This window comes from Nonomuraea sp. NPDC023979 (assembly GCF_040639085.1).
In the GTDB taxonomy this organism is placed as follows: Bacteria; Actinomycetota; Actinomycetes; order Streptosporangiales; family Streptosporangiaceae; genus Nonomuraea; species Nonomuraea ceibae.
In genome coordinates, this window is the sequence record NZ_JBEZZG010000041.1 from 1 (window position 1) to 57,671 (window position 57,671).

Consider the following 57,671-nt stretch of genomic DNA (forward strand, 5'->3'; position numbering starts at 1 on the left):
TTTTTGTGGTGGTGTTTTTCTGTTGTTTGCTTCTCTTTTACTCGGGGGCGTGTGACCCCGGCGGCGGGGGGGGGGGGGCCCGGGCGCCGGGGCGCCCCCCCCCGACCCACAAAACAGGCTCTGATCAGCCTGTATACCCGCAGGTCGCGGGTAGCGGCGTTCGCCGCCATGTTGCCGAAACGTCGCCTACGGCCAGGTACAACGCTTGCCACGCCGCGACCGCGACTCTCATGTGACAGGTCGTGACACCCCGCTGTAACAGCTTCTGGGGGCGCTGACCTGCGGAAGTGACGCTGTGACCGCTGTGACACATCCAAGGGGAAACGCAGCGACCCACACAATGGCGCGCGCGCCTGCCCTCTTCACTCAGGTCACGTCCACGGACGTGGTGTATGAATCGCTCCTCGCGTGATCCTGTTTCTGCAGGTTAAGCGGTAAGTGTCTGCGGGACAGTGTTGTGGGCGGGTGTGTCGCCGCCGATCACCCGGACGCGGGCCTTGGCCAGGACGTCCGGGCCCATGTAGCGGCGTGCTTCGACCCACTCGTCGGTCTGCTCGGCCAGCACGGCGCCGACCAGTCGGATGATCGAGGGGCGGTCGGGGAAGATGCCCACCACGTCGGTGCGGCGGCGGATCTCCTTGTTCAGCCGTTCCTGCGGGTTGTTGGACCAGATCTGCGGCCAGATCTCGCGGGGGAAGGCGGCGAAGGCGATCAGGTCTTCGCGGGTGGTGTCCAGATGTTCGGCGGCGGCCGGGTGCTTGGCCTCGAGCGTTTGCACGACCCAGGCATGCTGGGCGCGCACCGAGGCGCTGTCGGGCTGGTCGAAGATGGTGCGCACCAGGGTGGCCACGAACGGCTGCGCGGACTTGCTGACGCAGGTTAGCAGGTTGCGAGCTGCTCGATCAGCTTGTCCACCCGGCGGGTCGAGACTCCGAGCAGGTAGCTGGTGGCCACGACGCTGATCAGCGCCTGCTCGGCCCGGCGGCGGCGTTCCAGCAGCCAGTCGGGGAAGTACGAGCCCGAGCGCAGCTTCGGGATGGCCAGCTCGATGCTGCCTGCACGGACATCTGCCTTGCGGCGCTGAAGCTGCGCAAAGACCAATAGGAACGCGACAAGGCCAAAGCGTCGGAAAGGTGGACGGACACCGGCCTTGTCTTCACCAGGAAGAACGGTACGCCCATCGAACCGCGCAACTTCAACCGCGGGTTTGACCGTCGCCTCACCAAGGCCGCCGTTCGACGCATCACGGTTCACGGCACCCGAGGGACCTGCGCAACCCCGCTGGCCGCGCTCGACGTACACCCACGCGTCGCGATGCGTATTCTCCGACACAGCCAGATCAAGGTCACGATGGAGATCTACACCGAGGCCACGGACGAGGCCACCCGTGACGCACTCAGGAAGCTCGGTGACACTCTCGGCAAGTGATGGACCGCCCCACTGGTGGCTCTATCACCCGTCGGGCCAGGCCACCAGTTGGGGGATGTGTCACAACGGTCACACTGCCACTTTGGCAGGTCAGCACCTAACTGGACGGGACAGCGTGTGTCACAACTTGTCACAAGGCGAGGCGCCCGGAGTTTCAGTCCATGACCTTGTGAAGCCATGCAGCGAAGGTCAGCGCGATGCCGAGACCAGCAGCAGTCCCAGCACCTCCCGTGAATGCGTACCCGGTTGGCAGCCCAACGGCGAGGCCAACAGCAGTAGCAAACCCAAGGATGATGACCCACCGCTGGGGCAGACGCGGCGGCTCCCTGTCGCTTTCTACGTTAACCTGCGAAGATCTCTGGAATAGGCTCATGATGAAGCGTCCCTTCACACAGTTCCATGGAGTAGCGGACGTGAGGACGGCTCCCTGTTGCAGCAGGGGGCCGTCCGCTTTGCGGGCGTCAGGCCGTGCCAGCTCTCGCGTGACGTATTGCGGAGTTCTATATCTCGAAGTCTCGGCACCAGGCGGGGTCTCCTTTCGACGGGCTAGGGCCTGTGTGCCGCGCGGCCGAGCTTCGCACCGGGAGGACTATGACATCACAGCATGAATCATGTCGTATGAACGCCGAGAACCCTCTATGCATCTTGAGTTTCTTGGCGGACATCCGCCTTCTAGCTCGTTAGCACGGATCGTGCTTCGTTTGCGCAGGTCACAAACTTAGAAGCCACATGGTCCGAGTTGTGTGGTATAAGCGTGACTCGCAGATAGGTTCGCCATTCTTCATCCACAAGGCGGGCTGCGCTGTCCACACACAGACCACAACCGTCCGGCTTTTGTGGACAACTCATCCACAGGTGGTCCCCAGGTTGTCCCCAACTCTGCCTCTCCTTGGGGATGCCTTGTGTAGCGATCTCCACGAGTAGAGAGGCCGGCGATCCAGGGCCACCAAATCGGAGTCTGGCTACCCACTGGCGGGACTGTGGTATGGCTCTCTCCGCCATCACTAGGGCGTGGAGGCGCCCAGGAGGTGGCCGACAAGATCCTCTTCGCCCGGACGGCCCAAGCTCACGACACAACCGTTCGCCCGCCTGTGGCGCTTTCGGGACCTCGAATCTGGTCGGATGTCGCCACTAGGCCTAGACCCCTGATCCTCTAGGTCTAGAGGCTCTCCTAGAGCCTCATTCCACGATCTACCAGCGGCCTAGCATCTAGAGGCCCTGTCTCGCTTCGGGCCTGCACGAGGGTTCTCCAAGCATCAGCAGGCTTCCGTCTTCCTCGCGTACGGACCCCCGCCTCGCATCGGACGCGCGCCCGTGCCCCCTCCCTGTTCAAGCCGTCCTTCGATATCCACCGCGTCGGCGCAGGTCTGGCAAATACCAGGCTTGAACAGGGAGGGGGCACAACGGGTCACGGAAGGTGCCGATTGCAGCATCGCCGGTGTCGTCAACTGCTGTACTTTGCTGCTGTACGGGCACGAAAAGAGGCCAGTCCCAAAAGGGATCTGGCCTCTGAGCTGGGTGGGGCTACCAGGACTTGAACCTGGGACCTCTTCCTTATCAGGGAAGCGCTCTAACCGTCTGAGCTATAGCCCCGCGCACTCGAACCGTACCGCATCCTCGTGAGAGAGGCGAACCGGTTTGTTCGAACGGGAAAAGCTTACCGCCTCCCGGAAGCTGCTCGCGCCGCACCCGCGGTGCGAGCAGCGACCGGAGAGGACTACTCGGCCTCGCTGAAGGTGACCTCGACGCCGCCCACGAGGTCGGAGGCGACGTTGTAGATGACCGCGCCCAGCGTTGCCAGGGCGGTGATCAGAACGACGTTCACGGCGCCGATGAGGGCCGTGTAGCCGAGGATGCGCACCGGCTCGAACCAGGACGCGATGTCGATCGGGATCGCGCTCTGTCCCTGCTCCCCCTGGCCGAGCTGGTTGACCAGGTCGACGAGCGAGTCGAAGACGCCCAGGGCCGACAGCACCCCGTAGAGCACGGCCACCGCGACGAACAGCACCACGAAGCAGACCAGGGAGACCACGAAGCTGAACTTCATGGCTGACCACGGCTCGATCCGGCGCAGCACCAGGTGGGCCTTGCGCGGCATCCGGGCCGAGGAGCCCGACGACTTCTTCTTCTTGCCGGGCAGCTCGACCGACGGCGGCGCCTCGGTGGTCAGCGCCGACGGGCGTACCCGAAGCGTGTCGTTGGCGCCGTCACCGGTCTGCGGCGGGCCGGTCGGCGGCCGACCGGCGGGCGGCGGGCCGTCGGGACGGCCCGGCGGGCCACCCGGCGGCCCGGACGGCCCCGATGGTCCCGAAGGCCCGGGCGGTCCGGACGGTTGCTGCTGCTGCGGACCCGGCTTGGGGCCGGGCTGGGTCGCTGGTCTGGTGGAGCCTTCCTCCTCGTCAACCTGCTGGAAGATCTCGGGCTCCGAGGACTTCTTGGGCTGTTGCCGGCCGTTCTCCCCGGACGCTTTGGTCCTGGCGGGGCCACCTTGGGCGCTCATGACTTACTCTCCTCCCCCGTCAGCCTCGGTATCCGCCGAAGTGTCCATGGAATTGACCACGGACTCGGCGTTACGGGCGAGGGCCACCACGCTGTCGCCTTCGGCGAGGTTCATCAATCGCACTCCCATGGTCTGACGGCCGGACTGCTTGATCTCTCCGGCGCTCGTCCGGATCACCCCGCCGGCGGATGTGATCGCGAAGACCTCATCCTCGGGGTTCACCATGACGGCTCCGACCAGCTTGCCACGGGCACTTACGATCTTCGCAGTCAGCACGCCCTTGCCGCCACGTCCTTGCACCGGATAATGGTCGATCGGTGTCCGCTTTGCGTACCCAGCCTTGGTGGCGATAAGCACATCTTGACCGTCGCCGATCCGATTCATGGCGAGAAGTTCGTCGCCTTCCAGGAACCGCATCCCGATGACGCCGCTGGTCGCGCGGCCCATGGGGCGCAGTGCCTCGTCCGAGGCGGTGAAGCGGACCGACTGGGCGCCCTTGGAGACGAGCAGCAGGTCGTCCTCCTCGGAGACGAGCCGGGCCCCGATCACCTCGTCGTCCTCGCGCAGGTTGATCGCGATGAGGCCGCCGGTCCTGGGGGAGTCGTACTCGGACAGGCGGGTCTTCTTGACCAGGCCGCTGCGCGTGGCGAGCACCAGGTAGGGGGCCACGTCGTAGTCACGCAGGTAGAGGACCTCCATGACCGTCTCGTCGGGCTGCATGGCCAGCAGGTTGGCCAGGTGCATGCCGCGCGCGTCACGCCCGGCGTCGGGCAGCTCGTACGCCTTGACCCGGTAGACGCGGCCCTTGTTGGTGAAGAACAGGAGCCAGTGGTGGGTCGTGGTGACGAAGAAGTGGTCGACGATGTCGTCCTGGCGCAGCTGCGCGCCGCGCACACCCTTGCCGCCGCGCTTCTGCGCCCGGTAGAGGTCGGTCTTGGTGCGCTTGGCGTAGCCGCCGCGGGTGATGGTGACGACGATCTCTTCCTCGGCGATGAGGTCCTCGATCGACATGTCGCCGTCGTGCGCGATGATCTCGGTACGCCGGTCGTCGCCGTACTTGGCGGCGATCTCGCCCAGCTCCTCGTTGACGATCTCCCGCTGGCGGGCCTCGCTGGCGAGGATCGCGTTGTACTCGGCGATCTGCGCCATGAGGTGCTCGTACTCGTCCTGGATCGCCTGGCGCTCCAGGGCGGCGAGCTTGCGCAGCTGCATGTCGAGGATGGCCTGCGCCTGGATCTCGTCGATCTCCAGCAGGCCCATCAGGCCCTGCTGCGCGTGCGAGGCGGACTCGGAGGCCCGGATCAGCGCGATGACCTCGTCGAGCCGGTCGAGGGCCTTGAGCAGCGCGCGCAGGATGTGGGCGCGCTCCTCGGCCTTGCGCAGCAGGTAGCGCGTCCGGCGGACGATGACCTCGATCTGGTGGGCCACGTAGTGCCGGATGAACTGGTCGAGCCGGAGCGTACGCGGCACGCCGTCGACCAGCGCCAGCATGTTGGCCCCGAAGGTGTCCTGCAGCTGGGTGTGCTTGTAGAGGTTGTTGAGCACGACCTTGGCCACGGCGTCGCGCTTGAGCACGATCACCAGGCGCTGGCCGACCCGGGAGGAGCTCTCGTCACGCACGTCGGCGATGCCGGTGAGCTTGCCCTCGCGGACCAGCTCGGCGATCTTGAGAGCCAGGTTGTCCGGGTTGACCTGGTAGGGCAGTTCGGTGACGACCAGCGCCTGGCGGCCCTTGCCGTCCTCCTCGACCTCGACCACGGCCCGCATGGTGATCGAGCCCCGGCCGGTGCGGTAGGCGTCCTCGATGCCCCGGCGGCCGACGATCAGCGCCCTGGTGGGGAAGTCCGGGCCCTTGACGAGCCGGATCGACGCCTCCAGCAGCTCCTCGTCGCTCGCCTCCGGGTTCTCCAGGCACCACTTGACGGCGGCGGCGACCTCGCGCAGGTTGTGCGGCGGGATGTTGGTGGCCATGCCGACCGCGATGCCGCCCGACCCGTTGACGAGCAGCTGCGGGAAGCGGGCCGGCAGCACGTCCGGCTCCTGCGACTTGCCGTCGTAGTTGGGCCGGAAGTCGACGGTGTCCTTGTCGATGTCGCGCAGCATCTCCATGGCGATGGGCGCGAGCTTGCACTCGGTGTAGCGCATCGCCGCCGCCGGGTCGTTGCCCGGCGAGCCGAAGTTGCCCTGCCCGTCGACCAGCGGGTAGCGCAGCGACCAGTGCTGCGCCAGGCGCACCAGCGCGTCGTAGATCGAGGTGTCGCCGTGCGGGTGGTAGGTGCCCATGACGTCGCCGACGACGCGGGCGCACTTGAAGTAGCCCCGGTCCGGCCGGTAGCCGCCGTCGTACATCGCGTACAGGACGCGGCGGTGCACCGGCTTGAGCCCGTCGCGCACGTCCGGCAGCGCCCTGGACACGATGACGGACATCGCGTAGTCCATGTAGCTGCGCTGCATCTCGGACTGGATGTCCACGGGCTCGATGCGGTCAGCCGGGGGAGTGGTGTTCACTTCCGTCACTGGTGAAGGTCCTTAGTGTGGCTAGACGTCGAGGAAGCGGACGTCGCGGGCGTTGCGGATGATGAAGTCGCGCCGGGCCTCCACGTCTTCGCCCATGAGCACGCTGAACAGGTCGTCGGCCTGCGCCGCGTCGTCGAGCGTGACCAGGCGCAGCAGCCGCGTCGCCGGGTTCATGGTGGTCTCCCAGAGCTGGCCGGCGTTCATCTCGCCCAGACCCTTGAAGCGCTGGACGTTGTCGCGCGGCCGCGGGTCGGGCTTGCCGGCGGCGATGCCCGCCTGGATGACGGCGTCGCGCTCGGCGTCGGAGTAGGCGTAGGAGGCGTCCTCGCCCTTGCGGTCCCACTTGATCTTGTAGAGCGGCGGGCAGGACAGGTAGACGTGCCCGGCCTCGATCAGCGGCCGCATGAACCGGAACAGCAGCGTCAGCAGCAGCGTGTTGATGTGCTGGCCGTCGACGTCGGCGTCGGCCATGAGGATGACCTTGTGGTAGCGCAGCTTGGCGATGTCGAACTCGTCGTGCACGCCGGTGCCGAGCGCCGTGATCAGCGCCTGGACCTCGTTGTTCTTCAGGACCTTGTCGATCCGCGCCTTCTCGACGTTGAGGATCTTGCCGCGGATGGGCAGGATCGCCTGGAAGCGCGAGTCGCGGCCGCCCTTGGCCGAGCCGCCCGCCGAGTCACCCTCGACGATGAACAGCTCGCACTTCTCCGGGTCGTTCCACTGGCAGTCGGCCAGCTTGCCGGGCAGGCCGCTGCCCGACTCCAGCAGCGACTTGCGCCGCGTCAGGTCACGGGCCTGACGCGCCGCCATGCGGGCGCGGGAGGCCTGCAGCGACTTGTTGATGATGTCCTTGGCCTCGCCGGGGTTGCGCTCGAACCAGTCGCGCAGGTGGTCGTTGCACGCCTTCTGCACGAACGACTTGGCCTCGGTGTTGCCCAGCTTGGTCTTCGTCTGGCCCTCGAACTGCGGGTCGGACAGCTTGACCGAGATGATCGCGGTCAGGCCCTCGCGGACGTCCTCGCCGCTGAGGTTGTCGTCCTTGCCCTCCTTGAGGAACTTCTGCTCGCGCGCGTAGCGGTTGACGATGGACGTCAGCGCGGCGCGGAAACCTTCCTCGTGGGTGCCGCCCTCGACCGTGTTGATCGTGTTGGCGAAGGTGTAGACGGACTCGGAGTAGGAGTTGTTCCACTGCAGCGCGATCTCCACCGCGATGCCGTCGCCCTCCTCCTCGAAGGCGACGATCGACGCGTGCGCCGGCTCCTTCTTGGCGTTGAGGTGCTGGACGAAGTCGGCCAGGCCGCCCTCGTAGTGGTATTCGTCGCGGTGGACCTCGCCGTTGATGTGGTCGGGCCGCTCGTCCGTGATCGTGATGGTCAGGCCCTTGTTGAGGAAGGCCATCTCCTGGAAGCGGCGCGAGAGCGTCTCGTAGTTCCACGTCGTGGTCTCGAAGACCTCGGGGTCGGGCCAGAACGTGATGGTGGTGCCGGTCTCGTCGGTCTCCTCACCCCGCTCCAGCGGCGCCCTCGGCTTGGAGTGGTCGAGGAACAGCCGCCAGTAGTAGCCGTTCTGCTTGACCTCGACCTCCATGGCCGTCGACAGCGCGTTGACGACGGCCGAGCCGACGCCGTGCAGGCCGCCGGAGACGGCGTAGGCCTGGCTGTCGAACTTGCCGCCCGCGTGCAGCGTGGTGAGCACGACCTCGACGGCCGAGCGCTTCTCGACGGGGTGGATGCCGGTCGGGATGCCCCGGCCGTTGTCGACCACCCGGACGCCGTTGTCTGCCAGGAGCGTGACGTCGATGCGGTCGGCGTAGCCGGCGAGGGCCTCGTCCACGGCGTTGTCGACGATCTCCTGGACGAGGTGGTGCAGGCCGCGTTCACCGGTCGACCCGATATACATACCCGGGCGCTTGCGGACGGCCTCAAGCCCCTCGAGTACGGTGATTGAGCTAGCGTCGTAGGACAACTGCGAAATCCTCCTGCCGCGGACACGCGGCGGGGGAGGCGTTTGCTCAAAGCTGCCCCTGCCGTGCCCGTCACCGTCGTGAGTGCCCCGTGCGCGGTCACCCAGGGGAGTCGGCATGCTGCCGGGGTGACACGCAACCGGACGTGTCCGGAATCCGCTTTCATTCTACCGGTTCCGAGGGCCGAAGGTGGCAACGAACGCGCCTGTGATGCTCTCTAGCTCGTTTTGCCCCCGCTCAAGCATCCCCCCTCCGGGTTGGGGGGTCAACGCCTCTGCGGCTCTCTGATCGCCTGCCGCGCCTAACCGTAGGTGTCGCCGGGGCCCTTGCTTCCGGTCACCCGCAATCCCCCCGCCGGTCGCGGCGCGTTCTGCGGGCCCCTGACCTTGACCTTCGTCACCGTGCCGTCGCCGAGCTCCTCGTTGAGCCTGCGCACGAGGGTGCGCGCGAGCAGCCTGACCTGCGTCGCCCACGCCGTGGAATCGGCCACCACGAGCACCTCGCCGTCGTCGAACGACTCGGGCTTGGTGTGCGCGGCCAGGTCGGGGCCGACGATGTCGATCCACCGCCCGAACACCGCGCCGACCGCCGCCGACCGCTCCCAGCCCCGGTCGGACAGCAGGTCGCGGATCGCCCGCCCGAACAGCTGCGGGTCGCCGCCCTCGCGGCGCGGGCCGGCCGCCTTGCGCCTCGGCTCGCGCCGAGGGAGCTGGCCTCGCCTGGCGGCGTCGGCCTTGGCCTGGGCCAGCTTCTCCCGCGCCATCGCGGCGCCCCTGGCCGTCGGATTGTCTTCATCGGACACGTCGTACGCTCCCCTCGGCGACGTCGAAACGGGCACCGGCCAGCTCGGCCGGCACGTCGTCGTCCACAGCCGCGGTGATGAGCACCTGCTCGGCCGGGGCGACGATCTCGGCAAGGCGGCGGCGGCGCTGCGAGTCGAGCTCGGCGAAGACGTCGTCGAGGATCAGCACCGGATCGCCGCCGTCGGCGCGCAGCAGGTCGTAGGCGGCCAGCCGCAGCGCCAGCGCGAACGACCAGGACTCGCCGTGGCTGGCGTAGCCGCGCGCGGGCAGCTCGCCGAGTCCGAGGATCAGGTCGTCGCGGTGCGGGCCGATGAGTGTGACGCCGCGTTCGAGCTCGGCCTGGCGGACCTCCAGCAGCCGCTCGCGAAGCCGCTCTTCAAGGGTTATCCCCAGGTCTGTGGATAACGTCTGCGCATCGGAAGATCCGCGCTCACCGGGGACTTCGTCCTCACCGCCGTCCCCACCTGTGGACAACGTGCTGCGATAGGCGAGGGTCGCGGGGGCGCTCGTCGGGGCCAGCGCCGCGTAGGCTCCGGCGACCAGCGGGCGCAGCGCGTCGATCAGATCGAGCCGGGCGCGCAGCAGCTCGGCGCCGTGCCGGGCGAGGTGCGCGTCCCACACCTCCAGCGTGCTCAGGACGTCGCCTGCGCCCGCCGCGGCGAACCCCGTGTCACTCTCGGCCCGCCGGCCGCTCCTGGCCCCTCTGCGGGCCTGTGAGGCCGTGCGGAGCAACGCGCCGCGCTGCTTGAGCACCCGGTCGTAGTCGGCCCGCACGGCGGCGAACCGAGGCGCCCGCGACACCAGCAGGTCGTCGAGGAAGCGGCGCCGCTCCGACGGGTCGCCCTTGACCAGCGCCAAGTCCTCGGGCGCGAACAGCACCGTGCGCAGCAGCCCGATGACGTCGCGCGGCCTGGACACGGGGGAGCGGTTGAGCCTGGCGCGGTTGGCCCGGCCCGGGTTGATCTCCAGCTCGACCAGCGCCCGCCGGTCGTCCCTGTGGACGGCGCAGCGCACGATCGCCCGGCTCGCCCCCTGACGCACCAGCGGGCCGTCACTGGCGACCCGGTGGCTGGAGTGCGTCGCGACATAGCCGAGGGCCTCGACCAGGTTGGTCTTGCCCTGGCCGTTGGGCCCCACGAGGGCCGTGACGCCCGGCTCCAGGCCGAGCTCCACGGACGCGTAGGACCGGAAGTCGGTCAGCGAGAGGTGGGCGACGTGCACCCCATGAAGGTTAGTGCGCCCCACAGGCCACTGGGGTCACCGGCGCACACCCTGTGGAAAACTCCGGGAACCTTCGGGTCACTCCGCTTCGCGCGGCGGCGTGACGTCGGCGCCGGGCGAGTCGGCGCCCTTCTCGGTCGAGCCCTCGACCGCCGTGGTCGCGTGGCCGCCGAACTGGTTGCGCAGCGCCGCCACGACCTTCATCGCCGGCGAGTCGTCCTGGCGGGAGGCGAACCTGGCGTAGAGCGCGGCGGTGATCACGGGCAGCGGGACCGCGTGGTCCACGGCAGCCTGGACCGTCCAGCGGCCCTCGCCGGAGTCCTGGGCGTAGCCGCGCAGCTGCTCCAGCTTCTCGTCGTCGTCCAGCGCCCGCACCAGCAGGTCGAGCAGCCACGAGCGGATCACCGTGCCGGTGCGCCAGCTGCTGAAGGAGCCACGGACGTCCTTGACGACGTCGGAGGCCTCCAGAAGCTCCCAGCCCTCGGCGAACGCCTGCATCATGCCGTACTCGATGCCGTTGTGAACCATCTTCGCGAAGTGCCCAGCGCCGACGTCGCCGGCGTGGACGAAGCCGTCCTCGCCCTCGGGCTTGAGCGTCTCGAAGATCGGCATCAGCCGCTCGACGTGGGCCTTGTCGCCGCCGCACATCAGCGCGTAGCCGTTCTCCAGGCCCCACACGCCGCCGCTCACGCCGCAGTCGACGAAGCCGATGCCGCGGGTGGCCAGCTCGGCGGCGTGCTTCTGGTCGTCGACGTAGTGGGAGTTGCCGCCGTCGATGACGATGTCGCCCTCGGACAGCAGATCGCCGAGCTCGTCCACGGTCTGCTGGGTGGGCTTGCCGGCCGGCACCATGACCCAGACGACCCGGGGGGCGCTGAGCCGCTCGGTCAGCTCCTTGAGGCTGCCGACGTCGCTGATCGCGGGATCGCGGTCGTAGCCGACGACGTCGTGGCCGCCGCGGCGCAGCCGCTCGGCCATGTTGCCGCCCATCTTGCCCAGTCCAACCAAGCCGATCTGCATGGTGCCCTACTACCCCCTTGTGAGGCTTCCATCATCCCCGACGCGGATTTCAGCCTGACAGGCGGATGGGCATGATCAGGTAACGGTAGTCGGGGGCCCCGTCACCTTCCACAGGCTTGCCCCCGGTGAGGATAGCGGGCTTGGTGGACGTGGTCATCTGGAGCCTGGCGATGTCGGAGTCGATCGCGCCGAGACCCTCCAGCAGGAACTGGTGGTTGAAGGCGATGTTCATCTCGTCGCCGTCGTAGTCGACCGGCAGCGCCTCGACGGCCTGGGCCTCGTCGCCGCTGCCCGCCTCCAGGACGACCTCGCCGCTCCTGAACGCCAGCCGCACCGGGGTGTTGCGCTCGGCGACCAGGGCCACGCGCTTGACCGCCTCGACGAACGGGCCTGTGGACAGGTCGGCGCGGGCGGAGAACTCGGTCGGCAGCAGCGAGCGGTACTTGGGGAACTCGGGGTCGAGCAGGCGCGTGGTGGTGCGGCGGCCGGCGCTGGAGAAGCCGATCATGCCTTCGCCGGTGCCTCCGGCGGAGCTGAGCGCGACCTCGACCTCGGCGCCGGTGCCGCCGAGCGCCTTGGCGGTGTCGGCGAGCGTCTTGCCGGGGATCATCGCGATGGCCGAGAAGTCGGGCTGGCCCGGCTGCCACTTGAGCTCGCGCACGGCCAGCCGGTAGCGGTCGGTGGCGGCCAGGGTGACCGTGTCGCCCTCGATCTCCATCCGCACGCCGGTGAGCATGGGCAGCGTGTCGTCACGACCGGCGGCGACGGCGACCTGGCTGACGGCGGAGGCGAACACGTCGCTGCCGACACGGCCGGCCGCGGGCGGCATGGCCGGGAGCGACGGGTAGTCCTCCACAGGCATGGTGAGCAGGGTGAAGCGGGCGCTGCCGCACGTGACGACCGCCTTGGCTCCGTCGACGACGAAATCCACAGGCTGTGCGGGAAGCGCGCGGGTGATCTCGGCGAGCAGCTTGCCGGAGACCAGGACCACGCCGGGCTCACCGGTGTGCAGCTCCAGCGTGACCTCGGCGGAGACCTCGTAGTCGAAGCCGGACAGCTTGAGCTTCTGCTCCTCGGTGACCTCGAGGCGCATGCCGGCGAGGACGGGGACCGACGGCCGTGCGGGAAGGCTGCGTGCCGTCCATGCCACCGCCTCAGCGAGGACGTCTCGCTCGATTCGGAACATCACGGTGATCAGCCTCCTGGGTCGTCGATGAATCTTGAGTGTCTCGTCTCCCGCACCTGAGATCCGGGAGAACCCCTCTATGGGTCTTGAGTTTCTTCTTAAGAGATAAGTGAAGTCATCACACTAGGGGCGGTGGATAGTGTGGATAACCCGCGTCTTCCCTGCTCAGCGCCCCTGTTTTCATCCACCGGGGCTGTGGGTGACGCCTGGGGGTAACTTTCGCGGCTGTGGACGGGGATTCTTCGCCCACAGGCCATCCCCAGATCTTGGTGCCTTCGTCCACCGGTTATCCACGAGGTTTCCACAGGTTATCCACGGGGTAGAGACCCCTCTTTTGGAGCCCCAGATCGACTGTGCACAGGGCGTCCACAGGTCATCCACATGTTGTCCCCAAGTTGTCCTCAGGATGTCCCCAGGGTTATCCCCAGCCGTTGTGCGGAATTTTTCTGGGCAATATGGGGCGTACGACGGGCCTCTTCCGACGTTTTCCCAGATCCACAGTGTTTTCCACAGGCTGTGCATAACGACTAGGCCCCGGGCGATGTCTGCTTGATACGCATTGTTAGCTCGTTGACCTGGTTGTACATCGACCTTCGCTCCGCGATGAGCGAGCGGATCTTGCGCTCGGCGTGCATCACGGTGGTGTGGTCACGGCCGCCGAACTGCTGGCCGATCTTGGGCAGCGACAGCTCCGTCAGCTCCCGGATCAGGTACATGGCGATCTGCCGGGCGTTCACCAGCGCCCTGCTGCGCGAGCTGCCGCACAGGTCGTCGATGCTGATGCCGAAGTACTCGGCGGTCTTCGCCATGATCGTGGCGACCGTGATCTCCGGCCCGGAGTCGGAGGTGATCAGGTCCTTCAGCACGACCTCGGCGAGCTGGAGGTCGACGCCCTGCCTGTTGAGGCTGGCGAACGCGGTCACCCTGATCAGCGCGCCCTCCAGCTCCCGGATGTTGGTGGAGATCCGGCTGGCGATGTACTCGAGCACCTCGGGCGGCGCGGCCAGGCCCTCCTGTATGGCCTTCTTCCTCAGGATGGCGATCCGCGTCTCCAGCTCGGGCGGCTGGACGTCGGTGATCAGGCCCCACTCGAACCGGTTGCGCAGCCGGTCCTCCAGCGTGATGAGCTGCTTGGGCGCCCGGTCGCTGGAGATGACGATCTGCTTGTTGGCGTTGTGCAGCGTGTTGAAGGTGTGGAAGAACTCCTCCTGCGTCTGCTCCTTGCCCTCCAGGAACTGGATGTCGTCCACCAGCAGGATGTCGATCGCCCGGTAGCGTCCGCGGAAGCCGTCGGCCTTGTGGTCGCGGATGCTGTTGATGAAGTCGTTGGTGAACTCCTCGGAGCTCACGTATCTCACCCGCGCGCCGTCGTACAGGCTCTGCGCGTAATGCCCGATCGCGTGCAGCAGGTGGGTCTTCCCCAGCCCCGAGTCGCCGTAAATGAAGAGGGGGTTGTACGCCTTCGCGGGGGATTCGGCGACGGCCACGGCCGCGGCGTGGGCGAAACGGTTGCTGGCTCCGATGACGAATGTCTCGAATGTGTACTTTTGGTTGAGTCTGGCCGGTTCGCTGGGCTTGTTGCTCTTGGCCTCCCACCTGTTCTGGGTGGGCTCCGGCGCCTTTTGCACAGCGGGCTGTGCCTGTTCAAAAGTGAAGGCAGGCTGTGGATATTCGGTGGACGACTGCGCCGGCTCGGGCTGTGGAGAATAGAACTGCGGAGGCTCGGAAGCCTGGTAGTGCTGGGACGACGGCCCCTGGGGATAGCGCGGCTGGGGATCCGGGCTCTGGGGATAATTCTGAACCACAGGCTGTGGATGAAGGTCCTGCATCGGCTGCTCGGGAGCCGTTGTGTCGATCATCACGGCCAGCCGCATCGCCCGGCCGAGCTCCTGGGAGAGCGCGTGCGCCACGAGCGGCCGCAGCTTGCCCTCGATGAGGTCCTTCAGGAAGTCGTTGGGGACGCCCAGCACGATCGTGTCGTCCGCCAGGGCGATCGGGCGGACCATGGAGAGCCACGTGCGCTGCTGGACCGGCACGTTCTCATTGAGAAAGTTGCCCAGCGCCCTCTTCCATACCGTGTCGAGGTCGACACCGTTCATGGTGCGGCTCCCCCTCCTCCCTGTCGCGGCCCCCCGCGATCGTTCATCCACCCGCGTGGTCGTCCACACGCGTGTTTATCCACATCGGGGACTCGCCGCGGCGGCGGCCGGCCCCTGTCGTCCACAGCGCCGCGCCCGGGCTGGATGCCCAGGATCTCCACAGGTGATCCACAGGTTGTGCACAGCCTGAAGTGGCTCCGAAAGGCCCGACAGTATCTTCGTGCACAGCTGTGTTCAAGACGTTGTCCACAGCCTAGCGGTGCCTGGGTGCACATACTGTGGACGTCCCGGGGGCGGTGGAAAAGTCGCCTGTGGATACGTGGATAACCAGTTCCGGTTTGACCTGGGCCGCTCCGCCCCGTACCGTACGGAGGTCGGTCTGTCGCGCGACGGCTATTTCGCGTGCCTCGCTAACTCGGCAGGCCAGCCATGTGTGTTCAGCGCCTCGTGCGCACCTTCAAGCCTGGAGCCCACTCGTGAGCAAGCGTACTTTCCAGCCGAACAACCGTCGCCGCGCGAAGACCCACGGCTTCCGGCTGCGGATGCGCACCCGGGCCGGTCGCGCCATCCTCGCCGCTCGCCGCCGCAAGGGTCGCGAGAAGCTGTCGGCCTGACCGTCCTGCGCGTGATCGTCCGCCCGCCGGTGCACTCCGCCGGCGGGCGATAGGCGTATACGGTGCTTTCCCGACAGTCCCGCATGCGGCGCGGGGAGGAGTTCAAGGCGGCCATCAAGCGCGGTAAACGCGCGGGCCGCCCCACCCTGGTGGTGCATCTCACCATTTCAGGGGAAGGGACACCTCTGGTGGGTTTTGTAGTGAGCCGGGCCGTCGGAGGCGCGGTCGTCCGCAACAAGGTCAAGCGTCGGCTTCGACACCTGATGCGAGACCGTCTCCACCGGCTTCCGAGAGGTAGCCTGCTTGTGGTACGCGCCAACCCCCCGGCCGCGTCAGCGCGATCCGAGCACCTAGCCGCCGAGCTCGACCTCGCGCTCGACCGTTTGCTCAGGCGGCGCGAGTCCTCGACGGATGGACGGAGATGACGGAGCAACCGCTAGGGACAGCGAGCCTCCCCGCTCGGGTGCTGCTCGTGCCCATTCGGTTCTACCGGGCGTTCATCAGCCCGATGCTCGGTCCACGCTGCCGTTTCTACCCGTCCTGCAGCGCGTACGGGCTCGAGGCGATAGCCGTTCACGGAGCATTGCGCGGCACATGGTTGACTGTCCGGCGCATCGGGCGGTGCCACCCATTCCATCCCGGAGGTATAGACCCGGTGCCCCCACGCCCGGTTCGGTCCCACGAAACGCAAGGGAGATAGCTCGGTGGAGCTGTCCTGGCTGAGCTGGCTCTATGAAGCCGTAGCCTTCGTCATCACCTGGATCCATACGGGTTACAGCACCTTCCTGAACCCGGATAGCGGCCTGACGTGGTTGCTGACCATCGTCACGCTCACCGTGCTCATGCGGATCCTCATCTTCCCGCTCTTCCTCAAGCAGATGCGGTCCTCCAAGAAGATGCAGGAGCTCGCCCCCAAGGTGGCGGAGCTGCGCAAGCGCTACAAGAACGACAAGCAGCGCATGAACCAGGAGGTCATGGCGCTCTACCAGGGCGCCGGGGCCAACCCGCTCGGCGGCTGTCTGCCCATCCTGGCCCAGTTCCCCATCTTCATCTCGATGTTCACCGTGCTGCAGGCCATGGCCAACGGCCGCGCGGTGTACGGGATGTCGCCGGAGCTCGTCGCCAGCGCCCGGGCCGCGCACGTCTTCGGCGCGCCGGTGCCGGCCACCTTCTTCATGTCCGACCAGGACATCATCGCGCTCGACGCCGTGCCGCTCCAGACGAAGATCGTTCTGGGCATCTTCGTGGCCGTCAGCTCGCTGACCACGTTCCTCACCGTCCGGCAGAGCGTCACCCGGTCCATGGCGCAGATGCCCGACAACCCCATGGCGCAGCAGCAGAAGCTGCTCATGTACATCTCGCCGCTGTTCGCTTTCTTCAGCCTGAACTTCCCGCTCGGTCTGATCATGTACTGGGTGACCACCAACGTGTGGACGCTCGGTCAGCAGCACTGGTTCTACAGCCGCAACCCGATGCCCCAGTTCGACGCCAAGGGCAACGTGATCCCGGTCAAGACGAAGCCCAGCCTCATGGCCAAGCTTCGCAAGACTCCCGAAGAGGAGCCCCCTCCTCCGCCTCCTGCGCCTAAGATCGTCAGGAACCAGCCCAGCCGCCAGTCCCGTAGCAAGCGCACCGGCAGCAAGAAGTCGTGATTACGAAGGAGAGGCCGGCCATGACCGAGGCCGAGCAGGAGAAGGCTCCTGACATCAGCGCGCTCGAGCAGGAGGGCGAGATCGCGGCTGACTACGTCGAAGGCCTCCTCGACATCGCCGACATCGACGGTGACATCGACATGGACGTCGAGGGCGACCGGGCGATGGTCTCCGTCGTCGGGCTCAAGGGCACCGAGTTGATCGGCCCCTCCGGTGAGGTGCTGGAAGCGCTCCAGGAGCTGACGCGGCTGGCCGTCCACCGCCAGACGGGGGAGCGGTCCCGCCTGATGCTCGACGTCGGCGGCTACCGCGAGCGGCGCCGGGCCGAGCTCACCAAGCTCGGCACCGAGATGGCCAACCAGGTCAAGGACCGGGGCGAGCCTAAGCCGCTGCAGCCGATGACGCCGTTCGAGCGCAAGATCGTCCATGACGCGGTGGCCGCCGCCGGGCTCCGCAGCGAGTCCGAGGGTGAGGAGCCCAACCGTTACGTGGTGGTCCTGCCCGCCTGACCGGCCCACGACCTGCCCGGCCGCCAGCCGCCTCGTGCGCCTGGCGGCCGTTCGCGTTTCGAACGCCTTTTCGATGCCCATGAGGCGGCGCGCTCCAAGGCTCCGTTCAGGGCATCCCGCTAGTCTTCGACAGTGCGATCTCCCGCCTAGCCTGGGGGGAGCATCCCGAATCCTTACGAAAGGGCCATCACAGCAGTGAGCGACGAGCTGCCGCCCCCGCCGGACATCGCGCGGGACGTCTTCACCGGCGACGCCTGGGACCGGGCGGAGGCGTTCGCGGAGCTGCTGGCCGGCCCCGGCGTCGTACGCGGGCTGCTCGGTCCCCGCGAGATCCCGCGCATCTGGGACCGCCACCTGCTCAACTGCGCCGTCGTCGCCGAGGCCATCCCGCCGGACGTGCGCCTGGTCGACATCGGCTCGGGCGCCGGACTGCCGGGGCTCGTGCTGGCGATCGTCCGGCAGGACATCACGGTCACCCTGCTCGAACCGCTGCTGCGCCGTACCGTCTTCCTCCAGGAATGCGTCGAGACCCTCAAGCTGGACAACGTCGAGGTGCTGCGCGGCCGGGCCGAAGAGCTGGCGGGCAAGCGCGTCTTCGACGTGGCCAGCGCCCGCGCCGTGGCGCCGCTCGACCGGCTCCTGAAGTGGGCCATGCCCCTGCTGCGCGAGGGCGGCGAGCTCATCGCCATGAAGGGGGAGCGCGCCGCCGAAGAACTTGCCGAGGCGGAGCCGCAATTGCGCGCCAGCGGGGCGACAACGGCCGAGCTTGTGACCGTCGGGCACGGTAAGGTCGAGCCGCCTGCAACATTGGTTCGGGTGATAGCGGGTCGCCAGCCGGAGCACAGCAGGCGGCGACGAAGGAGGTGACGGTCGTGCCGGTCGCTCAGAGCGGTCTTGGCTGGCCGGACAGCCGTCTGTCCGAGAGCCCCCGAGGGGTCGGCTGGCCCGGATCGGGCGTTTCGCGACAGCAGATTCCCGGCTCCGATAAGCCACGGGTTGAAAGGATGGCGACCGTGACCAAGACCCCCCTGAACCCAGGTGATTCTCCGTTGGTACGAGAGGCGCTCAACTCAGTGGTTTCACGTGAAACACCTACCGCTCAGCTGCCCACCCAGACGGACACCGGCCAGGACTCGTGGCCCAAACCCGCCAAGTGCCGCGTGATCGCCGTTGCCAACCAGAAGGGTGGTGTCGGCAAGACCACGACGTCCGTCAACATCGCCGCCGCCCTGTCGATGAACGGCGAACGCGTCCTGGTCGTCGACCTCGATCCCCAGGGCAACGCCTCCACCGCCCTGGCCACCGAACATCGTGGCGACATCCCCGACGTCTACCAGGTGCTCGTGGACGACCTGCCCATGGCGGACATCGTCAAGCAGGTCCCCGACATGCCCAACCTCTACTGCGCCCCGGCGACCATCGACCTGGCCGGCGCCGAGATCGAGCTCGTCTCCCTGGTCGCCCGCGAAGCCCGCCTCCGGCGTGCCCTCACCGCCTACGACGCGCTCGACCTCGACTACATCATCATCGACTGCCCGCCGTCGCTCGGCCTCCTCACAGTGAACGCCCTCGTGGCCGCGGACGAGGTCATGATCCCCATCCAGTGCGAGTACTACGCGCTGGAGGGCCTCGGGCAGCTCCTGCGCAACGTCGACCTCATCAAGGCGCACCTCAACCCCACGCTGCGCCTGTCCACGATCGTGCTGACCATGTACGACGGCCGCACCCGGCTGGCCTCGCAGGTGGCGGACGAGGTCCGGGCGCACTTCGGGGACACGGTGCTCAACACGGTCATCCCCCGCAGCGTCCGCCTGTCCGAGGCGCCCAGCTATGGGCAGTCGGTCATGACGTACGACCCGGGCTCCAGCGGTGCGATGGCCTACATGGACGCCGCCCGCGAGATCGCCCACCGCGCCCTGGTCTAACCCCGACCGGGGCTTCCCCATCGAGGACCCCTGCCCCGGTCTCCGCCCTCCGGTTTCCGGTTTCGGCGCTCGGTCTCGGCCCCCGGCCTCCCGCCTCCGGTGCCCGCCGTCTGCCGCTCTCGGCTTGCCGCCCGTTGCACCCGTCGCATGCGTCGCGTTTGTCCGTCCGTCGCGTGCGCCCCGGTCGCCCCTCCCGGTCTCGTCGCCCGCCGCCTGCTGCCTGCCCCGCCGGTCGCCCGCCGCGCTGGACGCGCTGGACGCGCGCTCCCGGGGTCACTCGTCACCCACCCGCCGCAGCCGGCCGCGCCTGTCCCGGTCGCCCGTCCTCCGCGTACCGTCCCGGGCCCCCGTCCTCCCGCACCCGTTTCCGGAGCGAGCCCCGCGTGAGGGTCGAGTGCGCCCTTCCACCGAAACGGGCGGACGGGGACGCTACGTACGGCCGGGGGAGGGGCGCCGGTGCGGTGCTTTGTCTCATTGACGGCATGACGGTGCAAATCCGGTGGGACTGCGTGTGGCGAGGAGACACCCGGTCGGGTGGTCAACGGTAACCTCTCCTGGAGTGAACGGGTTCGGCCGGGTGAATGAGGAGACGCAGTGAGCCAGCAGCGGCGGGGATTGGGCAAGGGGCTCGGAGCGCTCATTCCGACGGGCCCCATTGTCGACGGCACGGGAACGGTTGCCGCCACGAACGGTGCGGCGACCGACGCAGGCCCGAAGCCGGTGGCGGGCGCGTACTTCCACGAGGTGCCCCTGGACGCCATCGTCCCCAACCCGCGCCAGCCCCGTGAGGTCTTCGATGAGGAGCGACTCAAGGAGCTGCAGGCGTCGATCAGCGAGGTCGGCCTCCTGCAGCCGATCGTCGTACGTCCGGTGGGCGGCGGGCAGTACGAGCTGATCATGGGGGAGCGGCGGCTGCGGGCCTGCAAGCTGGCCGGCCTGGAGCAGATCCCCGCCATCGTCCGCAACACGCAGGACGACGACCTCCTGCGTGACGCCCTCATCGAGAACCTTCAGCGCGAACAGCTCAACCCCCTGGAAGAAGCCGCCGCCTACCAGCAGTTGCTGGACGACTTCCAGGCCACCCACGACCAGCTCGCGACAAAGGTCGGCCGCTCCCGTTCACACATCACCAACACGCTGCGCCTGCTCAAGCTCCCGCCGGAAGTTCAGCTGAAGGTGGCCGCCAACACGATCTCCGCCGGCCACGCGCGGGCGCTGCTCGGCCTGGAGAACCCCGAGGACCAGATCCGGCTCGCCACCCGCATCGTCGCTGAGCTGCTCTCCGTACGAGCGGTCGAGGAGATCGTCGCGCTCGGCAGCGCGCAGGCCGCCCCCGAGAAGCCCACTCGCGAGCGCAAAACCGCCAAGCCCACCGCTCCCGGCCTCACCCACCTCGCCGACCGCCTCTCGGACCACTTCGAGACCAAGGTCAAGGTAGACCTGGGTCGTCGCAAGGGGCGCATCGTCGTGGAGTTCGCCACGATCGACGACCTTGAGCGCATCATCGGCACCATGGCCCCCGAAGCCGCCCGCGCCATGCGCGAAGCCGAGAGCTGACCCTGGTAGCCGGTGTTTCACGTGAAACACCGGCAGCCGGCTTCTCGCCGAGGGACGCGGTCACGGTTTCACGTGAAACACGACCGCCGTCTCGCCACCCGCCTCACCGGGGGCTCGGTTTCACGTGAAACATCGCAGCGCACCGATCGTGGCTACCTCGCACGCTTGCCCGCCGTGATCCACGCCCTGCGATCACGATCTACGCCTCGCGGTCACGGCCCTCGCTCTGCGACACGGTCCGCTCTTTGCGACACAGTCCGCTCCTTGCCGTCACGGTCCTCGCTTCCGCCGCCGCGATTCGCGCCCTGTCATACGTCTGCCTAGCGGCGCAATGCCGCCAGGCGTGCTGTGCGACCTAGCTCCGCTTGCGCGTGTGGGCGTTGCATTCCTCCGCAGAGTTGACCCTTGCCTGTAAGTGGCGGGGACCTGAACGCGCCCACCCCCTCCCCCTTAGTTGGGCGGCGGGCTGGTTACACGTGAAACGTGGGGGAGGTGGTTTCACGTGAAACCGTGGAGGCGCGTCAGGAGGCGGCCTTGCGGAGGGCGTCCAGGAAGGCGTCCACGTCGGCGGGGGTGGTGTCGTAGGAAGTCATCCAGCGGGCGATGCCGGTGGACTCGTCCGGCGGGAGGAGCAGGAAGTGCTCCTGGAGGGCGGCGGCGACGGCAGGGGGAACAGTGGCGAAGACGGCGTTGGACTCGACCGGGTACGCCAGCGTGATCTGCGGGATGGAGGCGAGGCCGTCGGCGAGGCGGGCGGCCATGGCGTTGGCGTGGGAGGCGTTCCGGCGCCAGAGGTCGTCCGTGAGGAGAGCGGAGAGCTGGGCGGAGACGAAGCGCATCTTCGACGCCAGCTGGAGGGACTGCCGGCGGAGGTAGGGGACGGCTTCCGCGAGTGTGGGATCGAGGACGATGACCGCTTCCGCCGCCAGGGCGCCGTTCTTGGTGCCGCCGAAGCTGAAGACGTCGATGCCTACGTCCGTGGTGATCGCGGACAGAGAGCAGTCCAGGTAGGCGGCGGCGTTGGCCAGGCGGGCGCCGTCGACGTGGAGGCGCATGCCTGCCGCGTGGGCGGCGTCGGCCAGGGCGGCTAGTTCGGCGGGGGAGTAGCAGGTGCCGAGTTCGGTGACTTGGGAGATGGAGACTACGCGTGGTTGCGGGTCGTGGTGGTTGCCGAGCGTGGAACGGGGGCCGGACAGGTCGTCGGGGCGGAGTTTGCCGTCCGGGGTGGGGATGGTGATGAGCTTCGTGCCGAGGAGGCGTTCTGCGGCGCCGGTTTCGTGGCTGGCGATGTGGGCGGTGGCCGGGCAGACGACCGCGTCGTAGCGGCCGAGCATGAGGGCGAGGCCGACCATGTTGGCGCCCGCGCCGTTGAGGACCGGGAAGCCTTCCGCGCGGGGGCCGAACACGTCCTTGATGTGACGGCCGAAGGCGGCGGTCCAGGCGTCTTCGCCGTACGCGGGGGCGTCGCCGTGGTTGACGGCGGTGATGGCGTCGAGGATGGCGGGGTGCACGCCGGCGTGGTTGTCGCTGGCGAAACTCTTGAGGTAGGTGGGCTCGATCACCCGGCCAGGTTACGCACCGCCGCGTAAGCCACCACGCCGCCGCCCCGGTGCCGGAGGCCCCCGTGGGCTGCGGGTTGCGGAGGGCCCTTACGAAGCTCTGGGTCTCCGGTGCCTGTGAGCCCGCCGCTGTCCCCGGCGCCGGACTTCCCGTGCCGGACTTCCCATGCCGGGCTTCCCGCGCTGGGGCCACCCCCGCGCTGGGCGCCCCCTGACCCGTGAGGTGCACGGGACGGTCGGGTTCTGGGCGCTATAACCCCGCGCCCCGCTATCCCCAGGCCGGGCTGTCCCCGCGCCCGCCGTCCCGGGCTGCGCTATCCCCGGCGCCGTGTGGTCCGGCCCGCGAGGTGCCCGGACAGCGCGGCCCCTGGCCCGTGAGGTGCCCGAGCCGTGAGGCGACTGGCCGTGAGGTGGCTGGCCCGTGAGGTGGTTGGCCCGCTTGGTGGTTGGCCCGTGAGGTGACTGGGCCCGAGGTGGCTGGGACGCGCGGCCCCTTGCCTGCGAGGCGGCTGGGCTGCGAGGCGACTGGGCCGCACCATCCCTGGACCCTGAGGCAGCCGGGGCCCCGCCGTCCCCGGGCCGCGAACACCGGGCCGCGAACACCGGGCCGCGCGGTCGCTGGCCCATGTGGTGGCTGGGCCGTGCGGCGCTGGGTCTACCACGGTCCCCACGTGTTGGGTCGTCGGGTTGTTGCGGTTCTGGGCGCGGGGCAGCTCTGCGGAGTGTCGGCTGGGGACAGCGGGGCGGAGGGAGGGACCGGAGGAGCGGCTGGGGGGATGGTGGGGCTGCCAGGGGCGTGGGCAGCCAGGGGCATGGGACTGCCCGGACGTGAGGCAGCCAGGGGCATGGGGCTGCCCGGGCGTTAGGCGGTGGGCGGGTCCGGTTAGCGGGGGGTGCGGGTGGCGGCGTTTTGGAGGAGGATGCGGCAGAGTTCGCCGAGGTCCTGGCCCGCGGCTTCGGCAGCCATCGGGAGGAGCGAGGTCTCCGTCATGCCGGGGGCCACGTTGACTTCCAGGAAGTGCGGGCGGCCGGCGGCGTCCACGATGAGGTCGGTGCGGGAGATGTCACGCAGGCCGAGCGCCGTGTGGGCGGTCACGGCGGTCTCGGCGCAGGCCGACGCCGCTTCGGAGGAGAGCCGGGCAGGGGCGAAGAACTCGGTGTGCCCGGCGGTGTAGCGGGCGGCGTAGTCGTACACGCCCTCGTCGGGCACGATCTCCACGGCGGGGAGCGCGACGGGGCCGTCACCGAAGTCGACGACCGAGACCGCCACCTCGATGCCCTCGATGTAGCACTCGATGAGCGCCGTGTCGCCGTAGGCGAAGCAGCCGACCATGGCGGCGGGCAGTTCCTCGGCGGTGCGGACGATGGACGCGCCGAGCGCGGAGCCGCCGCGGGCGGGCTTGACGAACAGGGGGAGGCCCAGGTGCTCGACGATGCGGCCCAGGACGGCCGTGGCGCCGAGGTCGTGGAAGGTCTCCTTGGGCAGCGTGACCGAGTCGGGGGTGCGCAGGCCGACGGAGCGTACGACGGCCTTGGCAGTGGGCTTGTCGAAGGCGACGCGGCAGGCGTCGGGGTCGGCGCCGACGTACGGGACGTTGAGGAGTTCCAGGACGGAGCGGATGGCGCCGTCCTCGCCGGCGCCGCCGTGGAGGGTGACGAAGACGGCCTCGGGCGGGTCGGCGAGGATGGACGGGACGAGCGACGCGTCGGTGTCGCGGGCCTCGACGTCGATGCCGGCCGCCCGGAGCACCTCGCTCACGCGGCGGCCCGAGCGCAGGGAGACCTCCCGCTCGTAGGAGAGACCTCCTGCCAGCACCAGCACGTGGCCCAGTTCGCTCATCACTTCTCCTCCGCTGACGGCACGCTGTCCAACCGTACCGGGGTGGGAGGTGAGGGCGGCACGCAGGACAACCGTACAGAGGGGGTGAGGGCGGCACGCCGTTCGACCGTACAGAGGAGGTAAGGGCGGCACGCCGTTCGACCGTACCGGGGACGTGGTGCTTCTAAAGGGAAGGAGGGGAGCCGGTCGGGCTCCCCTCCAGGGGTCAGGCGAGGTCGGGGCCCGGGGTGTCGACGCCGGCGTGGCCGCGGGCGGAGCCGGTGCCGAACGTGTCGCGGAGCTGCATCTCCTGCTCGATCACCCCGGCGAGGCGGCGGACGCCTTCGCGGATGCGGTCGGGCTCCGGGTAGCAGAACGACAGCCGCATGTGGCGCGCCCCGCTCCCGTCGGAGAAGAAACCGGTGCCGGGCACGAACGCCACCCGCTCGGCGACGGCGCGCGGCAGGATGGCCTTGGAGTCGAGGCCCTCCGGCAGCGTCGCCCAGACGAAAAAGCCGCCGGCCGGCCGGGTCCAGGTGACCTCGGGCGGCATGAGCGATTCGAGCGCGCCGAGCATGGCGTCGCGGCGTTCGCGGTAGAGCTCCTTGAACGTCTTGATCTGCTCCTGCCACGGCTGCGTGGCCAGGTACTGGCCGACGGCGAGCTGGGTGAACGAGGAGTGTGACAGCACGGCCGACTCCATCGCCAGCACGAGCTTGTCGCGGATGGCGTGGGGCGCGAGCGCCCAGCCGACGCGGAACCCGGGGGCGAGGGTCTTGGAGAACGAGCCGAGGTAGACGACCCCGTCGGCGTTGTCGGCGCGCAGCGCGCGCATGGGCTCGGCGTCGAAGCCGAGGAGTCCGTACGGGTTGTCCTCGACGATGAGCACGCCGGCCCGCTGGCAGATGTCGAGCACCTGCTGTCGCCGGGCCATGTTGAGCGTGACGCCGCCGGGGTTGTGGAAGGTCGGGATCGTGTAGAGGAACTTGATCGGCGCCCCGGCGGTCTCCAGCGCGTAGATGGTCTGCGCCAGCGATTCGGGCACGATGCCCTGATCGTCCATGGCGATGTGCACGACCTTGGCCTGATAGGCGGCGAACGTACCCAGGGCGCCCACGTACGAGGGGCCTTCGGCCAGCACGACGTCACCCGGGTCGATGAAGATGCGGGTGATCAGGTCGAGGGCCTGCTGGGAGCCCACGGTGACGACGACGTCGTTCGCCCCGGCGTGGATTCCTTCGAGGCGCATGACGTCGCAGATCTGCTCGCGCAGATGCGGGTCGCCCTGGCCGGAGCCGTACTGCAACGCGACCGGGCCGCGCCGCGTGACGAGCTCGGAGACGAGCTCGCCGACCATGTCGAGGGGAAGGGCCGTGACGTACGGCATGCCGCCCGCGAGCGAGACCACCTCGGGCCTCGACGCGACGGCGAAAAGAGCTCGGATCTCGGAGGCGACCATCCCGGTAGCTCGCGCGGCGTACCGATCGACATAGGCGTCGATGCGCGACCCTTGGGTCGCGGGCGTCTGACCGTGATCCTGCTCTGCTGTCACGGCCCACCTCCTAGGTGAGTGCTATCCGAGATACCAGATTACGCCAGCCGGACATGTCGCCCGTGACCGGGCTGGCCGTCGTGGTACCCGCTGGCGTGACCGTCACTGGGCTACGATGCCAGCTGGGGACGCGGTTTTCGCGCGCTTTTCCGGGTCAACGATTGGGGCCGTAGTTGTCGCGTCGGCTGGTCAACATCACCCTGGACAATGTGGAAGATCTCCCTCGCCGCTGCCGCCGGTGCGTTTTCTGGGAGCTGGATCCCATGAGCGGGGAGCGGGCGGTGGAGTCGGGGGACCCTGGCCTGGAGAAGGAGGCCTGGATCTCCGGCACGCTGCTGGAGTGGGGGAGCTGCGGCAAGATCGTCTATGTGGACGGCGTGCCGGCGGGGTTCGTGCTCTACAGCCCGCCGCTCTACACGCCGCGTTCGGTCGCCTTCCCCACGTCGCCGGTGAGCGCCGACGCGGTGCTGCTGATGACGGCGCACATCATCCCGGAGTTCTCGGGCGGCGGGCTGGGCCGGATGCTCATCCAGGGCGTGGCCAAGGATCTGACGAGGCGCGGCGTGAAGGCCATCGAGGCGTTCGGCGATCTGAAGTGGGAAGAGCCTAGTTGCGTGGTTCCGGCGGAATACTTGCTTTCTGTGGGCTTTAAGACCGTTCGTCCGCATTTGCGGTTTCCGCGGCTTCGGCTGGAGCTGAAGACCGCCGTCTCCTGGCGGGAGGACGTCGAGGTGGCCCTGGAACGCCTCCTGGGCTCCATGAGCCCCGAGCGTGCCCTCCGACCCGTCTGACCCGCCACGAGCCCCGCAGAAGGCCGTACAAACGCATGCGAAAGCCCCCTGCGACCGCAGGGGGCTTTCGCATGGAGCGGGAAGGACCTAGATGATGCCCTCGAGCTCGCGCAGCAGCATGGCCTTCGGCTTGGCGCCGATGATCTGCTTGACGAGCTCGCCGCCCTTGTAGACGTTCATCGTCGGGATCTGGAGCACCCCGGCCTCGCGCGGCACGTTGGGGTTCTCGTCGATGTTGAGCTTGACGATCTCGAGCTTGTCACCGTGCTCGTTGGCGATCTCCTGGAGGATGGGCGCCACCTGACGGCACGGGCCGCACCACTCGGCCCAGAAGTCCACCAGCACGGGCTTGTCGCTCTTGAGGACGTCCGCCTCGAACGAGGCGTCGGTTACTGCCTTCACGGATGGGCTCCCTTACTTCTCGTTGTTGGCCAGCCAGCGCTCGGAGTCGAGAGACGCCGAGCAGCCGGTGCCGGCCGCGGTGATCGCCTGGCGATAGATGTGGTCGACGACGTCGCCCGCGGCGAACACGCCGTCGATGTTGGTGGCGGTCGTGGGGGAGGCGACCTTCACGTAGCCGTCCTCGTCGAGGTCGATCTGCCCCTTGACCAGGTCGGTGCGCGGGTCGTGGCCGATGGCCAGGAACAGCGCGTCGGTGGCCAGCTCGGACTCCTCGCCGGTCTTGACGTTGCGCAGCTTGACGGCCTCGACCCGGTTCTCGCCCAGGACGTCGATGACCTCGGTGTCCCAGATGAAGCGGATCTTGTCGTTCGCGAACGCCCGATCCTGCATGATCTTGCTGGCGCGCAGCTCGTCACGGCGGTGCACGACGGTCACCATGCGGCCGAACCGGGTCAGGAACGTGGCCTCCTCCATCGCGGTGTCGCCACCGCCCACGACCACGATGTCCTTGTTGCGGAAGAAGAAGCCGTCGCAGGTGGCACACCAGGAGACGCCCCGGCCGGACAGGCGCTTCTCGTTCTCCAGGCCGAGCTCGCGGTAGCCGGAGCCCATCGCCAGGATGACCGACTTGGCGTAGTAGGTCTTGTCGTACGTCTTGATGACCTTGGGGTTGGCCTCCAGGTCGACCTCGACCACGTCGTCGGCCACGAGCTCGGCGCCGAACCGCTCGGCCTGCTTGCGCAGGTTGTCCATCAGGTCGGGGCCCATGATGCCGTCGGGGAACCCGGGGAAGTTCTCCACGTCGGTGGTGTTCATGAGGGCGCCGCCCGCGGTCACCGAGCCCTCGAAGACCAGCGGGTTCAGCTCGGCGCGTGCGGAGTAGACGGCCGCGGTGTAGCCCGCCGGGCCCGATCCAATGATGATCACGTTACGAACGTCGCTCAACGCTCCCACGCCTTCCTCTTCTGCTGTTGCCAGTCGCGTCAACAGATCCTAGGCCGCAGTGATTCCCGCCCCCCACCCGCAACGCGAAAGAGCCCGCCGAAGCGGGCTCTGACGTGGGAAGAAGGCTGCTACCAGCGGCCCATGGCGGGCTTGCGCAGGTTCTTGCAACTGAACGGGTCGACGACGTCGATGCGGATCCGCTTGGCGGCCTTCGACTTCCTCGACGCCATGACGATGGCTTCCTGGCCGTTGTACTGGCCCTGGTCCACGGCGAAGACGCTGAACTTGGTGCGGCTGGTCAGCTTGCCGACGCACTTGTCGGCCTGCTCGGCCTCGGACGGCCCCTGGATGATCGGGGCCGGTGCGAGGAACTTGCCCAGTGGCAGCGCCAGGTTCTCGTCACTGTAGTTGTGCTGGCTGTCGGTCAGCGCGTATGCCCTGGCCCGTACCGGCACCTCGGTCGGCGTCGTCACCGCGGGGGCGGCCGAGCTGGCCGCGATCACCGATGGAGCGACCGTGCCCCCTCCCGAGGCGAGCAGCCCGGTCGAGACGACCGCCGTGCCCACGACCGCCGCCGCCGCGGCAGCCGCCACGGCCGGCACCGCCCACCGTGGGCGTCGCGCGCTGCGCCGCCTGGCCGGGACGATCGTGCCGTCGTCGGCGACCACCCCCAGCCGCACCGGCTCGGGCGCCGGCTCGTCGGAGGCCGCGACCGCGGTCTTCTCCCAGGGGGAGTCGCGCATGAGCTCGTCCCAGTCGGGCGCCTGCGCGAGGCCGACGCCTCCGCGGGACGACCCGGCCTCGGCGGCCAGCGCCTTGTCGATGCGCAGTGCGACACCCATCGGCATGGCCGGTGTTGGGGTCGCCGCGAGCACCTCTCGAACCGCCGCGAGGTCTGCCAGTAGCTCCCCACAGGGGTCGCAGACCGCGAGATGCTCGCGGACCTGGCGGGCCTGGCCGGCGTCTAGGAGACCCTCGGCCAAATCGGCCAGGGTATCCAGATCGTAGTGCGTATCACCCGTCACGAAGTTCTGCTCCCTTCGCGGATGAGACGCGACTGAGGTCCGATCGGTTCCGCAGATGCGAAAGAATCGGGGCAAGTTTCGCGCGTCCTCTCGCACACCTGCTTTTCACCGTACCGCTGGGCACTTCGAGCACCTGAGCTGCGTCTTCGACGGAGTAGCCCATCATGTCCACCAGGACGAGGGCGGCTCGCTGGTCGGCGGGCAGCAGCTTGAGCGCGGCCGAGACCTCCATGGAGACCTCGCGCTCAAGGGTCTGATCGGGCCCCGGCGTCTCGCGTTCGGCGGCCTCGATGAGCTCGTCGTCGGCCACCGGGCGCACCGACTTGCGGCGCATCCGGTCGAGGCAGGCGTTGACGACGATGCGGTGCAGCCAGGTGGTGACGGCGGCCTCGCCGCGGAACGTGGCGGCCTTGCGGTAGGCGGAGACGAAGGCGTCCTGGACGGCGTCGGCGGCCTCGTCGGGGTCGCCGAGCGTGCGCAGGGCGACCGCCCACATGCGATCACGGTGCCGCTTGACGATCTCGCTGAAGGCGTGTGGATCCCCGTTGATGTGCGCGGTCAGCAGCTCGGCGTCGCTGACCGCGGGCCGATCCGCTGCTGAAGGTGTCTCGGGTGGGGAGTTCACAAGAGGGATTCCTGATTATGCCGATCCTGGAGAATGCACCACTACTTCATAGATGGTGCCATGAAACTTGCCTGCATCCGCCGGAAGACGCGTAAACCAGATCAAAACGTACCGACCGCTTGCGGCCTGATCAGGCTTGAACGTCACCTTTCCGGAGGCGTTCTCCTCGCGGGCGACGGTCTTGAGCGACGACAGGTCGGGACTGTCGCCGACCTTGAGCTCGACCTCGGCCCCCGAGGCGTCGGCCAGCGTAGCGACCACGTCGCTGATCTGCCGGGACTTGCCCAGGTCGAGAAGAAGCCCGACACCGTCCTTGAGATTGCCCAGCTCGGCGTTGTTGTAGTTGTCGGTCTTCCAGAAGGTGCTCGGCTTGCCGTCGATGGTCAGCGCGGCGAGCTCGGCCTTCTCCTCCTTGTCGCCCAGCGGGTCGAAACCGGTCGCCTTCTCCGGCTTGACCGCCTGGACCCGCGCCGACGCGGACGCCTTGGAGCTGGGCGAGGGGTCGGCCTCACGGGTGCCGGGACTGCCCAGGCTCCGGCCTATCGTCCAGGCGCCGACGCCCACCGCCACGATCACCAGCAGCACCACGACCGTCATGAGCACCCGGCCGAGCACGCTGGGGCCCCCGCGCGGGGGCATGGTGCTGTGGACGACCTGCGGGCGCTGCATGGTGGCGGGCCCCTGCTGCCCGGTGTCGGGGCCCTCCGAGCGGGAGGCCGTCGTCACCACCGACGGCGGCGACGAGTCGTACGGGATCGGGATCGGCATGGGCCTGGCCACGCCCGACAGCGACTCGGCGAGCTCCGCCGGGCTGGCGAGCGCGCCCTGGCCCCGGCGCGACTCGGGCAGGCAGGCCCGGACCGTCACCGTGTCGAGATAGCTGGGCACCCCGGCGGTGACCTGGCGCGGGGTGCAGAAGTGCCCGTCGTTCATCGGGGCGGCGGGCAGGCCGCCCTCCTCCTCGTCGCCGGGCCAGTGGCCGGTCAGCCCGGCGTAGAGCAGCCGGCCCAGCCCCTCGGCGTCGTCGAGCGCAGGCTGGTCGGTCGTCAGGCCGGACAGCGCGGCGTCCACTGCCACGCCCAGCACCTTGACCGTGTTGCCGGTGGTCCACACCAGGTGCTCGGGCCGCAGGCACAGGTGGTAGAGGCCGGCCTCGTGGGCGTGGGTCAGCGCCTCGGCCGCCTCGGCGACCAGCCCGGCGGCCCGCTCGGGGTCCAGCGGCCCCCCGGACAGCAGGTCGGCCAGCGTGTCACCGGTGACCCACTCGCTGACCACGTAGGAACGCCCGTCGTCCTCGGCGGCGTCGAACACCTGGGTGAGACGCGGGTCGGTGAGCCGGCTCGCGGCGCGGGCGGCGGTGACCACCTCGTGCACACGCGGGAACTCGGGGGCGAAGGTGAGAACCCCGACAGGACGGGCAAGGATCTCGTCGATGGCCTTCCAGAATGTGGCGCCTTCGGACTCGCTGACCCGGTCCTCAAGTCGGAAGCGCGAGGACAGGCGCGTGCCCGGCTCGACGGCAGATGTGCTCACTGGCTCTCTCCGCTCGGCCGTACAGGCGTGCGCATGACTCGGCTCGCCTGCGTGCTGTCCCACGTAGGCACGCTATGCCGGGTGGATCCGCCCACGCCCCTCCTGCTTCCATTCGCGCGTGTCGGTCACCATGCTAGTGCCAGCGCCTCCGCCGCCCGCGCCCTTTATCGGCGTACCCTCCCCGCGACCATCCCAACGATGGAGCTGACCTCCGGAATCCGCATCCGGTGCGCCACGGCCAGATAGAGCAGCATCCCCAGGCCACCGCCCACGGCGAGAGTGATCACCGAGTTGAGGAAGTCGGGCCTGCCGAAGATCTCCTGCATGCTCCAGACGGCCGCCAGGGCGAGCACGGCGGTGGGCAGCGAGGCCAGGTACATCCTGGTCATCGCCATGCCGACCTGCCAGCCGCCCAGCCCTCCGACCCGGCGGCTGGCCAGGACCCACGCCACGACCGTGCCCAGCGCGTAGGCGACGGCGTAGGCGAAGGCGAGCCCCATGACCGAGTAGGCGGGCGGCAGCAGCGCGTGGAAGAGCAGCATCAGCACCGCGTTGAGCGCCGTCGCGCCGGCTCCGACGAACACGGGAGTACGGGTGTCGCCGAAGCTGTAGAAGACCCGCAGCAGGAGCTGGAAGAGCGAGAACGGCACCAGCGCCAGCCCGTAGACCTGCAGCACGTTGCCGATGTAGACGGCGTTGGCCACCGTGTTGGAGCCGTGGCCGAACAGCGGCACCGTGATCGCCGGCCCGAGCACCATGAGCAGCAGCGACACCGGAACCATGATCGAGCAGACCAGCCGCACGCTCGACCCGAACTCCGAGCGCACCTCGTCGAACCGCCCATCGGCGACGGCCCGGCTCATCCTGGGCAGCATCGCGGTGATCACCGAGACGCCGATGATCCCGTACGGGAGCTGGAAGAGCTGGAACGCCACCGTGTAGGCCGAGATGCCGTGGCTGGGGAAGGCCGCGGCGGCGGAGCTGGCGAGGTTCAGCGTGAGCACGAGCCCGAGCTGGGTGACGATCACGTAGCCGATCGTCCAGATGCCGGCCTTGGCCATCTCGCCGAGCCTGGCGTTGCGCACGTCGAAGCGGGCCACGAAGCGGAAGCCGGCCCGCTTGAGCGCCAGGACCAGGACGGTGGCCTGGGCCACGATGCCGGCGGTGGTGCCGAGGCCGAGCAGGGCCAGCTCGCCGTTGGTGACGTTGCCGACGCCCTTGTCGCCCACGATCACCAGGTAGGCGACCAGCACGCCGATGACGACCAGGTTGTTGACGACCGGCGCCCACATCGGCGCGGCGAACCGGTCGCGGGTGTTGAGGATGGCCCCGGCCACCGCGCCGATGCCGAAGAAGGCGAGCTGCGGCAGGATGAACTGGGCCAGCCGGACCGCGACCTTGTACTCGTCGGAGCGATGGTCCCAGACGGTGTAGAGGTCGATGAGCAGCGGCGCGGCGAGCACGGCGGCCGCCGCGACGACGATGAGCGCGACCGTCGACAGCGTCAGCAGCCGCTGCTCGTAGGCGCGTCCGCCGTCGGGGTCGCTCTGCTGGGCGCGGACGATCATCGGCACCACGACGCTGCTCAGCACGCCGAGCAGCAGCAGGTCGAGGATGCTGTAGGGGATCGCGTAGGCGGTGTTGTAGGCGTCGCCCAGGAGCGAGGTGCCGATCGCGGTGGTCAGCACGACGGTCCGGATGAATCCGGTGGCCCTCGACACCATCGTGCCCGCGGCCATGATGGCGCTGGCACGGAGCATGCGGCTCATCGGCTCTCACTTTCGCGTGACTTGGCGGCCCGCGCCGTGCGCCGCTCGGATCGGCGCCTGAGCACCCGGGTCGCCACCGCGGCCAGCATGACCGTCAGCGCGGCCCCCACGATGACCAGCGCGATCCCGGTGTAGCCGGTGGTGCGCACGATCAGCTTGACCGGCTCCCCGTAGGGGGTGCCGTCGGCGGTCAGCAGCCGGACGGTCACCGTGGCGTCGCCGCCGCCCCCCGAGGTGTTGACGGTCATCGGCACCTGCACGGTGCCGCTCTGGTCGGCGCCGATCGTGAGCGGCTCGCGGTGCTTGACCTGAAGCAGCTCGCGGTCGTTGGAGGTGACCTCGACGAACAGGGAGATCTGGGCGGTCAGAGAGTTCTTCACGCTGATGGGCACCACGCCGTCGCGCCCGGCCAGCGTGCGCGGCCGGTCGGGGCCGGCGCCGGTGATCTCGACCTTGTCGATGCGCTTCTCGACCTCGGCGCTCACGTCCTTGACGACGGCGCGGCCGGTCTTCTGGCGGCCCCGCCAGGCCGAGGAGGTGAGCCGGAGCACGGCGGCGTCGAAGTCGGAGCCGGCGCTCGCGGTGACGAGCCCGGTGACCCTCGCCTGGTCGGCGACCTCCTTGATGGCGGCCAGGTATTTGGCGCCGAGCTCCTGCTTGCGGTCCTGCTGGGTGTAGGTGAGGCCGGCGCGGGGCACCTGGGTGCGGGTGGCCTTGATCGAGTCGAGCGGGGCGAGCGACAGCCAGGGCAGCTTGCCCGCGGTCCTGAGCAGGGTGGTGACGAGCGTCGGGCTGGGGTTCCAGCGCCGGGACGGGGCCACGACCAGCGACCTGGGCTGTGTCTGGCCGGGCTCGGCGGAGATCGTCGCGGTCTCGGCGACCAGGCGCTGCTTGCTCAGCACCGTCGAGCCGCCGGCGTCCGGCTCGAAGACGCGGCTCAGCTCGGCGTCGGCGGTCAGCGCGGTGACCGGCCCCATGACGCTGTAGAGGGTGCTCGCCGCGTCGGGCGTGACCGGCACGGCGGCCTGGGGCGGCAGGTTGGCGGCGTCGAGCAGGACCCGGTCGATCCGGGCCACGTTCGGCTCGCCTACGGCCAGCAGGTCGAGCGCGTCGGCGTCGAGCCGGCCGTTGGCCGGCCAGTAGGTGGACGTCTTCACGTCGCGCTTGACGAGCCGGGCGGCCTCCTTGGCGCCCAGCGCCAGCGCCCGCCCGGTGAGGTCGTCGAGGCCCTGATGGGCCAGCGCCGTCACGTCGGGATCCGCGTACGGGGTCGCGATGACGGGGTTGTCGGCCAGCGCGGCGCGCATGGAGGTCAGCCAGGCGGCTGCGGCCGGGTCGGCGGCCCGCTCCTGGGACTCGCCCTTGACCCGGAACTTCCTGGTCATCGCGTCGGCGTCGGCGAACAGCGCGGGGTCGACGACCCAGGTGACGGACGCGGGCGCGGCCTCGGCGATGCGCGCCAGGTCGGACAGCCGGCCCTTCTCGGTCATCGAGGCGGTCAGCTTGTCGTCGACGAACGTGCCGTCGTCGGCCCGGTGCGGCTGGTCGACGACCGGCAGGACCACGGACAGCCGGTTGCGCACGGGCTTGGCCGGGGTCGGCGGCGCGTAGGTGAGGAACGTGCGCTGCGAGGCGAGCTGCACGGTGTCCCACTGCACGACCTCGACGGCCAGCGGGTAGGCGCCGAACTGCGTGAGCTGGAACTGGGCGGGCGTCATCGTCAGCTCGAACGTCTGCGAGGCGTTGGCGGCCAGCTCCGGGATGACCATGCTGGACTGCGAGGAGACGTTGGGCGGCTGGGTCAGCGTCGTCTGGTCGGCCTGGTAGGCGCTCATGCTCGCGCGGTCGGTGAAGCGCTGGCTGGAGTAGCGGACGCGCACCCGCAGCCCGGGCAGCGCGGTGCCGCCGGCGTTGTGCACCCGCCCGGTGACCTTGATCTCGGTGGCCCGCTCGGTGGCGTAGTCGGGCGTGATGGAGGTCAGGGTCAGCTCGACCCCCTGCCTGCTCGAGATCGCGGCAGCCGCGCCGGGCGCCACCGCCACCGAGGGGGCGAGCAGCGCGGCGGAGAGCACGGCGAGCAGCGCGGCCTTACGGATCACGCGTCTGCCCGAGCTGGATTACGACGCACGCCCGCAATGGTACGGGCTCAGTGCCGCGGCGCGACCGCCTCCAGGGCTCCGCGGCCCCGTAGATCCACGGTCTTGCCCGCCACGAGCGCGAGCAGGTCCAGCGCGCGCATGGTGAGAGCGGTGTGGCGGTCCCCGGTCGCCGTGTGGACGGGTTCGGTGTCGGCGTCCAGCCGGTCGTCGACGAGCACCGGCAGGTCCTCGGGCAGCAGCAGCGGGCTGACCAGCCCGGCCGCGTAGTCGGTCGCCGCGTTGACGAGGTGCGCCGGGGCGGGACGCACGTTGCGGACGCCGAGCAGGCCCCCCACCGCGCCGGAGGGCGGCGGCGTGGCGACCGTGGAGACGACGGCCACGACGAACTCGCGCCCGACCCGCGGGGCGACCTCGAACACCGTGACCGCCACGCACCGTTCAGGCGCGGCCGGGATCGCGCCGGGTAGTTCCTCCGCGCGAGTCATGGGGCGCGGAAGGCGTACGATCTCATGGTGGACCTGGTGTGTGAGGAGCCAGCGGTGGATCGCGAGGGCGTCCTTCATAAGACCTCCTTGCCTCGTTCCATGGCGCCGTCGGTCCCCTGACCGAAGGTAACCCGGACCCGATGTGGCTCGGGGGATATGTTCCGGAATCCGAAGGACCTACTGAGTTTGTCCGAGTCAACTCTGACCGAAAGCCAGCAGCGCGCCATGGGCGATCTGTTCCGCAAGATCGCGCCCGTGGCCGACGAGCTCGGCCGCCTGTTCGCGGCCAAGGGCCACGAGCTCGCCCTCGTCGGCGGGCCCGTGCGCGACCTGCTGCTGGGCCGCATCGGCAACGACCTCGACCTGACCACCGACGCCCACCCCGAGCGCGTGCTGGAGATCGTGCGCGACTGGGCCGACTCGGTGTGGACGATCGGCATCGACTTCGGCACCGTCGGGGTCCGCAAGGGCGACAAGCTCCTGGAGATCACCACTTACCGGAGCGAGTCGTACGACCCCAAGTCCCGTAAGCCGGACGTCATGTACGGCGAGACGCTGGAAGCCGACCTGGAGCGCCGCGACTTCGCCGTCAACGCGATGGCGGTGCGGCTGCCTGGACACGAGTTCGCCGACCCCTACGGCGGCCTGGCCGACCTGCGCGCCAAGGTGCTGCGCACGCCGGGCACGCCCGAGCAGTCGTTCGGCGACGACCCGCTGCGGATGCTGCGCGCCGCCAGGTTCGCCTCGCAGCTCGGGTTCCGGGTCGACGAGGCCGCGGTCGCGGCGATGACCGCGATGGCCGAGCGGATCGAGATCGTCTCGGCCGAGCGCATCCGCGACGAGCTCGACAAGCTGATCTGCGGCCGCTACCCGCGCGAGGGCCTGCGCCTGCTCGTCGAGACCGGGCTGGCCGCCCACGTGCTGCCCGAGCTGCCCAAGCTGCGGCTGGAGATCGACGAGCACCACCGGCACAAGGACGTCTACGAGCACACGCTGACCGTGCTCGACCAGGCCATCGCCCAGGAGGAGGACGGCAAGCCCGACCGCATCCTGCGCTGGGCCGCGCTCATGCACGACGTGGGCAAGCCCAAGACCCGCCGCCACGAGCCCGGCGGCCGCGTCTCCTTCCACCACCACGAGGTGGTCGGCGCGCAGATGACGAAGAAGCGGATGGCGGAGCTGCGCTTCCCCAAGGACGTGGTGTCCGACGTGTCGCGGCTGGTCGAGCTGCACCTGCGCTTCCACGGCTACGGCACCGGCGAGTGGACCGACAGCGCGGTGCGCCGCTACGTGCGCGACGGGGGTCACCTGCTCTCCAGGCTGCACAAGCTGACCAGGGCCGACTGCACCACGCGCAACAAGCGCAAGGCCGCCGCCCTGTCGCGCACCTACGACCAGCTCGAGGAGCGCATCGAGCGGCTGGCCGAGGAGGAGGAGCTGGCCAAGATCCGTCCCGAGCTCGACGGCAACGAGATCCAGCGGGTGCTCGGCGTCGGGCCGGGCCCGGTGGTGGGCCAGGCCTACAAGTTCCTGCTGGAGCTGCGCCTGGACAAGGGCGTGATCGGCGCCGAGGCGGCCACCGAGGCGCTGCTGGAGTGGGCGCGCGACAACGTCACGGGGTGACCGGCTGGCGCGGCCGGGTGATCGCCCGGTAGGCCAGCGCGCTCAGCAGGTAGCCGGCCACGATGATGGCCACGGCGAGATAGGACTTGCCGTTGGCCGGCAGGATGGCCGCCGACAGCGCCGCCGCCAGCACGTACATGCCGTTGAAGAGCATGTCGTAGACGGAGAAGGCGCGGCCTAGGTAGACGTCCTCGACGTCGCGCTGCACGGTCGTGTCGGCGCAGATCTTGACGCTCTGGCCGGCGATGCCGAGCACGAACCCGGCCACCGGCAGCCCCCATTCCTGGAACGGGATGACCAGCACGCCTGCCAGCACCCCGGCCGTGACCAGCGCGATCGGCACCCAGCGGGTGATCGTGAACCGCTCGGTGGCGTACGGGGTGATGATCACGGCGAGGAAGTAGCCGACGCCGGAGGTGGCCACGACCAGGCTGGCGCCGCTCAGCGCCGCGTCGGGGTCGCCGTCGGTGAAGTAGTAGCGGTAGAGGATGATGCCGAGCGCTGTCGCGATGCCGTAGAAGAACCGGTGCGCGGCCATCGCGCCCATCGTGGCGGCGGCCGTGCGGTGGCTGAGCAGGTGCCTGGCGCCGTCGGCAAGCCCGGCGACCACGTTGCGCAGCGCCTCGCGCGTCTGCGGACGCCCGGGGTCGTGGGCGGGGCCGAGCAGCGAGCGCTCCATCGTGCGCGCGACCAGCGCGCTGAGCACGGACACCACGCCGGACGTGGTCAGCAGCAGCGCCACCCCGAGGTCGCCGCCGCCGAACAGCCCGCGCAGCAGGAACCCGGCGCCCACGCCGACGAACGTCAGCACGGTGCCGGAGGTCGGCGTGACCGCGTTGGCGGCCATCAGCCGGTCCTGCGGCACCACGTGCGGCAGCGAGGCGCCCAGCGCCGCCAGGAAGAACCGGTTGACGCCCAGCACGGCCAGCGCCGCCGCGTAGAACACCGGATCGGGCACGTCGGCCGCCACCAGCGCGGCGGCGCCGCCCAGCAGCACACCGCGCACGATCGGCGCGATCATCAGGATCTGCCGCCGCGACCAGCGGTCGATGAACACCCCGACGAACGGCCCCAGCACGCTGTAGGGCAGCAGGAGCACCGCCAGGCCCGCCGCGACGCCCAGGGCGGTGGTCTGGTTTTCGGGGCTGAAGAAGGCGAATCCGAGAACGCCGAACTGGAAGATCCCGTCGGAGAACTGGGAGACCAGCCGCGTGCCGAACAGCCGTCTGTAATCCCGCCCCTGGAGAACGACGCGGAGATCGGCGACGAAAGACACGGCCTCAGCCTAGCCCGCGAAGAGGTTGGCACAGCAGGTTCGCATTCCGGTCCTGCCGCTGCTCATGATCACGTACGCTTCATAGCGTGACGACTGTGGAACACGTGGTACTCGTTGACGGCTCCGGCCACGCGCTCGGCACCGCCCCCAAGCTCTCGGTGCACACCGAGCACACTCCGCTGCACCTGGCCTTCTCCAGCTACGTCTTCGACCGGGAGGGCCGGGTGATGCTCAGCCGTCGGGCCTCGCACAAGCTGACCTGGCCCGGCGTGTGGACCAACAGCTGCTGCGGCCACCCGATGCCCGGCGAGCCGCTCGACCACGCCGTGCTCCGCAGGCTGTCGTTCGAGCTCGGCCTCAAGGTCGAGCGCGCCGACCTGGTGCTGCCCCGCTTCTCCTACCGGGCGGTCATGGACAACGGGGTCGTCGAGCACGAGCTGTGCCCGGTCTACCGGGTGGTGGCCGACAACGCCGAGTCGCCCAATCCGGACGAGGTGGACGAGACGCGGTGGATGCCGTGGCCGGTGTTCGCCGACGGCGTGCTCAACGGCCTGCTCGCGATCTCGCCGTGGTGCCGCGAGCAGGTGCCGCTCCTGGCCGCGCTCGGCCCCGACCCGCTGGCTTGGCCGGCCGCGCCGGACGACGAGCTGCCACCGGCAGCCCGCGTCCGGCTCGACTGAGCTTCGGCCCTGACCCGGAGGGTCAGCGCTCGACCTCGCCGCGGATGAACTTCTCCACGTAGTCGCGGGCCTGGTCGTCGGAGTACTGCTCCGGCGGCGACTTCATGAAGTACGAGGACGCGCTGAGGATCGGGCCGCCGATGCCGCGGTCGAGCGCGATCTTGGCGGCGCGGACGGCGTCGATGATGATGCCGGCGGAGTTGGGGGAGTCCCACACCTCCAGCTTGTACTCCAGGTTGAGCGGGGTGTCGCCGAACGAGCGGCCCTCGAGGCGCACGTAGGCGAGCTTGCGGTCGTCGAGCCACGGCACGTGGTCCGACGGGCCGATGTGCACGTCGGCCTTGGCCATCTCGTGCGGGATCTGCGAGGTGACCGCCTGCGTCTTGGAGATCTTCTTCGACTGGAGGCGCTTGCGCTCCAGCATGTTCATGAAGTCCATGTTGCCGCCGACGTTGAGCTGGTAGGTGCGCAGCAGCTCGACGCCGCGGTCCTCGAACAGCTTGGCCATCACGCGGTGCGTGATGGTGGCGCCGACCTGCGACTTGATGTCGTCGCCGACGATCGGCACGCCCGCCTCGGTGAACTTCTCGGCCCACTCGGGGTCGGAGGCGATGAAGACCGGCAGCGCGTTGACGAAGGCGACCTTGGCGTCGATCGCGCACTGCGCGTAGAAGCGGTCGGCCTCCTCGGAGCCCACCGGCAGGTAGGACACCAGCACGTCGACCTGGGCGTCACGCAGCGCCTGGACGATGTCGACCGGGGCCTCGTCGGACTCCTCGATGATCTCGCGGTAGTACTCGCCCAGGCCGTCGAAGGTGTGGCCGCGCTGGACGGTCACCCCGGACGGCGGCACGTCCGTGATCTTGATGGTGTTGTTCTCGCTGGCGACGATCGCCTCGGACAGGTCGCGGCCGACCTTCTTGGCGTCGACGTCGAACGCGGCGACGAACTCGACGTCGCCCACGTGGTAGTCGCCGAACTTGACGTGCATCAGGCCCGGCACCCGTGTGGCCGGGTCCGCGTCCTTGTAATAGTGAACGCCCTGGACCAGCGACGCCGCGCAGTTGCCGACACCGACAATGGCCACGCGAACCGAACCCATCGCACTCGCTCCCTTACTCATCACTTGACGTGGTATCCCTCTCAGGCCTCTCGGAGGCCCGTCTCTCCGTTGCGATCAGCTCGTTGAGCCAGCGCACCTCCCGCTCGACCGACTCCAGCCCGTGCCGTTGCAGCTCGAGCGTGTAGCTGTCGAGCCGTTCGCGGGTGCGTGCCAGAGCGGTGCGGACGCTGTCGAGTCGCTCTTCGAGCCGGCTACGGCGGCCTTCGAGAATGCGCAGGCGCACTTCGGCCTCGGTGTGCCGGAAGAACGCGAAATGGACGCCGAAGCTCTCGTCCTCCCATGCCGAGGGGCCGGCCTGGGTGAGCATGTCCTGCAGGCGTTCCTTGCCCTCCGCGGTCAGCTTGTAGACGATCTTCGACCGGCCGCCCACGATCGTCGAGGGAGCGGGCTGCTCCTCGGCGATGAGTCCTTGCGCCAGCAGGGAACGCAGGCAGGGGTAGAGCGAACCGTAGGAGAACGCGCGGAACATCCCGAGCAGAGCGTTGAGCCGTTTGCGCAGCTCATAGCCGTGTAGCGGCGTCTCGTGCAGCGACCCGAGCACGGCGAGTTCCAGCACCCTGCCTTGTCCGGCGGCCACGGGAATCGCCCCCTCTCGCGTCGATGTATCGAGCCGATACATCCCGAGGATACGTCGCTCCGCTATATGCCCGCAATCAATGAGTTCACCAAGGCGTTGGGATGAATCAGTAAAAAGCCGTAGTCTGGCGCTCATGTGGTCACAGAGAAGGGTGGTGGATTGCGGCCTTGCCAGACGGGCGGTCGTCCACTCCCCGCGTTCCGGGCGCGCCGCGTCCGGCGATCTCTGTGACGCACAGCCCAACCTCCTCCGGGCACGGGCAATTCGCCGCTTCGGCGAGCCGACCGAACGCCTCTGCCCGGTGTGCGAGGGGGAGAACGTCACCAACGTGACCTATGTCTACGGGGACTCCCGGAGCCGCCATGCCGGTCGGGCAAAGGTCACGTCAGGGCTCGCCGCAATGGCCCATGATTACGACGAGTTCCGGGTGTACGTGGTCGAGGTCTGCCAAGGTTGTTCCTGGAATCACCTGACGGTCTCGTTCGTCCTCGGGAACGGGCCGCCAGACGTGGCCGCACGACAGTAGAAGATCTAGACGAGGACGGCGAGGAGCCACGCCCTGAAACGCCGTGCTATCCGACGACGATGCGAGGACGTGTGAGTTACAGCAGCAACGAGGGGACGGCCCGCCCTGGTAGGCGCCGTCGTTCCGGCTCGTCCCGTTCCGTGCCCCAGGATCCCGCGCCGCAAACCGGCGATTCCGGCTGGGGCTCCACGCCGCCCGCGCGTCGTCCCGAGGCGGCCTACGAGCAGACCGGGGCGATGGCCGCGCAGCCGTACAACGAGCCGCCGGGACGCGAGAACCCGCGCCCGCAGCAGCCTCGGCCGGACCTGCGGCCCCCCTCACAGCCTGTGACGCCTCCCCACCCCGGCGCGCCCGCGCACCCCGGGACGCCCTCGCCGTCCGAGGCCCCGGAGCCGCGCCGCCGCGCGGCCGGGTCCCGCAGGCGCTCCGAGCAGGCGCCGGCCCGCTCGCACGCCGACCAGGAGACCATGATCAGCGAGTCGCCCCCGAGGCGCTCGCGCAGGAGCGGCGGCGGCCCCGGCGGGCCGACCGAGCCGCCCGGCCCGCCCAAGGGCGGCGACAGGCCAGGCTGGCGGCGCTTCATCCCGAGCTGGAAGCTCGTCGTGGCCAGCTTCGTGGTGCTCTCCGCCGGCGTCTTCGGCATGATCGCGGTCGCGTACGCCAACACCCCGGTGCCCCGAGAGGACCAGGTGCAGGACGGCGTCTTCGACCAGGAAAGCATCATCTACGACGTCCACAAGAAGGAGCTGGCCCGCCTCGGCACCAAGCGCCTCCCGCTCGAGTTCGAGCAGATCCCGCGGCACGTACAGGACGCGGTGATCGCCGCCGAGAACAGCTCGTTCCGTGAGGACTCCGGCATCTCGTTCTCCGGCATGGTCCGCTCGCTGTGGAGCACCGTCTCCGGCCAGCAGGTGCAGGGCGCGTCCACCATCACCCAGCAGATGGCGCGCGGCTACTACGACGGCCTCTCCAAGGAGGTCACGATCCAGCGCAAGGTCAAGGAGATCTTCGTCGCGGTCAAGCTGAACAAGGTGCTGACCAAGGACACCATTCTCAAGCAGTACCTCAACACCATCTACTTCGGCCGGGGCGCCTACGGCATCGGCGCCGCAGCCGACGCGTTCTTCAACAAGAAGGTCGGCCAGCTCACCCCCGAGGAAGCCGCCTACCTCGCGGGCCGCATCCAGAACCCGAGCGCCTTCGACTCCGCCGAGAAGTCCGGCAACCTCGCCCCCACCGAGGAGCGCTACGTCTACGCGCTCGGGCAGATGGCCAAGCTCGACCCCAAGGCGTACGGTCACCTGCCTGCCAAGTCGCCCAAGTCGCCCAAGCGCATCAAGGACAAGCCCAAGCAGATCTTCGCCGGCCTCAAGGGCTACATGGTGCAGACGGTGCTCAACGAGCTGGAGAGCACCCTCAAGATCGACCGCGAGGAGGTGGAGAAGGGCGGCTACCGCATCTACACCTCGCTCGACCCCAAGCTCATGCGCGCCGCCCGTGACGCGGTCAGGCAGCACACCAAGGGCCTGCCCGAGGAGATCAGCACCACGATGGCCGCGGTCGACCCGCGCAACGGCCGGATCATCGCCTTCTACGGCGGCGACGACTACACCAAGGACGCCTGGAACGACGCCTTCCTCTCGCAGAAGCAGGCGGCCTCGGCGTTCAAGCCGTACGTCCTCGCGGCCTGGCTCGACGCCGGCTACAGCCTGCGCAGCTACGTGCCGACCAAGGGCCCGGTCAAGCTGCCCGGCACCACCCCGATCGACAACGACCACGGCTTCAAGACCTCGGCCGTCGACGTCGTCACCGCCACGGCCAGCTCCGTCAACACCGCCTACGCGAAGATGGGGGAGAAGGTCGGGCTCGACAAGGTCATCGAGATCGCCTCGAAGGCCGGGCTCAGCAAGCAGCGGCTGGAGGACGCCGAGTCGCGCCACCACTACCTGATCACCATCGGCAGTGGCCAGGTCACCGCCGTCGAGCAGGCCGGCGGCTACTCGATCTTCGCCAACGCCGGCAAGCACTACGACAACCACGTGATCATCCAGGTCAAGGACCGCAACAAGCAGACGATCTGGAACGAGAAGAAGAGCTTCGCCCAGGTCATCACGCCGGAGGCCGCCGCCGACGCCACCGCCGCGCTGCAGGCCGTCGTCAAGTCCGGCACCGGCGGCAACGCCGCGCTCTACGACCGGCCGGTGGCCGGCAAGACCGGCACCAACAACGACAACAAGGAAGCCTGGTTCGTCGGCTTCACCCCGCAGGTGTCGACCGCCGTCGGCCTGTTCCGCCAGGAGTGCCGCACCAAGACCGGCAAGGTCGTGCAGCCGGTGAACGACAACTGCCCGTGGTTCCGGGGCAAGAACCCCGACCGGGAGAAGAAGTACACGCCGCAGAAGCCGTACAGCACGGCGTTCGAGGTGCCTCTCGGCGCGGCGTTCCAGGGAGCGACCTACCCGGCGGCGATCTGGAAGACCTTCATGACCGAGGCCATGAAGGGCAAGGAGGTCATCCAGTTCCCGGCCCGGGTCGACGCCGGGATCTCCGAGGACCTGGTGCCCAAGCCGGAGCCCACCCCGACGCCCAGCGACACGCCCGACCCGGACGCCGAGTTCCCCGGCGAGGACTGCGGCTTCGACAGCCCGTGCGACGAGGACTCCGACGTCTCCAACGAGACGACCGAGAACCCGTTCCCCGAGGATGAGGAGGACGGCGGCTTCCTCGGCGACAGCGGCGGCGACGGCGGCGGTGGCGGCGCGGCCGTGCCGGGGCCGACGCCCGGCAACCGCCAGTTCCCATGGTGAAGTCCGACACGGCGGTGCGCCGGCCGTTCGTCGCGCGCGCCGTCCCGTACCTGCCCCTGGGGCTGTTCGCGGCCCTGGGGGCGACGCTGGCCTACCTGGTGCGGCTGCCCTGCCGCTCCGGGGGCTGGAACGACCAGGTCACCGTCTACACCAACTTCTGCTACACCGACATCTACCCGCTCTACTTCGACCGGCAGCTCGCCACCGAGAACCCGTACTTCGCCGACGTCATCGCCGAGAAGCACGTCGAGTACCCGGTGGTGCTCGGCGAGGTGATGCAGGTCATCGCCTGGCTCGTGCGCCGCTTCGAGCAGGACGTGACCGGCCAGGCGGTGCTGTTCTACGACCTCACCGTCATCCTCATGGGGATCTCGCTGGTGGTCGGCGTCCTGCTGATGGCCGCCGTCGCCGGCCCCACCCGCCGCTGGGACGCCCTCTGGTACGCGCTCGCGCCCGCCGTGGTGCTGGCCGCCTACATCAACTGGGACCTGGTCGCCGGGGCGCTGTCGATGGGCATGCTGCTGGCCTGGGCGCGCAAGCGGCAGGTGCTGGCCGGGGTGCTGCTCGGGCTGGCGATCGCCACCAAGTTCTACCCGCTGATGTTCCTCGGCGCGCTGTTCCTGCTCACGCTGCGCACCGCCCGGTGGCGGCCGTTCCTGGTCACGCTGGCCTCGACGGCGGTGGCGTGGCTGGTGGTCAACCTGCCGTTCATGGTGCTCGCCTGGGACGGCTGGCGGCGCTTCTACGTCTTCTCGCAGGAGCGCGGCGTCGACTGGGGATCGCCGTGGCTGTTCTTCCAGCGCAAGGGCTGGCCGGTGCTCGGCACCCTGGACGTGAGCGTGCTCGGCATGGCGTCGCTGGCGCTGTGCTGCCTGGCCATCGCGGTGCTGACGCTGACCGCGCCGCAGCGGCCGAGGCTGGCGCAGATCTGCTTCCTGGCGCTGGCCGCGTTCATGATGACGAACAAGGTGTGGTCGCCGCAGTTCGTCCTCTGGCTGGTGCCGCTGGCCGTGCTGGCCAGGCCCAACTACCGGCCGCTGGTGCTGTGGCAGCTGGCCGAGGTCTGGTACTTCTTCGCCATCTGGCTCTACCTGCTCAACCAGGCGCCGCTCAGCCGGACCGATCTCGGCATCGGGGACGACACGTACTTCACCGCCGTGTGGGGGCGGGTCATCACGATCGGGATCATGATGGCGTTCGTGGTGCGTGACATCCTGCGGCCGGCCAAGGACGTGGTCCGGCAGGCGGGGGTGGACGACCAGGTGGGCGGGGTGTTCGACGGAGCTCCCGACCGGTTCACGTTGCGAGCTGCCGGCTAGTTCATGATCACCCGCTCCACCGGCAGGGACGCGCTGCTGATCTGGTTCGCCACGCGTGCCGGGCTGCTGGTGACGACGCTGCTCGGCGTCACGCTGCACGAGTACGTGGACCGGTGGCGGCAGTGGGACGCCGGGCTGTTCGTCACCATCGCCGAGCACGGCTACGACGGCGACCCCGGGCAGCCGCGCGACGAGGGGCTGCCGGCCTTCTTCCCGGGGCTGCCGCTGGCGCTGCGCGCGGTCCATCTGGTGGTGCCCGACTGGTCGGCTGCCGGGCTGATCGTGTCGCTGGCGGCCGGGGCGGTGGCGATGGTGGCGCTGGCCCGGCTGGCCGAGTTCGAGGGGGCCCGCGGGTGGGTGGCGGTGCTGGCGCTGGTGCTGTTCCCGCCCGCGGTGTTCCTGGCCGCCGGCTACAGCGAGTCGCTGTTCCTGGCGTTCGCGATCCCCGCCTGGCTGGCGGCGCGGCAGGGGCGCTGGCCGGCCGCCGTGCTGCTGGCGGCGGGGGCGTCGTGCGTGCGCATCACCGGGCTGTTCCTGGCCGCCGCGCTCGTCGTGGAGTTCGCGGCGAGCCGGGAGCCGGTGCGGAGGGCGGGCTGGCTGCTGGTGCCGTTCCTGCCGCCGGCCGCGTACTCCGCCTTCCACTACGCCCGCTCGGGCGACTGGCTGGCCTGGAAGCACGCGCAGGAGGCCGGCTGGGGGCGCGAGCTGGTGTGGCCGTGGGAGTCGTGGGCGGTGACCTGGGACTCCGCGATGGGCGACGGCGACATGGCGCCGGCCTTCCGGATGGAGATCGCCGGGGCCGTGGCGGCCGTGGCCGTGCTGGTGTGGCTGCTGGCGCTGCGCCGCTGGAGCGAGGCGGTCTACGTGGGGCTGCAGGCCGGGGCGCTGATGACCTCGGCCTACTACCTGTCGCTGCCGCGCTCGCTGCTGCTGTGGTTTCCGCTGTGGGTGGCGATCGCCCAGGTCGCCACCCGGAGGCAGTGGGTGATCGTGGCCTACGCGCTGGTCTCGGGGCCGCTCATGGTGCTCAACACCGCCCGGTTCCTCTCGGGCGCCTGGGCGGGCTGAACTCCTTACCCACTTTGCCGCGTCGGCAATCCAGGGAAGTTATCCACAGGCTGTGTGTTTCCGCTAGAGATTCTTCCTCAGGAAGGCGATGTCCTCGGCTTGACCTTCGGCTGGGGTCTCCACCACGATCGGCGCGCCGGCCGCCCGGCACACCTCCAGGATCAGCTCGGGGTCGATCTTGCCCTTGCCGAGGTTGGTGTGACGGTCGGCGCCCGAGCCGAAGTCGTCACGCGAGTCGTTGCAGTGCACCAGGTCGATCCGGCCGGTGATCGCCTTGACCCGGTCGACCAGGCCAGGCAGCTCCTCGCCGCCCGCGTGCGCATGGCAGGTGTCGAGGCAGAAGCCCACGTCGAAGCCGTCGAGCGCGTCCCACAGCCGGGCCAGCCGGTCCAGGCTGCGCGCCATCGCGTTGTCGCCGCCCGCCGTGTTCTCGATCAGCACCGGGATCGGGCACTCCAGGCGCTCGAACACCTTGCGCCAGTTGTCGAAGCCCGCCTGCGGGTCGTCGTCCTTGTTGAGGTGGCCGCCGTGCACGATCAGGCCCTTGGCGCCGATGCTCGCCGCCGCCTCCAGGTGCTGCGACAGCAGCTTGCGGCTCGGGATCCTGATGCGGTTGTTGGTCGAGGCCACGTTCACCAGGTAGGGGGCGTGGATGAAGATGTCGACGCCCTCGACCGGCCGGTCCGGCAACTCCGGCTTCTTGTAGCCCTGCGGGTTGCCGAGGAAGAACTGCACCACGTCGGCGCCGATGGCCGCGGCGTGGGCGGCTGGGTCGTCCTGGCCGACGTGAGCTCCGATGCGCACCATGTCAGCGAGCCTATCCGTTTGGACGGCGTGCCCAGGGGAAGTCGCCTTGCACCCCCTGACCCCCGAGGAGCACGGCATGAGCCGCTGGCGCTGGCGATCCCTGATATTCCTGATCTACGTCGTGATCGGCATCTACGTGGCGTGGGTCTACGACTACATCACCCCCGCCGTACTCAGGGACGTCGCCGAGGCGCTGCTGGCGGTCTTCCTGTGGTTCCTGATCCTGCTCGGCGTCGACCTGCACATCGGCGGCTGAGGACGCCGCGCGGACTTACGGGCGGACTTACGGCAGGAAGCGGAGTTACGGCAGGAAACCGCCTCTGGCGATGCCCAGCGCGGCGCCGACGAACGAGGCCACCAGGCCCACGATGTTCAGCGAGCGCTGCGGCGTGGTCGCCGAGACGTACTGCGAGTAGAGGCCGATGCCGAAGCCGAGCGTCCCGGCCCAGGACGCGATGACGTGGCCGCCCGGGAAGAACGTGGCGCCGAAGGCCACGAGGCCGCACACGAGCGTGGCGACCGCGAAGGCGTTCTCGACCGGATGGGCGCGGCCGTCGGTGTTGAGCGTGAGCCGGACGCGTTCGCGCTGCGTGGGCTGGAGGACGTGTGGCATTGCGAACCACCCCCTTGTTTATCTGTGCCTTCCCATCCACGAGCTGCTGGTAACCTGAACGACGCTGCGTTGTGATGGGTGACCCGTCACCCCCGGGCGCCGAAAGGGGCGGCCAGGGCCCGCGCAGCGTCCTCCTGTCACGGCAGAGTGTCGTGACCGCAGAGTCCAGAGGAGGTTGGAGTCCCGCATGCGTCGTTACGAAGTAATGGTCATTCTGGACCCTTCGCTCGATGAGCGCACCGTGGCGCCGTCCCTCGACCAGTTCCTCACCGTGGTCCGCAACGACGGCGGCACCGTGGAGAAGGTCGACGTCTGGGGCCGTCGCCGTCTTGCCTACGACATCGACAAGAAGTCCGAAGGCATCTACGCCGTCATCGACCTGTCCGCGGAGCCCGCGACGGTCAAGGAGCTCGACCGGCAGATGAACCTCAACGAGGGCATCCTGCGCACCAAGGTCCTGCGTCCCGACGTGCACTAAGCACCGGCTTTTGTCGGAGCAGCCCCCTACTCTGGGCCGTAACCAAAGCGAAGGCGTGCAGGAAGGCGAGCGCTGGCCATGGCAGCAGGCGACACCGTAATCACCATCGTCGGCAACCTTGTCGACGACCCGGAGCTGCGCTTCACCCCGACGGGGCAAGCGGTGGCTCGATTCCGCATCGCGTCCACTCCGCGGTTCATGGATCGTCAGACCAACGAGTGGAAAGATGGCGAAAGCCTCTTCCTGACCTGCAACGTGTGGCGGCAGGCGGCGGAGAACGCCGCCGAAAGCCTCCAGCGCGGCATGCGGGTCATCGTTCAGGGGCGGCTCAAGCAGCGGTCTTACGAGACCAAGGAAGGCGAGAAGCGCACCGTCTACGAGGTCGAGGTCGACGAGGTCGGCCCGTCCCTGCGCAACGCCACCGCCAAGGTCAACCGCACCTCCCGTCAGGGTGGCGGCGGTGGCGGCTTCGGCGGCGGTCCGGCCGATGACCCCTGGGCCTCTGCCTCGCCCGCTCCGCCTCAGGGCGGCGGCGGTTTCGGTGGCGGCGGCGGCGGTTACCAGGGCGGCGGCCAGCAGCAGGGCGGCGGCAACTCCGGCGGCTTCGGCGGCGGCGGCGATTTCAGCGACGAACCGCCTTTCTAGACCCAGTCCACCAGCCCGAGTCCATTCCCGCCTGACGGCGGGGCTCTGAAAGGAGCACCACGATGGCAAAGCCGGCACTGCGCAAGCCCAAGAAGAAGGTTTGCCTGTTCTGCCACGACAAGATCTCCTACGTCGACTACAAGGACACGGCCCTGCTGCGGAAGTTCATTTCCGACCGTGGCAAGATCCGTGCGCGCCGGGTGACGGGCAACTGCACCCAGCACCAGCGCGACGTGGCGACGGCGATCAAGAACGCCCGTGAGGTGGCCCTGCTGCCTTACACGAGCACCGCGCGCTAAGGAGGCCTGTCGAAATGAAGCTCATCCTCACGAACGAGGTCTCCGGCCTCGGCGCCCCCGGCGACGTTGTCGAGGTCAAGGACGGCTACGGCCGTAACTACCTCATCCCCCGCGGCTACGCCATGCGCTGGACGCGTGGCGCCGAGCGGCAGATCGAGTCCATCAAGAAGGCTCGTGACGCCCGCGAGATCCGCGACCTGGGCACGGCCAAGGAGGTCGCCGGTCAGATCGGCGCCCTGCGTGTCCGTCTCACCACCCGCGCGGGCGACTCCGGCCGCCTGTTCGGCTCGATCACCACGGGCGACATCGCCGACGCCGTCAAGGCTGCCGGTGGCCCGGTGCTCGACCGCCGCCGCATCGAGATCGTCAACCCGATCAAGAGCGTCGGCTCCCACAAGGTGACCGTCAAGCTGCACCCCGAGGTCTCGGCGTCGGTCGACGTCGAGGTCGTCGCAGGCTGACGCTCTCCCGCTTCGCCGGCGGCCCCCTCCCGTTCCCGGGAGGGGGCCGTCGCCGTCTCGCCAGCCGGACCGCAGGTGGGGGCGGTTGGCGCGCAGCGTAGAATCCCTTTTCGTTCTTTTCTTCGCGTTTCCCCCTGGAGGCTCCGCCATGGCCCGTCCCTCGACGCTGCTCGCGCTCGGCGCGCTCGCGGCGGCGGCCGTAGCCTGTGCGCCCGTCGACAACACCGCCGACACGGCCGCCCCGGCCCCGACGGTGTCCACCGCGTGCACCAAGGACCAGCTCAAGCTCGTCAACGCCGGCAAGCTGACGATCGGGACCGACAAGCCCGCCTTCGAGCCGTGGTTCAAGGACGACGACCCGAGCAACGGCCAGGGCTTCGAGAGCGCGGTCGCGTTCGCGGTGGCCGGCGAGCTCGGCTTCGACCGGGACGAGGTGCAGTGGACCACGGTCAAGTTCGACTCGGCGTTCGCCCCGGGGGCCAAGCAGTTCGACTTCGACATCAACCAGGTGTCGATCAGCCCGGAGCGCGCCCAGGCGGTCGACTTCAGCAAGGGCTACTACACGGTCAAGCAGGCTGTCGTCACCGCGGGCGACGGCAAGTACGCCGGGGCCAAGACGCTGGCCGAGCTCAAGGACGCCAAGTTCGGCGTCCAGGTCGGCACCACCTCGCTGGCGGCGGTGCAGGAGGTCATCAAGCCGGCCAAGGAGCCCAGCGTCTACAACGACCAGGGCGACGCCGTCAGCGCGCTCAAGAACGAGCAGGTCGACGCCATCGTGGTGGACCTGCCCACGGCCTTCTACGTGACGGCCGCGCAGGTCGAGGGCTCCAAGATCGTGGGCCAGTTCAGCTCGACGGGCGGCGCGCCCGAGGAGTTCGGCCTGGTCATGGAGAAGGGCAGCGCGATCAAGTCGTGCGTCGACAAGGCCGTCGAGACGCTCAAGTCCAAGGGTGAGCTGGCCAGGATCGAGCAGGAGTGGCTGAGCTCGGCGGCGGGCGCGCCGGAGCTGAAGTGACCGCCGGCCCCACCTGGGTCAAGAGCGAACGGCAGCAGGAGCGCGAGCGGTTCCGCCGGTCACAGGGCCGGCGGAACGCCTCGATCGCCACCGCCTCGGTGGTCGTGTTCGTGGTGCTGCTGGCGACGATCGCCACCAACGCGCCCGGCTGGACGAGGGTGCAGGCGGCGTTCTTCAACGCCGAGGTGTTCCGCGAGTCGCTCCCGGACGTGGCCGAGGGGTTCCTGCTCAACATCAAGATCTTTCTGATCACCGAGCCGCTGGTCCTGGTGGTGGGCCTGTTGGTGGCGCTGGCCAGGAACGTCAAGTCGCCGGCGTTCCTCCCGATCCGCGCGCTGGCCACGCTCTACGTGGACGTGTTCAGGGGCGTGCCGACGCTGCTGGTCATCTACCTGGTCGGGTTCGGGCTGCCCGCGCTCCGGTTGCAGGGCATCCCGAGCGACCCCGCGACGCTGGGCATCATCGCCCTGACGTTGTCCTACGGCGCGTACGTGGCGGAGGTGTTCCGGGCCGGCATCGACTCGGTCCACCCCAGTCAGATGGCCGCGGCCAGGTCGCTGGGCCTGAGCCAGGCCAAGGCGATGCGGTTCGTGGTGCTGCCGCAGGCGACCCGCACGGTCGTGCCGCCGCTGCTGAACGACTTCATCTCGCTGCAGAAGGACACTGCGCTGGTGGCGACGATCGGGGCCCTGGAGGCGCTGCGGCAGGCGCAGATCCACACGTTGGACAACTTCAACTACACCCCCTACCTGGTGGCGGCGCTGCTGTTCATCCTGCTGACGATCCCGATGGCGCGGTTCACCGACCATCTGGCCGAGCGGACACGAAGGAGGCGGGGCGCGTGAGCCTGCTCAGCATCGAAGGAGTGTGGAAGCACTTCGGCGACCACAGCGTGCTGCGCGGCGTCGATCTGGAGGTGCACGCGCACGAGGTGGTGACGCTGATCGGGGCGTCCGGGTCGGGCAAGTCGACGCTGCTGCGCTGCGCGAACCTGCTGGAGACGGTCGACGACGGCGTGATCCGGCTGGACGGTGAGGAGATCACCGATCCGCGCGTGGACGTCGACGGGGTGCGCAAGCAGCTCGGCATCGTGTTCCAGGCGTACAACCTGTTCCCGCACATGACGGTGCTGGCGAACATCACGCTGGCGCCGCGTCAGGTGCACGGGGTGCCGAAGGAGCGGGCTGAGGAGGAGGCGCGTGACCTGCTGTCCAGGTTCGGGCTGGCGGACAAGGCGGGCGCGTACCCTGACCAGCTCTCGGGAGGGCAGCAGCAGCGGGTGGCTGTGGTGCGGGCGCTGGCGACGCGGCCGAAGCTGATCCTGCTGGACGAGGTGACGTCGGCGCTGGACCCGGAGCTGGTGCGGGAGGTGCTCGGCATCATCCGTGAGCTGAAGGAGTCGGGCATGACGATGCTGCTGACGACGCACGAGATGTCGTTCTGCCGGGAGATCTCCGACACGGTGTGCTTCCTGGACGGCGGTGTGCTGCTGGAGAAGGGGCCGCCGGAGCAGTTGTTCGACGATCCGCACCACGAGCGCACCCGGGCGTTCCTCCAGGGTGTGCGGGAGTCGGGGCGGCTCTAGCGCCGGTGCCGGCCGCGCCCGTGGGGCAGAGGTGGGGGTGGCCGCTCGCCGCCTGCCAGCAGGCTGTGGCGGCGGCCGTACGCGAGGTAGACGAGCAGCCCGAAGGCCATCCACAGGGCGAACCACGCCCAGGTCTGCACTCTGAGGTTCACCATGAGCCAGAGGGTGGCCAGCAGCGACAGGACGGGCAGCAGCGGGGAGAGCGGCACCCGGAAGCCGCGTTCGAGCTCCGGCATGCCGCGCCGCATGGTGATCACCCCGGCCGCGACGAACAGGAACGCGAACAGCGTCCCCATCACGACCAGCTCCTGCATGGTGAGCACGGGCACGAACTCGGCCAGCAGGATCGCGGTGGCGCCGATGACGAGGGTGACGCGGGAGGGCGTGTGGTAGGCGCGGCTGATGACGGCGAGCCGGCGGGGGATGAGCCCGTCGCGGGCCATGGAGAACAGCACCCGCGTCTGCCCCACGATCAGCACGAGGATCACCGTGGTCAGCCCGAGCACGGCTCCGGCGTCGATGACGTGGACCATCCAGTCGATCCCGGCGGCCTGGAAGGCGCTGGTGAGGGGCGCGGCGACGGCGATGCCGGTGTGCGGCACCATGCCGACCATGACGGCCGCCACGGCGATGTAGATGACGGTGGCGACGACGAGTCCGCGGATCATGCCCTTGGGCACGACGGTGCGCGGGTTGACGGTTTCCTCGGCGGCGGTGGCGACGATGTCGAAGCCGATGTAGGCGAAGGCGATGGCGGGCGCCGCGGCGAACACCCCGAACCAGCCGAACACCTGCCCCTGCCCGGTGAACAGCTCCAGCACGGTCGCCGACGGGGTGGCGGCGGGCTGCGGCTCGGCGTAGAAGCCGGCGTAGTTGGCGGGGTCGACGTGGAGGACGCCCACGACGACGACGGCGCCGATGGCCAGCAGCTTGGCCGACACCATGATCCACAGGGCGCGCAGCCCGATCCGGGCGCCCATCGCGACGACGGCGGTGAGCAGCACCAGGATGAGCAGCACGAGCCCGTCCTCGACCAGCTCCGGGTACGGGACGCGTACCCCGGTGTTGGCGATGGCGCCGACGGCGATCCGGCCCCACGCGCGGGCCACCACGGCGGCGGCGAGCTGCAGCTCCAGGATCAGCGCGCAGCCGATGACCCACGCCCACACCTCGCCGAAGATGACGTACGTGAACGTGTAGGCGCTGCCGGAGGCCGGCATGGTGGACGACAGTTCGGCGTAGCAGAGGCAGGCCAGCAGGCAGGCGATGCCCGCGATCATGAAGGAGAGGATGACGCCGGGCCCGGCCACGGTGGCGGCCTGCTGGCCGGCGATGCTGAAGATGCCGGCGCCGATCATCACGCCGAGGCCGAGCACGACGAGGTCGCCGGTCCGGTAGACCTGGGCCAGCCTGTGCCGGGCGCCGGTGCGTAACCCGGTGGCCTCGGCCGGTGGCAGACGTCGTGTGATTGTGGACAAGACACACCCCGCTCGTGTGACTCGCCCACAGTGCATCACCACTCAGGCAACAGCAAGCACGGTACGGTCACGCCCCGGTCACCAGCCAGGCGGTGCCGGAGGCCCGGAGGGTCAGCGTGATCAAACGTGCAATCATCCACAGGCCGAGCGCGCACCAAAGTGCAACGATGCCGAATCCGGCGGCGAGGAAGGCGGCAGGCAGGTACGCCAGCGTCGTCCACACGCCCGCCCAGGCGAGGTAGCGCTGGTCGCCCGCGCCGATGAGGACGCCGTCGAGGACGAACACCACGCCGCAGATCGGCTGGAACAGCGCGACAGGCCAGAGCACGGCCAGCAGCTCGGCGGTGACCTGTGGATCGGCGTCGAACAGGCCGGGCAGCAGCGGCCGTGCCGCGACGACGACCAGCGCGAGGGCCGCGCCGGACCAGACGCCCCACACCACCATGCGCCGGGTGGCGGCCCTGGTGGCGGCCACGTCGCCGGCGCCGAGCGCCCGCCCGGTGATGGCCTGCCCGGCGATGGCGATGGCGTCGAGCGCGAAGGCCAGCATCGTCCACACCTGTGTGGCGATGGCGTACGCGGCGAGCTCGGCCTGGCCCATCCGGGTGGCGATGACGGTGGCGACCAGGAGCACGATGCGCAGGCAGACGGTCCTGATGAGCAGGGCGAACCCGGCGGTGCCCGCCTGCCCGATCCCGGCCGGGTCGGGGCGCAGCGGCGTGCCCAGCCGCCGCGCGCCCTTGACGACGACGGTCACGTACACGACGGCGCCGAGCGTCTGCGCGAGCACGGTGCCCCAGGCGGAGCCGGCGATGCCCCAGCCGAGGCCGAGCACGAACCAGGCGTTCAGGATCGCGTTGAGCGCGAACGAGCCGATGGCCACCACGAGCGGCGTGACGGTGTCCTGGAGACCGCGCAGCACGCCGGTGCCCGCGAGCACGACGAGCATGCCGGGGGTGCCCAAAAGGCTGATGCGCAGGTACGTGACGGCTTCCTGGGACTGCTCGGGGCTTGCGCCGAACAGGTCGACGATGGCCGGGGCGAGCGGCCAGCAGGTGACGATGAGCGCCGCGCCGATGGCCAGCGCGAGCCAGATGCCGTCGACGCCGCTGCGCATTGCCCGGTCGTGGTTGCCGGCGCCGGTCTGCCGCGCGACGGACGCGGTGGTGCCGTAGGCGAGGAAGACGCACAGGTTGACGAGTGTCGTCAGGACGGCGCCGGCGACGCCCAGCGCGCCGACCGCCTGGGTGCCCAGCCCGTGGCCCACGATGGCGTAGTCGGCGAGCAGGAAGAGCGGCTCGGCGACCAGCGCGCCGAACGCGGGCACGGCAAGCCGGAGGATTTCCCGGTCCTGTCGGGTAATGGGCATCTGTACAGTATGCCCCTTACTCCGCGTGTCGGGCCAACTTTCTTTCCTCCACAGCCGGTGGATACTGTCTTCGCAGGTCAGAATAGGTGTGAAGGATCTTTTCCACAGTTATCCCCAGCTCCGTCCACAGGCATTTCACACCCTGGGGCGGTTCGTACACAGCTTGACCACAGGGTTTTCCACAGGCCGCGTTGCCGTCAGGGCGCAGAGCCGCGAAACTGTCACCCCGGTCGACTACAAGTGGGGGTGGTGCGACCGCCTGCAAGTCTCGAGGGGGCGCGGTGAGCATTGACGAAGAGGTCGGCGCAGGGCCGGGCTTCGAGCGCACCCCGCCGAGCAACATCGAGGCGGAGCAGTCCGTCCTCGGCGGCATGCTGCTGTCGAAGGACGCGATCGCCGACGTGGTCGAGATCATCCGTTCCGACGACTTCTACCGGCCCGCCCACCAGATGATCTACGAGGTCATCACCGACCTCTACGGCCGGGGCGAGCCCGCCGACGCCGTCACGGTCTTCGACGAGCTGCAGAAGCGCGGCGAGATGGCCCGCGTCGGCGGCGCCGCCTACCTCCACACGCTGACGGCCGTCGTCCCCACCGCCGCCAACGCCGGCTACTACGCGAAGATCGTCCGTGAGCAGGCGATCCTGCGGCGGCTCATCGAGGCCGGCACCCGCATCGTCTCCTTCGGCTACGGCGGCCAGAACGAAGAGGTCGACGACCTGGTCGACCGCGCCCAGGCGGAGATCTACAAGGTCACCGAGCGGCGCACCTCCGAGGACTACGCGGCGCTGGCCGACATCATGCCCGGCGCCCTCGACGAGCTGGAGGCCATCGGCAGCCGCGGCGGCCAGATGGTCGGCGTGCCCACCGGCTTCCAGGACCTGGACCAGCTCACCAACGGCCTGCACCCCGGCCAGATGATCGTCGTCGCGGCCCGCCCGGCCATCGGCAAGGCGCTCGCCCTCGACACCCCGCTGCCCACCCCGACCGGCTGGACCACGATGGGCCAGGTCGAGGTCGGCGACCTGCTCATCGGCGCCGACGGCAGGCCGACCCGGGTCGTCGCCGCGACCGAGGTGCTGCACGACCGGCCCTGCCACGAGGTGGAGTTCGCCGACGGCACGGTCATCGTCGCCGACGCCCTGCACCAGTGGCGCACCGCCGACGGCGTCCTGCGCACCACCGAGGAGCTCGCCCCCGGCCACGACGTGGCGCTGCCCGCCGCCTTCCGGCTCGACGAGCAGGAGCTCCCGCTCGACCCCTACCTGCTGGGCCTCTGGCTCGGCGATCGGGCCGGCGCGGGCGTGAGCGACCCGGCGCTCGCCGAGGTGCTGCGCTCAGACGAGCTGCACAAGGGCCTGGCCGCGCTCGGCCTGCTCGCCGCCGACCGCGTCCCCGCCGCCTACCTGCGCGGCTCCGAGCGGCAGCGTCGCGACCTGCTGGCGGGCCTGCTCGACGCCGACGGCCACGTCAACAGCGCCGGGTGGGTCCAGTTCGCCGCCACCGGCCGGCGCCTCGCCCACGACGTGCGCGAGCTCGCGCTGACCCTCGGCTACCACGCCACGATCACCACCGAGCCCATCAGGGGCCGCGCCGGCGTGCCCTCCGCCCGCTACACGATCGGGTTCGCCACCGCCGACCGCGTCTTCCGCCTGCCCGGCCGCCAGCCCGGCGCCGCGGGCCGGCCCTCCCACGAGATCGTCGCCGTCCGCCCGGTCGAGACCCGCCCCGTACGCTGCGTCGAGGTCGACAACGCCGACCACCTCTACCTGGCGAGCCGCGCCTGCGTGCCCACCCACAACAGCACGCTCGGCCTCGACTTCGCCCGCTCGGCCGCCATCAAGCACGGCATGACCACGGTCATCTTCTCCCTGGAGATGTCCCGCAACGAGATCACCATGCGTCTGCTGTCGGCCGAGGCCCGCGTCGCCCTCCACGCCATGCGCTCGGGCATGATGGGCGACGACGACTGGACCCGCCTGGCCCGCCGCATGAGCGAGGTGGCCGAGGCGCCGCTGTTCATCGACGACTCGCCCAACATGTCGATGATGGAGATCCGGGCCAAGTGCCGCCGCCTCAAACAGCGCAACGACCTGCGCTTCGTCGTCATCGACTACCTGCAGCTGATGAGCTCGCCGAAGAAGACCGAGAGCCGCCAGAACGAGGTCTCGGAGATCTCCCGTGCGATCAAGCTGCTGGCCAAGGAGCTGGAGGTCCCGGTCATCGCGATCTCCCAGCTCAACCGTGGCCCCGAGCAGCGCACCGACAAGCGCCCCCAGGTGAGCGACCTGCGCGAAAGTGGATCGATCGAGCAGGACGCCGAC

At 69.3% G+C, this 57,671-nt stretch carries 51 protein-coding genes, 1 tRNA gene and 2 pseudogenes (1 of these 54 running past the window's edge); 25 read left to right on the top strand and 29 right to left on the bottom strand.

Annotated elements, in window-relative coordinates:
• Positions 1-427: 427 nt before the first annotated feature.
• Positions 428-1,056 (bottom strand): annotated as a pseudogene (locus AB0G11_RS42395) (transposase); the annotation flags it as partial.
• A 123-nt stretch (positions 1,057-1,179) separates the two neighbouring features.
• Between AB0G11_RS42395 and AB0G11_RS42400 the strand changes: the two are divergent.
• On the top strand, positions 1,180-1,428 hold the full coding sequence (locus tag AB0G11_RS42400; RefSeq protein WP_357592609.1) for a tyrosine-type recombinase/integrase: 249 nt from the start codon (positions 1,180-1,182) through the stop codon (positions 1,426-1,428).
• 1,519 nt (positions 1,429-2,947) lie between these two features.
• Here AB0G11_RS42400 and AB0G11_RS42405 read toward each other — a convergent pair.
• The 9 genes from AB0G11_RS42405 to dnaA form a co-directional block, all read right to left on the bottom strand.
• Positions 2,948-3,021: transfer RNA gene (locus tag AB0G11_RS42405), tRNA-Ile, on the bottom strand.
• A gap of 124 nt (positions 3,022-3,145) precedes the next feature.
• On the bottom strand, positions 3,146-3,928 hold the full coding sequence (locus AB0G11_RS42410; RefSeq protein WP_357592550.1) for a DUF3566 domain-containing protein: 783 nt from the start codon (positions 3,926-3,928) through the stop codon (positions 3,146-3,148).
• A gap of 3 nt (positions 3,929-3,931) precedes the next feature.
• Entirely contained in the window at positions 3,932-6,445 is a 2,514-nt protein-coding gene (gene gyrA / locus AB0G11_RS42415) for a DNA gyrase subunit A (protein WP_219504347.1), read from the bottom strand.
• Between the two features lie 21 nt (positions 6,446-6,466).
• A complete protein-coding gene (gene gyrB / locus AB0G11_RS42420; RefSeq protein ID WP_219504349.1) occupies positions 6,467-8,410 on the bottom strand; it encodes a DNA topoisomerase (ATP-hydrolyzing) subunit B in 1,944 nt (647 codons plus the stop codon).
• 299 nt (positions 8,411-8,709) lie between these two features.
• Positions 8,710-9,210, bottom strand: coding sequence for a DciA family protein (locus tag AB0G11_RS42425; protein WP_308125721.1), 501 nt, complete (start codon positions 9,208-9,210; stop codon positions 8,710-8,712).
• On the bottom strand, positions 9,200-10,432 hold the full coding sequence (gene recF, locus AB0G11_RS42430) for a DNA replication/repair protein RecF (RefSeq protein ID WP_219504351.1): 1,233 nt from the start codon (positions 10,430-10,432) through the stop codon (positions 9,200-9,202). The genes AB0G11_RS42425 and recF overlap by 11 nt, the downstream gene beginning before the upstream one ends.
• A 78-nt stretch (positions 10,433-10,510) precedes the next feature.
• Positions 10,511-11,452, bottom strand: a complete 942-nt coding sequence (gene gnd, locus AB0G11_RS42435) for a phosphogluconate dehydrogenase (NAD(+)-dependent, decarboxylating) (RefSeq protein WP_219504353.1) — start codon at positions 11,450-11,452, stop codon at positions 10,511-10,513.
• 49 nt (positions 11,453-11,501) lie between these two features.
• Positions 11,502-12,641, bottom strand: a complete 1,140-nt coding sequence (dnaN, locus tag AB0G11_RS42440; protein WP_219504355.1) for a DNA polymerase III subunit beta — start codon at positions 12,639-12,641, stop codon at positions 11,502-11,504.
• Between the two features lie 524 nt (positions 12,642-13,165).
• Positions 13,166-14,737 (bottom strand): chromosomal replication initiator protein DnaA, encoded by a 1,572-nt coding sequence (dnaA, locus tag AB0G11_RS42445; RefSeq protein WP_219504358.1) that lies wholly within the window; start codon positions 14,735-14,737, stop codon positions 13,166-13,168.
• Between the two features lie 476 nt (positions 14,738-15,213).
• Between dnaA and rpmH the strand changes: the two genes are divergently transcribed.
• The 8 genes from rpmH to AB0G11_RS42485 all read left to right on the top strand — a co-directional run bounded on the left by rpmH (position 15,214) and on the right by AB0G11_RS42485 (position 20,994).
• Positions 15,214-15,351, top strand: coding sequence for a 50S ribosomal protein L34 (rpmH, locus tag AB0G11_RS42450; RefSeq protein WP_043614899.1), 138 nt, complete (start codon positions 15,214-15,216; stop codon positions 15,349-15,351).
• A 62-nt stretch (positions 15,352-15,413) separates the two neighbouring features.
• Positions 15,414-15,776, top strand: a complete 363-nt coding sequence (rnpA, locus tag AB0G11_RS42455) for a ribonuclease P protein component (RefSeq protein WP_219504361.1) — start codon at positions 15,414-15,416, stop codon at positions 15,774-15,776.
• Positions 15,773-16,051, top strand: coding sequence for a membrane protein insertion efficiency factor YidD (yidD, locus tag AB0G11_RS42460; protein WP_219504364.1), 279 nt, complete (start codon positions 15,773-15,775; stop codon positions 16,049-16,051). Before rnpA ends, yidD begins: the two co-directional genes overlap by 4 nt.
• A 4-nt stretch (positions 16,052-16,055) precedes the next feature.
• A complete protein-coding gene (gene yidC, locus AB0G11_RS42465) occupies positions 16,056-17,003 on the top strand; it encodes a membrane protein insertase YidC (RefSeq protein WP_219504366.1) in 948 nt (315 codons plus the stop codon).
• A gap of 20 nt (positions 17,004-17,023) precedes the next feature.
• Positions 17,024-17,512: a R3H domain-containing nucleic acid-binding protein gene (locus AB0G11_RS42470; RefSeq protein ID WP_219504368.1), complete on the top strand. Its 489-nt coding sequence runs from the start codon at positions 17,024-17,026 to the stop codon at positions 17,510-17,512.
• A gap of 195 nt (positions 17,513-17,707) precedes the next feature.
• Entirely contained in the window at positions 17,708-18,379 is a 672-nt protein-coding gene (gene rsmG / locus AB0G11_RS42475) for a 16S rRNA (guanine(527)-N(7))-methyltransferase RsmG (protein WP_219504370.1), read from the top strand.
• 137 nt (positions 18,380-18,516) lie between these two features.
• Positions 18,517-19,437 carry a ParA family protein gene (locus tag AB0G11_RS42480; RefSeq protein WP_219504372.1) on the top strand — a complete coding sequence of 307 codons (921 nt, stop codon included), beginning with the start codon at positions 18,517-18,519 and terminating at the stop codon, positions 19,435-19,437.
• Between the two features lie 594 nt (positions 19,438-20,031).
• The gene (locus AB0G11_RS42485) at positions 20,032-20,994 is read left to right on the top strand and encodes a ParB/RepB/Spo0J family partition protein (protein ID WP_357592552.1); all 963 of its coding nucleotides are present in this window, start codon (positions 20,032-20,034) and stop codon (positions 20,992-20,994) included.
• Positions 20,995-21,515: 521 nt separating this feature from the next.
• Here the strand turns inward: AB0G11_RS42485 and AB0G11_RS42490 are convergent.
• From AB0G11_RS42490 to AB0G11_RS42500, 3 genes are all read right to left on the bottom strand, one after another.
• On the bottom strand, positions 21,516-22,556 hold the full coding sequence (locus tag AB0G11_RS42490) for a beta-eliminating lyase-related protein (protein ID WP_357592553.1): 1,041 nt from the start codon (positions 22,554-22,556) through the stop codon (positions 21,516-21,518).
• A gap of 880 nt (positions 22,557-23,436) precedes the next feature.
• Positions 23,437-24,393 (bottom strand): D-alanine--D-alanine ligase, encoded by a 957-nt coding sequence (locus AB0G11_RS42495; protein WP_219504378.1) that lies wholly within the window; start codon positions 24,391-24,393, stop codon positions 23,437-23,439.
• Positions 24,394-24,598: 205 nt separating this feature from the next.
• Positions 24,599-25,831 (bottom strand): PLP-dependent aminotransferase family protein, encoded by a 1,233-nt coding sequence (locus tag AB0G11_RS42500; protein WP_246644667.1) that lies wholly within the window; start codon positions 25,829-25,831, stop codon positions 24,599-24,601.
• 266 nt (positions 25,832-26,097) lie between these two features.
• On the opposite strand from AB0G11_RS42500, the gene AB0G11_RS42505 reads away from it, so the two are divergent.
• Positions 26,098-26,715 carry a GNAT family N-acetyltransferase gene (locus AB0G11_RS42505; protein ID WP_219504383.1) on the top strand — a complete coding sequence of 206 codons (618 nt, stop codon included), beginning with the start codon at positions 26,098-26,100 and terminating at the stop codon, positions 26,713-26,715.
• A gap of 87 nt (positions 26,716-26,802) precedes the next feature.
• Here AB0G11_RS42505 and trxA read toward each other — a convergent pair whose 3' ends face one another.
• The 9 genes and pseudogenes from trxA to AB0G11_RS42550 form a co-directional block, all read right to left on the bottom strand.
• Entirely contained in the window at positions 26,803-27,117 is a 315-nt protein-coding gene (trxA, locus tag AB0G11_RS42510) for a thioredoxin (RefSeq protein WP_219504385.1), read from the bottom strand.
• 12 nt (positions 27,118-27,129) lie between these two features.
• The gene (trxB, locus tag AB0G11_RS42515) at positions 27,130-28,062 is read right to left on the bottom strand and encodes a thioredoxin-disulfide reductase (RefSeq protein ID WP_219504387.1); all 933 of its coding nucleotides are present in this window, start codon (positions 28,060-28,062) and stop codon (positions 27,130-27,132) included.
• 128 nt (positions 28,063-28,190) lie between these two features.
• Entirely contained in the window at positions 28,191-28,904 is a 714-nt protein-coding gene (locus AB0G11_RS42520) for a hypothetical protein (protein ID WP_246644567.1), read from the bottom strand.
• An 81-nt stretch (positions 28,905-28,985) separates the two neighbouring features.
• Positions 28,986-29,087 (bottom strand): annotated as a pseudogene (locus AB0G11_RS42525) (hypothetical protein); the annotation flags it as partial.
• A complete protein-coding gene (gene sigM, locus AB0G11_RS42530; RefSeq protein WP_219504391.1) occupies positions 29,077-29,712 on the bottom strand; it encodes an RNA polymerase sigma factor SigM in 636 nt (211 codons plus the stop codon). The pseudogene AB0G11_RS42525 and the gene sigM, both read right to left, overlap by 11 nt.
• A 15-nt stretch (positions 29,713-29,727) precedes the next feature.
• Positions 29,728-31,245, bottom strand: coding sequence for a protein kinase family protein (locus tag AB0G11_RS42535; RefSeq protein WP_357592555.1), 1,518 nt, complete (start codon positions 31,243-31,245; stop codon positions 29,728-29,730).
• Positions 31,246-31,409: 164 nt separating this feature from the next.
• The gene (gene murJ, locus AB0G11_RS42540) at positions 31,410-33,014 is read right to left on the bottom strand and encodes a murein biosynthesis integral membrane protein MurJ (RefSeq protein ID WP_357592557.1); all 1,605 of its coding nucleotides are present in this window, start codon (positions 33,012-33,014) and stop codon (positions 31,410-31,412) included.
• Positions 33,011-35,113, bottom strand: coding sequence for a DUF6049 family protein (locus AB0G11_RS42545; protein WP_219504394.1), 2,103 nt, complete (start codon positions 35,111-35,113; stop codon positions 33,011-33,013). Before AB0G11_RS42545 ends, murJ begins: the two co-directional genes overlap by 4 nt.
• Positions 35,114-35,160: 47 nt before the next feature.
• Positions 35,161-35,676 (bottom strand): YbaK/EbsC family protein, encoded by a 516-nt coding sequence (locus AB0G11_RS42550; RefSeq protein ID WP_357592559.1) that lies wholly within the window; start codon positions 35,674-35,676, stop codon positions 35,161-35,163.
• Between the two features lie 147 nt (positions 35,677-35,823).
• Between AB0G11_RS42550 and AB0G11_RS42555 the strand changes: the two genes are divergently transcribed.
• On the top strand, positions 35,824-37,221 hold the full coding sequence (locus tag AB0G11_RS42555; RefSeq protein ID WP_357592561.1) for a CCA tRNA nucleotidyltransferase: 1,398 nt from the start codon (positions 35,824-35,826) through the stop codon (positions 37,219-37,221).
• Here AB0G11_RS42555 and AB0G11_RS42560 read toward each other — a convergent pair.
• The gene (locus tag AB0G11_RS42560; protein WP_357592563.1) at positions 37,211-38,497 is read right to left on the bottom strand and encodes an MFS transporter; all 1,287 of its coding nucleotides are present in this window, start codon (positions 38,495-38,497) and stop codon (positions 37,211-37,213) included. The two genes, AB0G11_RS42555 and AB0G11_RS42560, sit on opposite strands and share 11 nt — an antisense overlap.
• 86 nt (positions 38,498-38,583) lie before the next feature.
• On the opposite strand from AB0G11_RS42560, the gene idi reads away from it, so the two are divergent.
• Positions 38,584-39,177, top strand: coding sequence for an isopentenyl-diphosphate Delta-isomerase (gene idi, locus AB0G11_RS42565; protein ID WP_219504402.1), 594 nt, complete (start codon positions 38,584-38,586; stop codon positions 39,175-39,177).
• 22 nt (positions 39,178-39,199) lie between these two features.
• Here the strand turns inward: idi and AB0G11_RS42570 are convergent, their stop codons facing one another.
• Positions 39,200-40,279, bottom strand: coding sequence for an inositol-3-phosphate synthase (locus tag AB0G11_RS42570; protein ID WP_357592565.1), 1,080 nt, complete (start codon positions 40,277-40,279; stop codon positions 39,200-39,202).
• A 13-nt stretch (positions 40,280-40,292) separates the two neighbouring features.
• Entirely contained in the window at positions 40,293-40,877 is a 585-nt protein-coding gene (locus AB0G11_RS42575) for a PadR family transcriptional regulator (RefSeq protein ID WP_219504419.1), read from the bottom strand.
• 133 nt (positions 40,878-41,010) lie between these two features.
• On the opposite strand from AB0G11_RS42575, the gene AB0G11_RS42580 reads away from it, so the two are divergent.
• The 4 genes from AB0G11_RS42580 (at position 41,011) to AB0G11_RS42595 (ending at position 46,597) form a co-directional block, all read left to right on the top strand.
• A complete protein-coding gene (locus AB0G11_RS42580; RefSeq protein WP_219504406.1) occupies positions 41,011-41,403 on the top strand; it encodes a DUF5318 family protein in 393 nt (130 codons plus the stop codon).
• Between the two features lie 140 nt (positions 41,404-41,543).
• On the top strand, positions 41,544-44,210 hold the full coding sequence (locus AB0G11_RS42585; protein ID WP_357592567.1) for a transglycosylase domain-containing protein: 2,667 nt from the start codon (positions 41,544-41,546) through the stop codon (positions 44,208-44,210).
• The gene (locus tag AB0G11_RS42590; protein ID WP_219504409.1) at positions 44,204-45,529 is read left to right on the top strand and encodes a glycosyltransferase 87 family protein; all 1,326 of its coding nucleotides are present in this window, start codon (positions 44,204-44,206) and stop codon (positions 45,527-45,529) included. Before AB0G11_RS42585 ends, AB0G11_RS42590 begins: the two co-directional genes overlap by 7 nt.
• Before the next feature lie 3 nt (positions 45,530-45,532).
• Positions 45,533-46,597, top strand: coding sequence for a mannosyltransferase family protein (locus AB0G11_RS42595; protein ID WP_357592569.1), 1,065 nt, complete (start codon positions 45,533-45,535; stop codon positions 46,595-46,597).
• Between the two features lie 63 nt (positions 46,598-46,660).
• On the opposite strand, the gene AB0G11_RS42600 is transcribed toward AB0G11_RS42595, so the two are convergent.
• Complete coding sequence (locus AB0G11_RS42600) at positions 46,661-47,404, bottom strand: deoxyribonuclease IV (protein ID WP_219519980.1); 744 nt, start codon at positions 47,402-47,404, stop codon at positions 46,661-46,663.
• Between the two features lie 76 nt (positions 47,405-47,480).
• On the opposite strand from AB0G11_RS42600, the gene AB0G11_RS42605 reads away from it, so the two are divergent.
• Positions 47,481-47,660, top strand: coding sequence for a hypothetical protein (locus AB0G11_RS42605; RefSeq protein ID WP_219519978.1), 180 nt, complete (start codon positions 47,481-47,483; stop codon positions 47,658-47,660).
• A gap of 45 nt (positions 47,661-47,705) precedes the next feature.
• On the opposite strand, the gene AB0G11_RS42610 is transcribed toward AB0G11_RS42605, so the two are convergent.
• Entirely contained in the window at positions 47,706-48,017 is a 312-nt protein-coding gene (locus AB0G11_RS42610) for a hypothetical protein (protein ID WP_219519976.1), read from the bottom strand.
• A gap of 187 nt (positions 48,018-48,204) precedes the next feature.
• Here AB0G11_RS42610 and rpsF point away from each other — a divergent pair, with 187 nt between their 5' ends.
• The 7 genes from rpsF to AB0G11_RS42645 all read left to right on the top strand — a co-directional run bounded on the left by rpsF (position 48,205) and on the right by AB0G11_RS42645 (position 52,500).
• Positions 48,205-48,495 (top strand): 30S ribosomal protein S6, encoded by a 291-nt coding sequence (gene rpsF, locus AB0G11_RS42615; RefSeq protein ID WP_026214314.1) that lies wholly within the window; start codon positions 48,205-48,207, stop codon positions 48,493-48,495.
• Positions 48,496-48,573: 78 nt separating this feature from the next.
• Complete coding sequence (locus tag AB0G11_RS42620) at positions 48,574-49,140, top strand: single-stranded DNA-binding protein (RefSeq protein ID WP_219519973.1); 567 nt, start codon at positions 48,574-48,576, stop codon at positions 49,138-49,140.
• A gap of 62 nt (positions 49,141-49,202) precedes the next feature.
• A complete protein-coding gene (gene rpsR / locus AB0G11_RS42625; protein WP_020543048.1) occupies positions 49,203-49,439 on the top strand; it encodes a 30S ribosomal protein S18 in 237 nt (78 codons plus the stop codon).
• Between the two features lie 14 nt (positions 49,440-49,453).
• Entirely contained in the window at positions 49,454-49,900 is a 447-nt protein-coding gene (gene rplI, locus AB0G11_RS42630; RefSeq protein WP_219519971.1) for a 50S ribosomal protein L9, read from the top strand.
• Between the two features lie 148 nt (positions 49,901-50,048).
• The gene (locus AB0G11_RS42635) at positions 50,049-50,915 is read left to right on the top strand and encodes an ABC transporter substrate-binding protein (protein WP_357592571.1); all 867 of its coding nucleotides are present in this window, start codon (positions 50,049-50,051) and stop codon (positions 50,913-50,915) included.
• Positions 50,876-51,760 carry an amino acid ABC transporter permease gene (locus AB0G11_RS42640; protein WP_308125892.1) on the top strand — a complete coding sequence of 295 codons (885 nt, stop codon included), beginning with the start codon at positions 50,876-50,878 and terminating at the stop codon, positions 51,758-51,760. The genes AB0G11_RS42635 and AB0G11_RS42640 overlap by 40 nt, the downstream gene beginning before the upstream one ends.
• Positions 51,757-52,500 (top strand): amino acid ABC transporter ATP-binding protein, encoded by a 744-nt coding sequence (locus tag AB0G11_RS42645; RefSeq protein WP_219508155.1) that lies wholly within the window; start codon positions 51,757-51,759, stop codon positions 52,498-52,500. Before AB0G11_RS42640 ends, AB0G11_RS42645 begins: the two co-directional genes overlap by 4 nt.
• Here the strand turns inward: AB0G11_RS42645 and AB0G11_RS42650 are convergent.
• Both AB0G11_RS42650 and AB0G11_RS42655 read right to left on the bottom strand, forming a co-directional pair.
• Positions 52,497-53,978, bottom strand: coding sequence for an amino acid permease (locus tag AB0G11_RS42650; RefSeq protein WP_246645505.1), 1,482 nt, complete (start codon positions 53,976-53,978; stop codon positions 52,497-52,499). The genes AB0G11_RS42645 and AB0G11_RS42650 overlap by 4 nt on opposite strands.
• 67 nt (positions 53,979-54,045) lie before the next feature.
• Positions 54,046-55,347 carry an MATE family efflux transporter gene (locus tag AB0G11_RS42655; protein WP_219508157.1) on the bottom strand — a complete coding sequence of 434 codons (1,302 nt, stop codon included), beginning with the start codon at positions 55,345-55,347 and terminating at the stop codon, positions 54,046-54,048.
• A 281-nt stretch (positions 55,348-55,628) separates the two neighbouring features.
• Here AB0G11_RS42655 and dnaB point away from each other — a divergent pair, with 281 nt between their 5' ends.
• Positions 55,629-57,671, top strand: the 5' portion of a protein-coding gene (dnaB, locus tag AB0G11_RS42660) for a replicative DNA helicase (protein WP_357592573.1). Its footprint extends 162 nt past the window's final position; only the first 2,043 of its 2,205 coding nucleotides appear in the window; its start codon is at positions 55,629-55,631; the stop codon falls past the right edge of the window.

Bases quoted from the DNA above. Each gene is read 5' to 3' on its own strand.
- AB0G11_RS42410 (WP_357592550.1), bottom strand. From the start codon at position 3,928: ATGAGCGCCCAAGGTGGCCCCGCCAGGACCAAAGCGTCCGGGGAGAAC.
- gnd (WP_219504353.1), bottom strand. From the start codon at position 11,452: ATGCAGATCGGCTTGGTTGGACTGGGCAAGATGGGCGGCAACATGGCC.
- dnaA (WP_219504358.1), bottom strand. From the start codon at position 14,737: ATGAACGGTGTCGACCTCGACACGGTATGGAAGAGGGCGCTGGGCAAC.
- yidD (WP_219504364.1), top strand. From the start codon at position 15,773: ATGACGGAGCAACCGCTAGGGACAGCGAGCCTCCCCGCTCGGGTGCTG.
- AB0G11_RS42470 (WP_219504368.1), top strand. From the start codon at position 17,024: ATGACCGAGGCCGAGCAGGAGAAGGCTCCTGACATCAGCGCGCTCGAG.
- AB0G11_RS42480 (WP_219504372.1), top strand. From the start codon at position 18,517: ATGGCGACCGTGACCAAGACCCCCCTGAACCCAGGTGATTCTCCGTTG.
- AB0G11_RS42495 (WP_219504378.1), bottom strand. From the start codon at position 24,393: ATGAGCGAACTGGGCCACGTGCTGGTGCTGGCAGGAGGTCTCTCCTAC.
- AB0G11_RS42500 (WP_246644667.1), bottom strand. From the start codon at position 25,831: ATGGTCGCCTCCGAGATCCGAGCTCTTTTCGCCGTCGCGTCGAGGCCC.
- AB0G11_RS42520 (WP_246644567.1), bottom strand. From the start codon at position 28,904: ATGGGTGTCGCACTGCGCATCGACAAGGCGCTGGCCGCCGAGGCCGGG.
- murJ (WP_357592557.1), bottom strand. From the start codon at position 33,014: ATGAGCCGCATGCTCCGTGCCAGCGCCATCATGGCCGCGGGCACGATG.
- AB0G11_RS42550 (WP_357592559.1), bottom strand. From the start codon at position 35,676: ATGAAGGACGCCCTCGCGATCCACCGCTGGCTCCTCACACACCAGGTC.
- AB0G11_RS42555 (WP_357592561.1), top strand. From the start codon at position 35,824: ATGGGCGATCTGTTCCGCAAGATCGCGCCCGTGGCCGACGAGCTCGGC.
- AB0G11_RS42570 (WP_357592565.1), bottom strand. From the start codon at position 40,279: ATGGGTTCGGTTCGCGTGGCCATTGTCGGTGTCGGCAACTGCGCGGCG.
- AB0G11_RS42580 (WP_219504406.1), top strand. From the start codon at position 41,011: ATGTGGTCACAGAGAAGGGTGGTGGATTGCGGCCTTGCCAGACGGGCG.
- AB0G11_RS42590 (WP_219504409.1), top strand. From the start codon at position 44,204: ATGGTGAAGTCCGACACGGCGGTGCGCCGGCCGTTCGTCGCGCGCGCC.
- AB0G11_RS42595 (WP_357592569.1), top strand. From the start codon at position 45,533: ATGATCACCCGCTCCACCGGCAGGGACGCGCTGCTGATCTGGTTCGCC.
- AB0G11_RS42600 (WP_219519980.1), bottom strand. From the start codon at position 47,404: ATGGTGCGCATCGGAGCTCACGTCGGCCAGGACGACCCAGCCGCCCAC.
- AB0G11_RS42605 (WP_219519978.1), top strand. From the start codon at position 47,481: ATGAGCCGCTGGCGCTGGCGATCCCTGATATTCCTGATCTACGTCGTG.
- AB0G11_RS42610 (WP_219519976.1), bottom strand. From the start codon at position 48,017: ATGCCACACGTCCTCCAGCCCACGCAGCGCGAACGCGTCCGGCTCACG.
- rpsF (WP_026214314.1), top strand. From the start codon at position 48,205: ATGCGTCGTTACGAAGTAATGGTCATTCTGGACCCTTCGCTCGATGAG.
- AB0G11_RS42620 (WP_219519973.1), top strand. From the start codon at position 48,574: ATGGCAGCAGGCGACACCGTAATCACCATCGTCGGCAACCTTGTCGAC.
- rpsR (WP_020543048.1), top strand. From the start codon at position 49,203: ATGGCAAAGCCGGCACTGCGCAAGCCCAAGAAGAAGGTTTGCCTGTTC.
- rplI (WP_219519971.1), top strand. From the start codon at position 49,454: ATGAAGCTCATCCTCACGAACGAGGTCTCCGGCCTCGGCGCCCCCGGC.
- AB0G11_RS42635 (WP_357592571.1), top strand. From the start codon at position 50,049: ATGGCCCGTCCCTCGACGCTGCTCGCGCTCGGCGCGCTCGCGGCGGCG.
- AB0G11_RS42655 (WP_219508157.1), bottom strand. From the start codon at position 55,347: ATGCCCATTACCCGACAGGACCGGGAAATCCTCCGGCTTGCCGTGCCC.